57 protein-coding genes and 1 pseudogene (2 of these 58 cut by a window edge) are annotated in these 53,713 nt (G+C 69.9%); 30 read left to right on the forward strand and 28 right to left on the reverse strand.

Annotated features, from left to right (window positions below):
* Together ACI7BZ_RS11770 and ACI7BZ_RS11775 are read left to right on the forward strand one after the other, a co-directional pair.
* Window positions 1-153: the 3' end of an NAD+ synthase gene (locus tag ACI7BZ_RS11770; RefSeq protein WP_414117338.1), read on the forward strand. 1,527 nt of this gene lie to the left of the window's left edge; only the last 153 of its 1,680 coding nucleotides appear in the window; its start codon lies off the left edge, out of view; it ends in the stop codon at window positions 151-153.
* A 184-nt stretch (window positions 154-337) separates the two neighbouring features.
* Complete coding sequence (locus ACI7BZ_RS11775; protein WP_414117339.1) at window positions 338-3,046, forward strand: DUF2339 domain-containing protein; 2,709 nt, start codon at window positions 338-340, stop codon at window positions 3,044-3,046.
* A 6-nt stretch (window positions 3,047-3,052) separates the two neighbouring features.
* Here the strand turns inward: ACI7BZ_RS11775 and ACI7BZ_RS11780 are convergent, their stop codons facing one another.
* Window positions 3,053-3,373, reverse strand: a complete 321-nt coding sequence (locus ACI7BZ_RS11780) for a YnfA family protein (RefSeq protein WP_414117340.1) — start codon at window positions 3,371-3,373, stop codon at window positions 3,053-3,055.
* Between the two features lie 31 nt (window positions 3,374-3,404).
* Window positions 3,405-4,274 carry a 4-(cytidine 5'-diphospho)-2-C-methyl-D-erythritol kinase gene (locus tag ACI7BZ_RS11785; protein WP_414117341.1) on the reverse strand — a complete coding sequence of 290 codons (870 nt, stop codon included), beginning with the start codon at window positions 4,272-4,274 and terminating at the stop codon, window positions 3,405-3,407.
* 200 nt (window positions 4,275-4,474) lie between these two features.
* On the opposite strand from ACI7BZ_RS11785, the gene ACI7BZ_RS11790 reads away from it, so the two are divergent.
* From ACI7BZ_RS11790 to ACI7BZ_RS11810, 5 genes are all read left to right on the forward strand, one after another.
* The gene (locus tag ACI7BZ_RS11790; RefSeq protein ID WP_414117342.1) at window positions 4,475-6,223 is read left to right on the forward strand and encodes a tetratricopeptide repeat protein; all 1,749 of its coding nucleotides are present in this window, start codon (window positions 4,475-4,477) and stop codon (window positions 6,221-6,223) included.
* Between the two features lie 172 nt (window positions 6,224-6,395).
* Entirely contained in the window at window positions 6,396-8,111 is a 1,716-nt protein-coding gene (locus ACI7BZ_RS11795) for a formate--tetrahydrofolate ligase (RefSeq protein ID WP_414117343.1), read from the forward strand.
* A 72-nt stretch (window positions 8,112-8,183) separates the two neighbouring features.
* Window positions 8,184-9,356 (forward strand): acetyl-CoA acetyltransferase, encoded by a 1,173-nt coding sequence (locus tag ACI7BZ_RS11800; protein ID WP_414117344.1) that lies wholly within the window; start codon window positions 8,184-8,186, stop codon window positions 9,354-9,356.
* A 2-nt stretch (window positions 9,357-9,358) separates the two neighbouring features.
* Entirely contained in the window at window positions 9,359-9,682 is a 324-nt protein-coding gene (locus ACI7BZ_RS11805) for a hypothetical protein (protein WP_414117345.1), read from the forward strand.
* Complete coding sequence (locus ACI7BZ_RS11810) at window positions 9,679-10,086, forward strand: EF-hand domain-containing protein (RefSeq protein WP_414117346.1); 408 nt, start codon at window positions 9,679-9,681, stop codon at window positions 10,084-10,086. Before ACI7BZ_RS11805 ends, ACI7BZ_RS11810 begins: the two co-directional genes overlap by 4 nt.
* On the opposite strand, the gene ACI7BZ_RS11815 is transcribed toward ACI7BZ_RS11810, so the two are convergent.
* Complete coding sequence (locus tag ACI7BZ_RS11815; protein WP_414117348.1) at window positions 10,049-10,423, reverse strand: gamma-butyrobetaine hydroxylase family protein; 375 nt, start codon at window positions 10,421-10,423, stop codon at window positions 10,049-10,051. The two genes, ACI7BZ_RS11810 and ACI7BZ_RS11815, sit on opposite strands and share 38 nt — an antisense overlap.
* A gap of 232 nt (window positions 10,424-10,655) precedes the next feature.
* On the opposite strand from ACI7BZ_RS11815, the gene moaA reads away from it, so the two are divergent.
* Window positions 10,656-11,702 (forward strand): GTP 3',8-cyclase MoaA, encoded by a 1,047-nt coding sequence (gene moaA, locus ACI7BZ_RS11820; RefSeq protein WP_414119151.1) that lies wholly within the window; start codon window positions 10,656-10,658, stop codon window positions 11,700-11,702.
* A 338-nt stretch (window positions 11,703-12,040) separates the two neighbouring features.
* Complete coding sequence (locus ACI7BZ_RS11825) at window positions 12,041-13,048, forward strand: DMT family transporter (protein WP_414117349.1); 1,008 nt, start codon at window positions 12,041-12,043, stop codon at window positions 13,046-13,048.
* Window positions 13,049-13,118: 70 nt separating this feature from the next.
* On the opposite strand, the gene ACI7BZ_RS11830 is transcribed toward ACI7BZ_RS11825, so the two are convergent.
* From ACI7BZ_RS11830 to ACI7BZ_RS11870, 9 genes are all read right to left on the reverse strand, one after another.
* Window positions 13,119-13,304, reverse strand: coding sequence for a hypothetical protein (locus ACI7BZ_RS11830; RefSeq protein ID WP_414117350.1), 186 nt, complete (start codon window positions 13,302-13,304; stop codon window positions 13,119-13,121).
* An 89-nt stretch (window positions 13,305-13,393) separates the two neighbouring features.
* Complete coding sequence (locus ACI7BZ_RS11835) at window positions 13,394-14,446, reverse strand: sulfate/molybdate ABC transporter ATP-binding protein (protein WP_414117351.1); 1,053 nt, start codon at window positions 14,444-14,446, stop codon at window positions 13,394-13,396.
* On the reverse strand, window positions 14,443-15,300 hold the full coding sequence (gene cysW, locus ACI7BZ_RS11840) for a sulfate ABC transporter permease subunit CysW (protein ID WP_414119152.1): 858 nt from the start codon (window positions 15,298-15,300) through the stop codon (window positions 14,443-14,445). Before cysW ends, ACI7BZ_RS11835 begins: the two co-directional genes overlap by 4 nt.
* Before the next feature lie 53 nt (window positions 15,301-15,353).
* A complete protein-coding gene (cysT, locus tag ACI7BZ_RS11845) occupies window positions 15,354-16,208 on the reverse strand; it encodes a sulfate ABC transporter permease subunit CysT (protein WP_414117352.1) in 855 nt (284 codons plus the stop codon).
* Between the two features lie 103 nt (window positions 16,209-16,311).
* Window positions 16,312-17,328 (reverse strand): sulfate ABC transporter substrate-binding protein, encoded by a 1,017-nt coding sequence (locus ACI7BZ_RS11850; RefSeq protein WP_414117353.1) that lies wholly within the window; start codon window positions 17,326-17,328, stop codon window positions 16,312-16,314.
* A gap of 114 nt (window positions 17,329-17,442) precedes the next feature.
* The gene (locus ACI7BZ_RS11855; RefSeq protein ID WP_414117354.1) at window positions 17,443-18,153 is read right to left on the reverse strand and encodes a phosphoadenylyl-sulfate reductase; all 711 of its coding nucleotides are present in this window, start codon (window positions 18,151-18,153) and stop codon (window positions 17,443-17,445) included.
* 8 nt (window positions 18,154-18,161) lie between these two features.
* A complete protein-coding gene (locus ACI7BZ_RS11860) occupies window positions 18,162-18,659 on the reverse strand; it encodes a DUF934 domain-containing protein (RefSeq protein WP_414117355.1) in 498 nt (165 codons plus the stop codon).
* Window positions 18,646-20,298: a nitrite/sulfite reductase gene (locus ACI7BZ_RS11865; protein ID WP_414117356.1), complete on the reverse strand. Its 1,653-nt coding sequence runs from the start codon at window positions 20,296-20,298 to the stop codon at window positions 18,646-18,648. The genes ACI7BZ_RS11860 and ACI7BZ_RS11865 overlap by 14 nt, the downstream gene beginning before the upstream one ends.
* An 18-nt stretch (window positions 20,299-20,316) precedes the next feature.
* Complete coding sequence (locus ACI7BZ_RS11870) at window positions 20,317-20,631, reverse strand: DUF2849 domain-containing protein (protein WP_414117357.1); 315 nt, start codon at window positions 20,629-20,631, stop codon at window positions 20,317-20,319.
* Between the two features lie 319 nt (window positions 20,632-20,950).
* Here ACI7BZ_RS11870 and cysD point away from each other — a divergent pair, with 319 nt between their 5' ends.
* From cysD to ACI7BZ_RS11885, 3 genes are all read left to right on the forward strand, one after another.
* Window positions 20,951-21,745 carry a sulfate adenylyltransferase subunit CysD gene (gene cysD / locus ACI7BZ_RS11875; RefSeq protein ID WP_414117358.1) on the forward strand — a complete coding sequence of 265 codons (795 nt, stop codon included), beginning with the start codon at window positions 20,951-20,953 and terminating at the stop codon, window positions 21,743-21,745.
* Window positions 21,746-21,903: 158 nt separating this feature from the next.
* On the forward strand, window positions 21,904-23,835 hold the full coding sequence (gene cysC / locus ACI7BZ_RS11880; protein WP_414117359.1) for an adenylyl-sulfate kinase: 1,932 nt from the start codon (window positions 21,904-21,906) through the stop codon (window positions 23,833-23,835).
* Between the two features lie 109 nt (window positions 23,836-23,944).
* Complete coding sequence (locus ACI7BZ_RS11885) at window positions 23,945-24,751, forward strand: enoyl-CoA hydratase/isomerase family protein (protein ID WP_414117361.1); 807 nt, start codon at window positions 23,945-23,947, stop codon at window positions 24,749-24,751.
* Between the two features lie 257 nt (window positions 24,752-25,008).
* Here ACI7BZ_RS11885 and ACI7BZ_RS11890 read toward each other — a convergent pair whose 3' ends face one another.
* On the reverse strand, window positions 25,009-26,109 hold the full coding sequence (locus ACI7BZ_RS11890; protein WP_414117362.1) for an Ldh family oxidoreductase: 1,101 nt from the start codon (window positions 26,107-26,109) through the stop codon (window positions 25,009-25,011).
* A gap of 245 nt (window positions 26,110-26,354) precedes the next feature.
* On the opposite strand from ACI7BZ_RS11890, the gene ACI7BZ_RS11895 reads away from it, so the two are divergent.
* The 3 genes from ACI7BZ_RS11895 to ACI7BZ_RS11905 all read left to right on the forward strand — a co-directional run bounded on the left by ACI7BZ_RS11895 (window position 26,355) and on the right by ACI7BZ_RS11905 (window position 28,334).
* Window positions 26,355-27,377 (forward strand): GntR family transcriptional regulator, encoded by a 1,023-nt coding sequence (locus ACI7BZ_RS11895; protein WP_414117363.1) that lies wholly within the window; start codon window positions 26,355-26,357, stop codon window positions 27,375-27,377.
* A gap of 186 nt (window positions 27,378-27,563) precedes the next feature.
* Complete coding sequence (locus ACI7BZ_RS11900) at window positions 27,564-27,704, forward strand: hypothetical protein (protein WP_414117364.1); 141 nt, start codon at window positions 27,564-27,566, stop codon at window positions 27,702-27,704.
* A 48-nt stretch (window positions 27,705-27,752) separates the two neighbouring features.
* A complete protein-coding gene (locus tag ACI7BZ_RS11905) occupies window positions 27,753-28,334 on the forward strand; it encodes a hypothetical protein (protein ID WP_414117365.1) in 582 nt (193 codons plus the stop codon).
* Window positions 28,335-28,346: 12 nt separating this feature from the next.
* Here the strand turns inward: ACI7BZ_RS11905 and ACI7BZ_RS11910 are convergent, their stop codons facing one another.
* Entirely contained in the window at window positions 28,347-28,769 is a 423-nt protein-coding gene (locus ACI7BZ_RS11910; RefSeq protein ID WP_414117366.1) for a SufE family protein, read from the reverse strand.
* Between the two features lie 136 nt (window positions 28,770-28,905).
* A complete protein-coding gene (locus tag ACI7BZ_RS11915) occupies window positions 28,906-29,385 on the reverse strand; it encodes a DUF5330 domain-containing protein (protein ID WP_414117367.1) in 480 nt (159 codons plus the stop codon).
* A 238-nt stretch (window positions 29,386-29,623) separates the two neighbouring features.
* Here ACI7BZ_RS11915 and ACI7BZ_RS11920 point away from each other — a divergent pair, with 238 nt between their 5' ends.
* The 4 genes from ACI7BZ_RS11920 to ACI7BZ_RS11935 all read left to right on the forward strand — a co-directional run bounded on the left by ACI7BZ_RS11920 (window position 29,624) and on the right by ACI7BZ_RS11935 (window position 32,596).
* Window positions 29,624-31,111 carry a sensor histidine kinase gene (locus ACI7BZ_RS11920; RefSeq protein WP_414117368.1) on the forward strand — a complete coding sequence of 496 codons (1,488 nt, stop codon included), beginning with the start codon at window positions 29,624-29,626 and terminating at the stop codon, window positions 31,109-31,111.
* Between the two features lie 79 nt (window positions 31,112-31,190).
* Window positions 31,191-31,910, forward strand: coding sequence for a peptidoglycan-binding domain-containing protein (locus ACI7BZ_RS11925; protein WP_414117369.1), 720 nt, complete (start codon window positions 31,191-31,193; stop codon window positions 31,908-31,910).
* A complete protein-coding gene (locus ACI7BZ_RS11930; protein ID WP_414117370.1) occupies window positions 31,911-32,255 on the forward strand; it encodes a DUF1491 family protein in 345 nt (114 codons plus the stop codon).
* Window positions 32,256-32,401: 146 nt separating this feature from the next.
* Complete coding sequence (locus ACI7BZ_RS11935; protein ID WP_414117371.1) at window positions 32,402-32,596, forward strand: hypothetical protein; 195 nt, start codon at window positions 32,402-32,404, stop codon at window positions 32,594-32,596.
* Between the two features lie 234 nt (window positions 32,597-32,830).
* Here the strand turns inward: ACI7BZ_RS11935 and ACI7BZ_RS11940 are convergent, their stop codons facing one another.
* From ACI7BZ_RS11940 to purD, 4 genes are all read right to left on the reverse strand, one after another.
* Window positions 32,831-33,463, reverse strand: coding sequence for a DUF1254 domain-containing protein (locus ACI7BZ_RS11940; RefSeq protein WP_414119153.1), 633 nt, complete (start codon window positions 33,461-33,463; stop codon window positions 32,831-32,833).
* A 2-nt stretch (window positions 33,464-33,465) separates the two neighbouring features.
* Window positions 33,466-34,041 carry a DUF1214 domain-containing protein gene (locus tag ACI7BZ_RS11945; protein WP_414117372.1) on the reverse strand — a complete coding sequence of 192 codons (576 nt, stop codon included), beginning with the start codon at window positions 34,039-34,041 and terminating at the stop codon, window positions 33,466-33,468.
* Window positions 34,042-34,114: 73 nt separating this feature from the next.
* Window positions 34,115-34,558, reverse strand: coding sequence for an acyl-CoA thioesterase (locus ACI7BZ_RS11950; protein WP_414117373.1), 444 nt, complete (start codon window positions 34,556-34,558; stop codon window positions 34,115-34,117).
* A complete protein-coding gene (purD, locus tag ACI7BZ_RS11955; RefSeq protein WP_414117374.1) occupies window positions 34,558-35,820 on the reverse strand; it encodes a phosphoribosylamine--glycine ligase in 1,263 nt (420 codons plus the stop codon). The genes ACI7BZ_RS11950 and purD overlap by 1 nt, the downstream gene beginning before the upstream one ends.
* A gap of 137 nt (window positions 35,821-35,957) precedes the next feature.
* Here purD and xseA point away from each other — a divergent pair.
* A pseudogene (xseA, locus tag ACI7BZ_RS11960) lies at window positions 35,958-37,401 on the forward strand (exodeoxyribonuclease VII large subunit).
* 129 nt (window positions 37,402-37,530) lie between these two features.
* Window positions 37,531-37,752 carry a DUF2093 domain-containing protein gene (locus ACI7BZ_RS11965; RefSeq protein ID WP_414117375.1) on the forward strand — a complete coding sequence of 74 codons (222 nt, stop codon included), beginning with the start codon at window positions 37,531-37,533 and terminating at the stop codon, window positions 37,750-37,752.
* Between the two features lie 2 nt (window positions 37,753-37,754).
* On the opposite strand, the gene lpxK is transcribed toward ACI7BZ_RS11965, so the two are convergent.
* The 7 genes from lpxK to ACI7BZ_RS12000 form a co-directional block, all read right to left on the reverse strand.
* Complete coding sequence (lpxK, locus tag ACI7BZ_RS11970; protein ID WP_414119154.1) at window positions 37,755-38,807, reverse strand: tetraacyldisaccharide 4'-kinase; 1,053 nt, start codon at window positions 38,805-38,807, stop codon at window positions 37,755-37,757.
* A 2-nt stretch (window positions 38,808-38,809) separates the two neighbouring features.
* The gene (locus ACI7BZ_RS11975) at window positions 38,810-40,105 is read right to left on the reverse strand and encodes a 3-deoxy-D-manno-octulosonic acid transferase (RefSeq protein ID WP_414117376.1); all 1,296 of its coding nucleotides are present in this window, start codon (window positions 40,103-40,105) and stop codon (window positions 38,810-38,812) included.
* Window positions 40,102-40,803: a lysophospholipid acyltransferase family protein gene (locus ACI7BZ_RS11980; protein WP_414117377.1), complete on the reverse strand. Its 702-nt coding sequence runs from the start codon at window positions 40,801-40,803 to the stop codon at window positions 40,102-40,104. The genes ACI7BZ_RS11975 and ACI7BZ_RS11980 overlap by 4 nt, the downstream gene beginning before the upstream one ends.
* Window positions 40,804-40,872: 69 nt before the next feature.
* On the reverse strand, window positions 40,873-41,124 hold the full coding sequence (locus ACI7BZ_RS11985) for a DUF4170 domain-containing protein (protein WP_414117378.1): 252 nt from the start codon (window positions 41,122-41,124) through the stop codon (window positions 40,873-40,875).
* On the reverse strand, window positions 41,117-41,977 hold the full coding sequence (locus ACI7BZ_RS11990) for a 3'(2'),5'-bisphosphate nucleotidase CysQ (protein WP_414117379.1): 861 nt from the start codon (window positions 41,975-41,977) through the stop codon (window positions 41,117-41,119). The genes ACI7BZ_RS11985 and ACI7BZ_RS11990 overlap by 8 nt, the downstream gene beginning before the upstream one ends.
* Window positions 41,978-42,064: 87 nt before the next feature.
* A complete protein-coding gene (ubiA, locus tag ACI7BZ_RS11995; protein ID WP_414117380.1) occupies window positions 42,065-43,009 on the reverse strand; it encodes a 4-hydroxybenzoate octaprenyltransferase in 945 nt (314 codons plus the stop codon).
* 45 nt (window positions 43,010-43,054) lie between these two features.
* Window positions 43,055-43,537 carry a hypothetical protein gene (locus ACI7BZ_RS12000; RefSeq protein WP_414117381.1) on the reverse strand — a complete coding sequence of 161 codons (483 nt, stop codon included), beginning with the start codon at window positions 43,535-43,537 and terminating at the stop codon, window positions 43,055-43,057.
* 424 nt (window positions 43,538-43,961) lie between these two features.
* Between ACI7BZ_RS12000 and ACI7BZ_RS12005 the strand changes: the two genes are divergently transcribed.
* The 6 genes from ACI7BZ_RS12005 (at window position 43,962) to ACI7BZ_RS12030 (ending at window position 49,057) form a co-directional block, all read left to right on the forward strand.
* Window positions 43,962-45,722 (forward strand): acetolactate synthase 3 large subunit, encoded by a 1,761-nt coding sequence (locus ACI7BZ_RS12005; protein WP_414117382.1) that lies wholly within the window; start codon window positions 43,962-43,964, stop codon window positions 45,720-45,722.
* A 115-nt stretch (window positions 45,723-45,837) separates the two neighbouring features.
* Window positions 45,838-46,353, forward strand: coding sequence for an acetolactate synthase small subunit (gene ilvN, locus ACI7BZ_RS12010; RefSeq protein WP_414117383.1), 516 nt, complete (start codon window positions 45,838-45,840; stop codon window positions 46,351-46,353).
* Window positions 46,354-46,450: 97 nt separating this feature from the next.
* On the forward strand, window positions 46,451-47,470 hold the full coding sequence (gene ilvC / locus ACI7BZ_RS12015) for a ketol-acid reductoisomerase (protein ID WP_414117384.1): 1,020 nt from the start codon (window positions 46,451-46,453) through the stop codon (window positions 47,468-47,470).
* A 119-nt stretch (window positions 47,471-47,589) separates the two neighbouring features.
* Window positions 47,590-47,799, forward strand: a complete 210-nt coding sequence (locus ACI7BZ_RS12020; protein WP_414117385.1) for a hypothetical protein — start codon at window positions 47,590-47,592, stop codon at window positions 47,797-47,799.
* A gap of 350 nt (window positions 47,800-48,149) precedes the next feature.
* A complete protein-coding gene (gene fldA, locus ACI7BZ_RS12025) occupies window positions 48,150-48,632 on the forward strand; it encodes a flavodoxin FldA (protein ID WP_414117386.1) in 483 nt (160 codons plus the stop codon).
* Complete coding sequence (locus ACI7BZ_RS12030; RefSeq protein WP_414117387.1) at window positions 48,611-49,057, forward strand: DUF2023 family protein; 447 nt, start codon at window positions 48,611-48,613, stop codon at window positions 49,055-49,057. The genes fldA and ACI7BZ_RS12030 overlap by 22 nt, the downstream gene beginning before the upstream one ends.
* A 14-nt stretch (window positions 49,058-49,071) precedes the next feature.
* On the opposite strand, the gene ACI7BZ_RS12035 is transcribed toward ACI7BZ_RS12030, so the two are convergent.
* Window positions 49,072-49,437, reverse strand: coding sequence for a hypothetical protein (locus ACI7BZ_RS12035; protein ID WP_414117388.1), 366 nt, complete (start codon window positions 49,435-49,437; stop codon window positions 49,072-49,074).
* 577 nt (window positions 49,438-50,014) lie between these two features.
* Here ACI7BZ_RS12035 and ACI7BZ_RS12040 point away from each other — a divergent pair.
* The 3 genes from ACI7BZ_RS12040 (at window position 50,015) to ACI7BZ_RS12050 (ending at window position 52,802) form a co-directional block, all read left to right on the forward strand.
* Window positions 50,015-50,764: a transaldolase family protein gene (locus tag ACI7BZ_RS12040; RefSeq protein ID WP_414117389.1), complete on the forward strand. Its 750-nt coding sequence runs from the start codon at window positions 50,015-50,017 to the stop codon at window positions 50,762-50,764.
* 227 nt (window positions 50,765-50,991) lie between these two features.
* Window positions 50,992-52,065, forward strand: coding sequence for a Ppx/GppA phosphatase family protein (locus ACI7BZ_RS12045; protein WP_414117390.1), 1,074 nt, complete (start codon window positions 50,992-50,994; stop codon window positions 52,063-52,065).
* Entirely contained in the window at window positions 52,062-52,802 is a 741-nt protein-coding gene (locus ACI7BZ_RS12050) for an RlmE family RNA methyltransferase (protein WP_414117391.1), read from the forward strand. The genes ACI7BZ_RS12045 and ACI7BZ_RS12050 overlap by 4 nt, the downstream gene beginning before the upstream one ends.
* A 76-nt stretch (window positions 52,803-52,878) precedes the next feature.
* Here ACI7BZ_RS12050 and ACI7BZ_RS12055 read toward each other — a convergent pair whose 3' ends face one another.
* Window positions 52,879-53,713 carry the 3' portion of an MFS transporter gene (locus ACI7BZ_RS12055; protein ID WP_414117392.1) on the reverse strand. 605 nt of this gene lie beyond the right edge of the window, so the window shows 835 of its 1,440 coding nt (coding positions 606-1,440); the start codon falls outside the window, past its right edge; the stop codon is at window positions 52,879-52,881.

A 53,713-nucleotide genomic window follows, 5' to 3' on the forward strand; every position in this document is an offset into this window, starting at 1 on the left:
GGCTACGACGCCGCCACCGTGGCGCGGGTGGAGCGGCTGCTCAACATCGCCGAATACAAGCGCCGGCAGGCGGCGCCGGGGGTGAAGGTGACGGGCCGCAATTTCGGCCGCGATCGCCGCTATCCCATCACCAACCGCTTCCGCGAGGGCTGACGGGGCCGGGGGCTTCCCCCGCGCTGGCCTCGCCCGCAGGGCGCAGCGGGCGGTGTCGGCGCTCTGCTACCGCCGGCCAGGAGATGGAAATCCCTGAGAAGTTTTCAGGGTTTAGAGCGCGCGTGGTAGCGCAGCCTTAGCGATGGCGCTAGGCTTGGCCGGATTTCAACCGGTGGGCGCGGCGATGGATGAGTGGGTCCTTCTCATTCTGGCGGTTCTCGCCTTTCCGGCGATGGTCATCGTCTCCTTCGTCCTCTCCCTCACCCATCGCAGCCGCATCCGCGTGCTGGAGGCCCGGGTGGCCGCGCTGGAGATGCAGGCGCTCGGCGCGATGATGCCCGGGCCGCAGGCGGCGGGGGCCGCTGCGCCGCCTGAAGCTGCGCCCACCCTCGCCCCGGCCGCCCCGCCTGCTGTTGCGGATGTGTCCCGTCCGCCGCCCATCCCCGATCCGCCCGCCACCAGCCCGCCCATCCACGCCCCGGTCACCCCCGGCCGTGCGGCGGACGGGCCGCCGCCGGCGTTCGATCCGGCCCGCCTCAAGGAGCGGCTGTCCGGCTTCGAGGAGAAGGTGGGCGCGCGCTGGGCGGTGTGGGTGGGTGGCATCGCGCTGGCGCTGGGCGGGGTCTTCCTCGTGCGCTTCGCGGTGGAGCAGGACCTCATCGGTCCCGCCGCGCGGGTGGGGCTGGGGCTGGCCCTGGCCGTCCTGCTGCTGGCGGGCGGGGAATGGCTGCGCCGCCACGACCGCCGGGACGATTTCGCCGGCCTGCCCGCCGCCCATGTGCCCAGCGTGCTCACGGCCGCGGGCACCATGACCGCCTTCGGCAGCGTGTTCGCCGCCTATGAGCTTTATCATCTCGTCTCGCCGCAGCTCGCCTTCCTGCTGCTGGCGCTGGTGGGCATCGCCACCCTGCTGGCGGCGCTGCTGCACGGGCCGGCGCTGGCGGCGCTGGGTTTTGTCGGCGCGGCGGTCACGCCCTTTCTCGTCACCACCAGCGAGCCCGATGCGTGGGGCGTTGCGCTGCTGATCGCGGTGGTGGCGGCGAGCGCCCTGGGCGTGGCCCGGGTGCGGCGCTGGGTGTGGCTGGCGCTGCTGGCGATTGCCGGGGTGGTGGCCTGGGGCCTGACGCTGCTTGCGTTCGAAGTGCCGCAGGGGGTGGCGGCGTCCGGCGGGCTGGGCCTGGTGCTGCTCGCCCTCACGGCGGCGCTGCTGGCCCCGGGCCTGCTGTGGGGGCCGCCGGCGGACGAGCGGCCGGACCCGGTTTCCTCCGCCGGTGCCATCGGCGGGCTGGCGGTGGCGGCCGCCGCGGCCGTGGCGGGGCATCTGGAAGCCATGCCGCTGGCCGTCTTCGTCGTCGCCTGCCTGGGCGTGCTGGCCCTGTCCTGGCGGGTGGGGGCCGCCACCTTTGCCGCCGTGGCGGTGGCGGTGCTGGCCCCGGCGCTGCTGACCCAGTGGGTGTTCCCGCCGGAGCCGGGCGCGGCGGTGGCGCCCGGCGGGCCGGTGGCCGGCGTGGTGCCGGAGCCGGTGCGGCTCTCCCTGGGGCATTTCATGGCCTATGGCTTCGGCCTGGGCGTGCTGCTCCTCGGCCTCGGCTTTGCGGGCTCCCGGCGCAGCCGGCGCGGGCTCCTGGCCGTGGGCTGGGCGGTGGCCGGGTCCCTCGGGCCTGTGCTCATGCTGGTGGCGGCCTATGGCAAGCTCGCCGGCTTCGACCGCAACCTGCCGTTCGCGGCGTTGGCCCTGGCTCTGGCCTTCGCCTTCACCCTTGCGGCGGAACGGCTGACCGGGGCCGGCCGCCGCCACGCCGCCACGGTGTTCGCCGCCGGCGCCGTGGTGAGCCTCTGCCTTGCTCTCACCTTCGCGCTGGAAAAGGGCTGGCTGACGGTGAGCCTCGCGCTGGCGGCGCTGGGGGTGGCCTGGGTGTCCACCCGGCGGCCGCTGCCGGGGCTGCGGCGATTTTCCGCCGGCCTCGCTTTGGTGGTGCTGGCGCGCATCATCTGGCTGCCCACCATCGCCGGGGTGAGTCCCGGCGCCACCCCCCTCTTCAACTGGCTGCTCTGGGGCTATGGGGTGCCGGCCGCCGCCTTTGCCGGCGCCGCCTTCCTGCTGCGCGACCGGGACGACTGGAGCCGGCGGGTGCATGAATGCCTTGCCCTGGTCTTCGCCGTGCTGCTGGCGGCCTTCCAGGTGCGTCACCTCGCCCATGGGGGCGATGTCTATGCGCCGGGCACGCGGCTGTTCGAATCCGGCCTCATGGCCTCCATCTACGGGGCCTATGCCGTGGGCCTCGCGCGGCTGGCGGCGGTGACCGGGCGCGGGCTCTACCGCATCTTCTGTGATCTCGTCGCTGTGCTGGCGGGTTTGAGCGCGATGGCCGGCCTCACCGGCAACAACCCGTTCCAGACCGGCGGAAGCGTGGGCGGGCCGGTGTTCAACGACCTTCTGCTGGCCTATGCGCTGCCTGCGGCGCTGGCCCTCGGCTTCGCCGCCCTGCAGCCGCCGGAGCGGGGGAAGGTGCGCATCGCCGCGCAGGCGCTGGCGGTGCTGCTGGGCCTGGCTTACCTCGCCTTCGAGGTCTCCCGCCTGTTCCAGGGGCCGGTGCTGCGGGCCGACGCCATCACCTCGGCCGAATGGTACGCTTATTCCGCCGCCTGGCTGGTGTTCGGCATCCTGCTGCTGGGCCTCGGCCTGTGGCGCGGCGCGCGCACCCTGCGGCTGGCCTCGGCGGCGGTGATGGTGGTGACGGTGCTGAAGGTGTTCCTGTCCGACATGGCGGACCTGGAGGGGGTGTTGCGCGCGGTGTCCTTCATCGGCCTGGGGCTGGTGCTGGTGGCCATGGGCTGGCTGTACCAGCGGCTGCTGGGCCGCAGCCGCCCGGGGTCGCAGGCCGGCGCCTGACCCGCCTCAGCCCCGGGGGCCGAACACGATGACCGCCGCCCCGGCAAGGCACATCAGCGCGCCGGCAGCGTCCCAGCGGTCCGGGCGCACCCCTTCCACCGCCCACAGCCACGCCAGCGACGCCGCAATATAGATGCCCCCATAGGCGGCGAAGGCCCGGCCGGCCGCCTCCGCCTCCACGAAGGTGAGGGCATAGGCGAAGGCGGCAAGGCTGGCTGTGCCGGCCGCCAGCCACCACGGCGCGCCGCCGTGGCGCACCACGTGCCAGAAGGCGAAGCAGCCGCCGATTTCGGCCAGGGCGGCGACGAGGAAGGCGGGCAAAGTCATGCTGTGGCTCCGCGCCGCAGCCTGCGGCGGCCTATCTGAGGATGGTGGGCTTCACCCACCAGCGCGGTTCCGCCGCAAGCACGCGCCGTGCCACCGCAGCGGCCGTGCGGCAGGTGTCGGTGACGGCGAAGACGGTGGCGCCCGAGCCGGACATGCGCACGAGCCGCACCTCGGGCGCCGCCGCCAGACGCGCCATGGCGTCGAGGATTGCCGGGGCAAGGCCCGTTGCCGGCGGCTCCAGATCGTTCGGCACGGCGCGGATCGCGGCAATGAGGCCGGCCGGCGTGCCGGGCAGGGTCCGCGGATGCGACGGCCCGGCCAGCGCCTGTCCGGGCGCAAGGCCCAGGGCGCGGAACACGCCGGCCGTGGGCACCGCCACCCCGCAATTCACCAGCACCGCCGGCAGCACCGGCAGGTCGAGGGGGGCGGAGAGGCGATCGCCGACGCCGCTCATCATCCGTGCCCGCGGGTCCAGGCACACCGGCACGTCCGATCCGGTGGCCCGGGCGGCGGCGACCAGGCGGGGATCGTCGAGGGGGAGGCCGTTGAGGCGGGCGAGCAGGCGCAGGGCCGCCGCCGCATCGGAGGAGCCGCCGCCGAGGCCCGCCGCCACCGGCAGCCGCTTTTCCAGGAGGAAGGCGCCGAGCCGCGCGCCCGGCACCTCGCCGGCGAAGGCGGCGGCAGCGCGCAGCACCAGATTGTCCGCATCCGGGCCTGCCGCCGCCGCGGTGGGGCCGGTGACGGTGAGGGAAAGGGGCCGGGCGGGGTCGAGGGTGACGAGATCGCCCGCCCCGGCGAAGGCCACGAGGCTCGCGAGATCGTGAAATCCGTCCGCCCGTCGGCCTTCCACCCGCAATGTCAGGTTGATCTTGGCGGGGGCGCGGGCGCGGAGCGGTTCCATGGGCCGGCTTATGCCGCGCCGCACAGTGGCGGGCAAGGCGCAAAGGCGCCGGTGATCGCACCGGCCGGTGCCCGCGCCTGCGGCCACCATTCTGGCGTGTGGCGAGCGAAACTTGCGGCGCAACAGGAAAGCCGCCATCCTCCCGCCATCTCGCCCCGCTTGGATGGTGCGTTCAATCGGCCGGGCCGGCACTTCAGGACATGCGATCGGTGATCACTTCACGCCCCTTCTTCTCCATGGCTCTGGCGGCCGGTTTTGCTGCAATGCTCCAATTGGCGGGCAGCCCGGCGCGGGCCGAGGCGGTGCCAGATGTCGACGCCTCGCTGGCCGGCAGCTATCTTGCGGCGCGCCTTGCCAGCTCCGAACGCGATTCGGATGCGGCCGTGGTCTATCTGCGCACCCTTTTGAAGCTGGACGCGCGCAACGAAGAGGTCATCGAGCGCACCTTCTTCGCCATGCTGATGGATGGCGAGATCGACGATGCCATGAAGCTCGCGGACCGGCTGGTGAAGACCGACCGCACCCACCGCATCGCCCGCCTGGCGCTGGCCACCCGCGCCATCAAGAAATCCCATTACCAGAGCGCGCGCACCAACCTGGCCTTGTCCGTGCGCGGCCCGGTGGGCGACCTCACCGCCACCCTGCTGGCCGCCTGGACCTTCTTCGGCTCCGGCAACACCAAGGGCGCGGTGGAGCTTATCGACCGGCTCGAAGGGCCGGACTGGTACGTGCCCATGAAGGAGCTTCACGCCGGGCTCATCCTTGATGCCGCCGGCATGAAGAAGGAGGCGGGAAAGCGCCTCGAACAGGCGATGAAGATTGATTCCGGCTCGCTGCGCGCCATCGACGCCTATGCCCGCTGGGCCTCGCGCAACGAGGGCATCCCGGCGGCGCTGGCGGCCTATGCCACCTTCGACCGCCAGCTGCCCAACCACCCCATCGTGGTGCAGGCCATCAAGGAGCTGAAGGCCGGCAAGACCTTGCCGCCGCTGGTGAAGACCGCGCAGGAGGGCTCCTCCGAGGTGCTCTACGGCCTCGGCTCCACCCTGGGGCGCCAGGGCGGCGAGGACCTCGCCCTCGTCTATCTCCAGCTCGCCATCTGGCTCGATCCCGACCACCCCTTCGCCAGCCTGACGCTGGCCGACCTCTACGAGCAGCTCAAGCAGCCGGAGAAGGCCATCGAAGTCTATGAGACCGTGCCGGAGGCATCGCCGCTGAAGCGCAATGCCGAGGTGCAGCTGGCCGTCAACCTCGATGCGACCGACAAGTACAAGGAGGCGCGCAGCCATCTGGACAAGATGATCGCCGCCGATCCCAAGGACCTTGAAGCCATCGTCGCTTTGGGCAAGATCCAGCAGGCGCGCAAGATGTTTGCCGAGTGCGCGGACACCTATTCCAAGGCGATCACCCTCATTGCGCAGCCCACCAAGGGAAATTGGGGCCTGTTCTACTTCCGCGGCATCTGCAACGAGCGCAGCAAGAACTGGCCGGGGGCGGAAGCGGACCTGAAGAAGGCGCTGGAGCTGAACCCCGACCAGCCGCACGTGCTCAATTATCTGGGTTATTCCTGGGTGGACCAGGGCGTCAACCTGGATCAGGGCCTCGACATGATCCGCAAGGCGGTGAAGCTGCGCCCGGACGACGGCCCCATCGTGGACAGCCTCGGCTGGGCCTATTATCGCCTCGGCCGCTACGAGGAGGCGGTGACCGAGCTGGAGCGCGCGGTGGAGCTGATGCCGCAGGACCCGGTGATCAACGACCATCTGGGCGATGCCTACTGGAAGGTGGGCCGCAAGCTGGAGGCCGGCTTCCAGTGGGCCCACGCCCGCGACCTGAAGCCCGACCCGGACGAGCTGCCCAAGATCGTGCAGAAGATTGACAAGGGGCTTGATTCGGTGGACCAGACCGCCCCCGTCCGCAAGGCGGAGGACGAGCAGAAGGGCGGCTGAGCCAAGCAGGGCGGGGCGGCGCCACCTTTCGCGCGCGCCTTCCTCTGGCCTGATCTGTGGATCGCTGGCCCGTGGCGCCATTCCCCCCGCCGCGGGAAGGCTGTTGTGCCGCCGGCACCGCTTCCCTCGCGCTGTGCGAACCGATAGCTTCGGCGCGTCCGGGGACCGTTGCATGCACCAGAGAACCGCCATTGCGCTCGATCCCGCGTCCGATGCGGCCATAGCGGCCGGCGTGACGCCGCTGCCCATCGAGGCGGTGGGCGAGAAGCTCGGCATTCCCGCCTCGGCGCTGTATCGCTACGGCCCGCACAAGGCGAAGCTGGCGCTGGATTTCGCGGCAGGCCTTGCGGACACCGATCATGGGGAAGTCCGCCCGCGCGGGCGGCTGGTGCTGGTCACGGCCATCAATCCGACTCCGGCGGGGGAGGGCAAGACCACCACCACCATCGGCCTTGGCGATGCCCTCTCGCGCCTCGGCGCGCGGGCCGCCGTGTGCCTGCGCGAGCCGTCCCTCGGCCCAGTGTTCGGCGCCAAGGGCGGGGCCACCGGCGGCGGCCGGGCGCAGATCATTCCCATGCAGGACATCAACCTGCATTTCACCGGCGACCTGCACGCCATCACCGCCGCCAACAATCTGCTCTCGGCGCTGATCGACAACCACATCCACTGGGGCAATGCCCTGGACCTCGACGCCCGGCGCATCAGCTGGCGCCGGGTGATGGACCTCAACGACCGCGCCCTGCGCGCCGTCACCGTCGGCCTCGGCGGGCCGGCCAACGGCTTCCCGCGGGAAGACGGCTTCGACATCACGGTGGCCAGCGAGGTGATGGCCATCCTGTGCCTGGCCGACAGCCTTGCGGACCTGGAGGCGCGGCTTGCGCGCATGGTCATCGGCCAGACCCGCGGGCGCCGCATGGTGCGGGCGCACGAGCTGGGCGGCGTCGGGGCCATGGTGGCGCTGCTGCGCGATGCCTTCCAGCCCAACCTCGTCCAGACCATGGAGGGCACGCCGGCCTTCGTCCATGGCGGGCCCTTTGCCAACATCGCCCACGGCTGCAATTCGGTGATGGCGACGCGCAGCGCCCTGGCGCTGGCCGATGTGGTGGTCACCGAGGCCGGCTTCGGCGCCGACCTCGGGGCGGAGAAATTCCTCGACATCAAGTGCCGGCAGGCCGGCCTCGCGCCCGATGCGGCGGTGGTGGTGGCGACGGTGCGGGCGCTGAAGATGCACGGCGGCGTGCCGCTGAAGGCGCTGGGCACGCCCGATCCCGAGGCGGTCGCCCGCGGCTGCGCCAACCTCCGGCGCCATGTGGAGAATCTCGGCAAGTTCGGGCTGCCGGTGGTGGTGGCGCTGAACCATTTCACCGGCGATGCCCCGGCCGAGATGGAGGCGGTGCGCGCCGCCATGGCGGACCTCGGCGTCGGCGTCCATGCCTGCGCCCACTGGGCGCGGGGCGGGGAGGGGGCGCTCGCCCTCGCCCGTGAGGTGATGGCGCTGGTGGAGCGGCCCAACGGCTTCCATGTGCTCTATCCCGACGACATGCCCCTCGCGGCCAAGATCGAGACCATCGCCCGCGAAATCTACCGGGCCGATCGGGTGGACTTCTCCACCGCCGCCGCCGCGCGGCTGAAGGAGTTCGAGGCCGAAGGCTTCGGCCGCCTGCCGGTGTGCATGGCCAAGACGCAATATTCCTTCTCGGCCGATCCCGCCGCGCGCAATGCGCCCACCGGCCACGCGCTGCCGGTGCGCGAGGTGCGCCTTTCCGCCGGGGCCGGCTTCGTGGTGGCGCTGGCGGGGGACATCATGACCATGCCGGGCCTGCCCTCCGCGCCCGCGGCCGCCGACATCTTCGTGATGCCGGACGGCTTCATCGCGGGCCTGTCATAGGGCATCGGCCGCCCCCATATCGGAACGACCATCGCGCACCAAGGGTGGCGTCACGCCGCCGGGAGGAAGACCATGGAGACGAAGGCCGCCATCGTGGGCTGGGCACATTCGCCCTTCGGCAAGCTGGAGGACGCGGACACCGAGGCGCTCATGGGCCGGGTGGCCGGCGCCGCCATCGAGCATGCGGGCCTGCCCCCGGATCAGGTGGATTCGATCCATGTGGGGGTGTTCAACGCCGGCTTCCAGAAGCAGGATTTCCAGGGCGCCATGCCGGCCCTGGGCGTGCCGGAGCTGGCCTATGTGCCGGCGGTGCGCCTGGAGAATGCCTGCGCCACCGGCTCGGCCGCCATCCATTCGGCGCTCAATTATATCGAGAGCGGGCAGGGCCGCATCGCCCTCGTGGTGGGGGCGGAGAAGATGACCGCCAAGCCCACCGCCGAGGTGGGCGACATCCTGCTCAACGCCTCCTACCGCAAGGAGGAAGCGGACATCGACGGCGGCTTTGCCGGCCTGTTCGGGCGCATCGCCCAGCATTATTTCCAGCGCCATGGCGACCGCTCCGAGGAACTGGCGCGCATCGCCGCCAAGAACCACCGGAACGGCGTCGCCAATCCTTATGCACAGATGCGCAAGGACTTCGGCTTCGAGTTCTGCAACACCATTTCCGAGAAGAACCCCTATGTGGCGCCGCCCCTGCGCCGGACCGACTGCTCGCTGGTTTCCGACGGCGCCGCCGCGCTGGTGATCGCCTCCGCCGACGTGGCGCAGACGCTGGGCCGGGCCATCGCCTTCCGGGCCCGCGCCCAGGCCAACGACATCATGCCCCTGTCGCGGCGCGATCCCATCGCCTTCGAGGGCGCCCGGCGCGCCTGGGCCAAGGCGCTGGAGGATGGCAGCATCACGCTGGACGACCTGAGCCTGGTGGAAACCCACGATTGCTTCACCATCGCCGAACTGATCGAATATGAGGCCATGGGCCTCGCCAAGCCCGGCGAGGGCTACAAGGTGGTGCGCGAGGGGCTCACCGAGAAGACCGGCAAGCTGCCGGTGAACCCTTCGGGCGGGCTGAAGTCCAAGGGCCATCCCATCGGCGCCACCGGCGTCTCCATGCATGTGCTCAGCGCCATGCAGCTCATGGGCGAGGCCGGCGACATGCAGATCGAGGGGGCGCGGCTCGCCGGCATCTTCAACATGGGTGGCACCGCGGTGGCCAACTACGTGTCGATCCTCGAACGGGTGAAGTGAGCATGCGCCGGGGCACTGGCCGGGGCGGGGTTGCCGCGCTGGTGCTGCTCGCCGCCGCGCTTGCCGCCGCCCCGGCCGGAGCGATGATGATCCGGCACACGCTGGGTCCCGTGGACCGGCGCATCGTCGCACGCATCGAGGCCGGCGCCATCCGCGCCGGCCTTGCCACCACCGCTGCGGAATGGTTCGTCACCTTCGACCAGAACGACGATGGGGTCATCGACTGGCAGGACGACGCCCTCGCGCTGCAACTGCAGCTGGCGTCCCGCCGGGCCATGGGCGTCGCCTTTGTCCTCGCCATGGACCTCGACGCGACGGGGTGGTGACCGAGCCGGAGGCCATCGCCTTCGCGGTGGCCCGCAGACCCGCCAGCCCGCCGGCGACGAGGGCGGACCTTGATCAGGCCGTCCGCGCCAGGATCGGGCCGTTCGATGCCGACAAGGACGGCCGCGTGACGTTGGCCGAGGTGCTGGCCGCGGCCAATGCTTCCGCCGTGGCTGGCCCGAACGGGGAGGTCCCGCTGGCCCGGGACGCGGCGCCCCTGTCGCGGCAGGCCTATGGCGCGCTTGTGGACGCGCTGTTCACAGCCGGTGATGCGGACGGCGACGGGGTGCTTTCCCTTGAGGAGGCCAACGCCCTGAGGGCGCGCCATGGCGCGCCGCTCCTTGTCGCGCGACGGCCGGCGCGGCCCGTCATCCCCGCGACAGGCCCTGTGCCTCCAGCGCCTTGAGATAGGCGCCGAACTTCTCCTCCTGCTGCACGCCGTAGGCGTAGAGCAACTCCCAGGTGTAGAGGCCGGTGCCGTGGCCGTCGTCGAAGATGAGGCGGACGGCATAATTGCCCACCGGCTCCACTTCGGCGATGCGCACCGTGCGCTTGCCGGGAATGGTGATCTTCTCGTCCGGCTGATGGCCCTGCACCTCGGCGGAGGGGCTTTCCACCCGGAGATATTCGGCCGGCAGAGTGAAGCGCGCGCCGTCCTCGAAGGTGACGGCAAGGGCATGGCGGTCATTCACGACGCGCAGTTCCGTGGGCCATGCCGGCGCGGGGGCAGTCGCTTCAGGCATTCTCATGTCTCCCATCGCACGCTCGGGCGGCGCCTTGCGGGCGGGCACACTGGAAAGTGTTGCCGGGCGCGCCCTATTCATCCGTCCTTTGCATACGATATAAAGCACATGCGCCGAAGTCCGCGTGGTGCCGCAGCCCGGGAGGGCAGGGCGCATGCGGCGTTTCGAGACCGGCGGCAAGCCGGCGGGAAAGCGGCGCAGGGTGGTGTCGGGGAGTGAGCCTGTGAGTGACCTGTTCAGGGATATCATCGACCGGCCGGGCACCGCGGCTGCCGCAAAGGCGGGTCCGCTGGTGGACACTTTCGGCCGCGCCGTCACCTATCTGCGCGTTTCGGTCACCGACCGGTGCGATTTCCGCTGTGTCTATTGCATGGCGGAACACATGACCTTCCTGCCCAAGCAGGACCTGCTGAGCCTTGAAGAGCTGGACCGCCTGTGCAGCGCCTTCGTGTTGCGCGGCGTGCGCAAGCTGCGGCTGACCGGCGGTGAACCGCTGGTGCGCCGCGACGTGATGACCCTGGTGCGCTCTCTGTCCCGGCATCTGGAAACCGGCGCGCTGGAAGAGCTGACGCTGACCACCAACGGATCGCAGCTGGCCCGCCACGCCGCCGATCTTGCCGCCTGCGGCGTGAAGCGCATCAACGTGTCCATCGACACGCTGGACGCGGCGAAGTTCCGCGCCATCACCCGCTGGGGCGACCTTTCCAAGGTGCTGGAGGGCGTGAACGCCGCCCGCGCCGCCGGGCTCAAGGTGAAGATCAACGCGGTGGCACTGAAGGACGTGAACGAGCACGAGATCGCCGCCATGATGGAATGGGCCCATGGCGAGGGCCACGACCTTTCCCTCATCGAGGTGATGCCGCTGGGCGAGGTGGGCGAGGAGCGGGTGGACCAGTATCTGCCGTTGTCCGCCGTGCGCGCCCGGCTGGAGGAGCGCTTCACCCTCACCGACATCGCCTATCGCACCGGCGGGCCGGCCCGCTATGTGGAGGTGAAGGAGACCGGCGGGCGGCTGGGCTTCATCACCCCGCTCACCCACAATTTCTGCGAAGGCTGCAACCGGGTGCGCGTCACCTGCACCGGCACCCTCTTCATGTGCCTGGGCCAGGAGGATGCGGCGGACCTGCGGGCGCCCCTGCGGGCCTCGAAGGACGATGGAGTGCTGCATGGCGCCATCGACGAGGCCATCTTCCGCAAGCCCAAGGGGCACGATTTCGTCATCGACCGCCGCACCCGCCAGCCGGCGGTCAGCCGCCACATGAGCACCACCGGCGGCTGATGGCCGGCTCCTGCCGCGGGGCGGAAGCGGGCCTTGCCGCAATGGCTTGATCGCGGCCGCGAATGCGGCGAAGGCGTGGCGGCGTCATGTCCGCCAGGAAGGGCTTGTGCGCGAGCCCCGGCATTTCAGCAACGCCCGATTCAGGCCGAATGGGTTACATCTCCTCCAGTTAAATCGAATAGGGGCGGATTTCGCCTGTCCGGCCCTATGGGAGAAAACCCGAAGAGGTCCGACGTGAGCCTGCCCCGGCTCGCCGCGCGTTGCAGCGCCGGCGATTGCGCCATTCGCCCCTCTTGCGCCCTGCGCCGTGCCCGGATCGCCCATTGCGGGTGGCGGGCATGAGTGACCTTGCAGCCGCGCGCAAGCCGGAACCCCGCGGCGGCGGGGCGTCCGCCTCCACCGTGAAGGGCGTGGTGGCCATGGCGGCGGCCATGGGCCTGTTCGTCACCAACGACACGTTCCTGAAGCTCGCCATGCGGGAAATTCCCCTGGGCGAGGCGCTGGGCCTGCGCTCGTTCGCAGCGGGGCTGCTGCTGCTCGCACTCATCGTGCGCGCGGGCGATCTGGCGGCGCTGCCCCATGCTTTGCGCGGCCGGGTGCTGGTGCGCTCCGCCCTGGATACGCTGACCACTTTTGTCTATGTGGCGGCGCTGGCGGCCATGCCCATCGCCTCCACCACCACCATCTATATGGCCGCCCCGCTCATCACCACGGCCCTGGCCGTGCCCATGCTGGGCGAGAAGGTGGGCTGGCGCAGCTGGTGCGCCATCACCATCGGCTTTCTCGGCGCGGTCATCGTGACGCGGCCGGACCCTTCCACCTTCAGCGCCATTGCCGTGCTGCCGCTGCTGGCGGCGTTTTTCGGCTCGGTGCGCGACATCGCCACCCGCGGCATCGGCATGGAAACGCCGGGGCCGGTGGTGGGCTTTTCCGGCACGCTGGTGCTGTGCCTGGCGGGCGGCATCTTCATGCTCTGGGAGGATTGGCGGGTGCCGTCCCTGGAGGTGAGCGCCTATCTCCTGGCCGCCGGGCTGGCCTTTGCCGGTGGCACGGTGGCCCTCGTGTTCGCCTTCCGCAACGCCCCGGTGGCCTCGGTGTCGCCGTTGCGCTACCTCCTGGTGTTCGGGGCGCTGGTGTCGGGCTTCTTCGTGTTCGGCGACCTGCCGGACGCCTGGACCACGGTGGGCATGGTGCTGGTGGTGGGGGCGGGGCTCTATGCGCTCCACCGGGAGCATCTGCGCAGCCGGGCGGCGCGCCTCGCCGCCCGCAATGCGGCCGCAGGGGGCGGGCTCGGCGTCTCGGCCCCGTGCAGCCCCGTCGCCGCCTGCGCGCCACCGCACGATTGATGGGCGGGTGCCCGGCTTCAGGACCGCTTGATCCCTTGACCGCTGGGTGTCGGGACCGTTCAGTCGCCGCTCAGCCCTTGGGCCGGTAATCGCCGGTGGCCGGGTCGCGCTCCAGCGGCACGGTCTTCAGCTCGCCCTTGTCGGCGGCGCGCTGGCGGTCGAGGGCGGCGTTGATGCGCCGGCTCTCCGCCGAGATCACCCGGGCAAGCGCCACGGCGCCGATGGCACCCAATGCGACGATGAGGAACGGGGGCACGCGACTTCTCCCACCCGGCATCCGCTTCCCCGGATGCTCCGGCACAGGTTTCACCATCTCCCGATGGCGAAAAAGCGTCAGCGCGCCCGTCAGCGCGCCCCGTGGGCGAACACCTTGTAGCGGCGTGGCAGAAGCCCCACCCGCGTGCCGGGCTCCAGCGTCTGCCCATGGGGCACGGCGGCTTCCACGATGAGCGGGCCGGCGTCGCCGGAAATCTCCACGTCGGCCCGGCGGGTGGGGCCGAAGGTGCGCACCGCCAGTACCTTGCCGGCGAACGGGGTGTCGGCGGGGTCGGCCAGCTCCACATCGTGGGGCCGCGCGAGGATGCGCGCCGGGCCGTCGGCGACGCCCTGGGAATCAAGCTCCAGCGCCCGGCCGTCCAGATAGAGCGCGCCGCCGCGCACCTCGCCGGGCAAGGCGATGGTCTCGCCGATGAAATCGTGTACGAAGGCGGTGGCGGGCTCGTCATAGACCTCGGCCGGCGAGCCCACCTGCTCGATCCGGCCGTGGCCCATCACCACCACGCGGTCGGCCAGCTCCAGCGCCTCCTCCTGGTCGTGGGTGACGAGGACGGAGGTGACGGGCAGCTCCTCGTGCAAATGCCGCAGCCAGCGGCGCAATTCCTTGCGCACCTTGGCGTCGAGCGCGCCGAAGGGCTCGTCCAGCAGCAGCACCCGCGGGGAGATGGCGAGCGCCCGGGCCAGGGCCACGCGCTGGCGCTGGCCGCCGGAAAGCTGGGCGGGGTAGCGCTCGGACAGCCAGTCGATCTGCACCAGGCAGAGCAGTTCGTTCACCTTGGCCTGGATGGCGGCTTCCGGCAGCTTATCCGCCCCGCGCCGCACGCGCAGGCCGAAGGCCACGTTCTCGAACACGTTCATGTGCCGGAACAGGGCATAGTGCTGGAATACGAAGCCCACGTTGCGCTCGCGCACGGAGCGCGCCAGCGCATTCTCGCCATCGAACCGCACTTCGCCGGAATCAGGCCATTCGAGGCCGGCGATGATGCGCAACAGCGTGGTCTTGCCCGAGCCGGACGGGCCGAGCAGCGCCACCAGCTCGCCCGAGCGGATGGTCAGGCTCACATGGTCGAGGGCGGTGAAAGTCTTGAAGCGCTTGGTGACGCCCACGACGTCGATGCTCATCTGTCTTCCTCGGCGAGGCGGTGTTCCAGGATGGTCTTGGCGACAAGCGTCACAAGGGCGAGCAGCGCCAGCAGCGATGCCACCGCGAAGGAGGCGACGAACTGGTATTCATTATAGAGGATCTCGATGTGCAGCGGCATGGTGTTGGTGAGGCCGCGGATGTGCCCCGACACCACCGACACCGCCCCGAACTCCCCCATGGCCCGGGCGTTGCAGAGCAGCACGCCATAGAGCAGCGCCCATTTCACATTGGGCAGGGTGACGCGGAAGAAGGTGGAGAGGCCCGACGCGCCCAGGGAAAGCGCCGCCTCCTCCTCCGCCGTGCCCTGCTCCTGCATGAGCGGGATCAGCTCGCGCGCCACGAAGGGGAAGGTGACGAAGATGGTGGCCAGCACGATGCCGGGCAGGGCGAAGATGATCTTCACGTCCCACGCGGCCAGCGGCGCCGCGAACAGCCCCTGCGCGCCGAACAGGAGCACGAACACCAGGCCCGCCACCACCGGCGACACCGAGAAGGGCAGGTCGATGAGGGTGATGAGCAGGCTCTTGCCGGGAAAGTCGAACTTGGTGATGGCCCAGGCCGCCACCACGCCGAACACGAGGTTGGCGCTCACCGATATGGCCGCCACCAGCAAGGTGAGACGGATGGCGGCGAGGGCATCCGGCTCCACCAGCGCGGCCACGTAGGCGCCCCAGCCGCGGCGGAAGGCCTCCACGAACACCGTCACCAGCGGCAGGCCGATGAACAGACCGATGAAGGCGAGGGCCGTAAGCGTCAGCACGATGCGCACGGCGGCCGGCTCGGTGCGCACCGGGCGCGGGCTGTGCTGCATATAGGCCGGCGCCTGGGCCATGGCGGTGGGCAGGCCCTCGCTCGCGCCCTCGACGGCATGGGTGGCGGGCGCGCTCATGCGTTCTTGCTCCCCCGCAGCTCCGCCCAGCGCTGCAGGCGGTTGATGATGAGCAGCAGCAGGAAGGATGCCACCAGCATCACCGTGGCGATGGCGGTGGCGTCCGCATAGCGGAACTCCTCCAGCCGGATGATGATGAGCAGCGGCGCGATCTCCGAGACGCCCGGCAGGTTGCCGGCGATGAAGATGACGGAGCCGTATTCCCCCACGGCGCGGGCAAACGCGAGGGCGAAGCCGGTGAGCAGCGCCGGCCACACCGAGGGCAGCACCACCTTGGTGAGGGTCTGCAGCCGGCTGGCGCCGAGGCTGGCGGCGGCATCCTCCAGCTCCTTGTCGAGGTCGGCCAGCACCGGCTGCACCGTGCGCACCACGAACGGCAGGCCGATGAAGACGAGGGCCACCAGGATGCCGAGGGGGGTGAAGGCCACCTTGATGCCCAGGGGCGCCAGCAGGCCGCCGATCCAGCCGTTCTCGGCATAGAGCGCCGTCAGGGCAATGCCGGCCACCGCCGTGGGCAAGGCGAAGGGAATGTCGATGAGGGCGTCCACCAGCTTCTTGAACGGGAAATCGTAGCGCACCAGCACCCACACCACGATGGCGCCGAACACCACGTTCACGCACGCCGCCGCCAGCGAGAGGCCGAACGAGACCTGCAGCGCGTGCAGGGTGCGGGTGCTGGTGACGATGGCGATGAAACGATCAAGGCTGATCTCGCTGGTCTTGATGAACAGCGCCGAGAGCGGCAGCAGCACGATGAGCCCCAGCCACGTCAGGGTGAGCCCGAACGTGAGACCGAAGCCGGGAATGACGCTCGGCTGGCGAAAGGCGATGCGGGGCGGGGTGGCGCTCATGGGAAGGTTTTATACGCTGCGCACGCTGCTGCGTCGTGCGTCCGAATGACCATGCCCCTGCCGGAGGTCGTCCGGCAGGGGCGATGAGTTGATGGGGCGGAAATCAGTCGCTGTAGATCTGGTCGAACACCCCGCCGTCGCCGAAATGGGTCTTCTGCGCCTTCTGCCAGCCGCCGAACACCTGGTCGATGGTGAACAGCTGCACCGGGGCGAACTTGTCCTTGAACCGTGCGGCCACCGCTTCGTTGCGGGGGCGGTAATAGTGCCTGGCGGCGAGCTCCTGGCCTTCCGGCGTATAAAGATACTTGAGGTAGGCCTCGGCGACCGCGCGGGTGCCCTTCTTGTCCACCACCTTGTCCACCACCGCCACCGGCGGCTCGGCGAGGATGGAGATGGACGGGGTGACGATGTCGAACTTGTCCGGCCCCAGCTCGTTCACCGAGAGGTAGGCCTCGTTCTCCCAGGCGATGAGCACGTCGCCGATGCCGCGCTCCACGAAGGTGACGGTGGCGCCGCGGGCGCCGGTGTCCAGCACCGGGGCGTTCTTGAACAGGGCCTTCACGAAGTCCTTGGCCTTGGCCTCGTCGCCGCCGTTCTGCTTGAGGGCGTAGCCCCAGGCGGCAAGGTAGTTCCAGCGGGCGCCGCCGGAGGTCTTGGGATTGGGGGTGACGATCTTGACGCCGGGCTTCACCAGGTCGCCCCAGTCCTTGATGCCCTTGGGATTGCCCTTGCGCACCAGGAACACGATGGTGGAGGTGTAGGGCGCGGCATTGTCGGGCAGGCGCTTCTGCCAGTCCGTGGCCAGGAAGCTCCGTCCGGCGATGGCGTCGATGTCGTAGGCCAGCGCCAGGGTCACCACGTCGGCTTCCAGCCCGTCGATCACCGAGCGGGCCTGCTTGCCGGAGCCGCCATGGGACTGGCGGATGGTGAGAGTGTCGCCGGGATGGGTCTTCGCCCACTCGGCGGAGAAGGCCTTGTTGACGTCCGAGTAGAGCTCGCGGGTCGGGTCGTAGGAGACGTTCAGCAGCGTGACATCCCCGGCGAGCACAGCCCCGGCCGAGAGGGTGAGCGCGGCAAGAGCGGTGAGACCGGTGCGCAGGATGGAACGGCGCGACGACATGGGAACCTCCGGCGAATGATGTCCGTGTGGTGGACCGTTCGTTCGATGTAGCGAACGATGGCACCGGCACAGCGGAGGGTCAATATCTAACATTACAAAATCTATGGAATTAAATTAAATACCGTCGCCGAAATGGATTCCGCACTCCGTCTTGGCCTTGCCCCGCCAGCGGCCGGCCCGCGGGTCCTCGCCCGGCTTCACCCGCGTGGTGCAGGGCATGCAGCCGATGGAGGCGAAGCCGTGCTTTTCCAGCGGGTGGCGCGGCAGGTCATGGGTGTCCATGTAGGCGAGCAGCTGCTCGCGTCCCATGGCCGCCAGGGGGTTGAACTTCACCCGGTCACCGTCCTGCTCCGCCACTGCGATGGCGGTGCGGGTGGCCGCCTGGTAGCGCTTGCGGCCATTGATCCAGGCGCCATAGGGGCCAAGTGCCCGGGCCAGGGGCTCCACCTTGCGCAGGGCGCAGCAGGCGTCCGGGTCTTCCGCCCACAGGCCGCTTTCCGCATCCCGCGCGGCGAGGGCGGCGGGGTCCGGGCTGAAGGTCTGCACCTGGGTCAGGCCGAGGCGGGCGGCGAGGGTGTCGCGATAGGCCAGGGTCTCCTCGAACAGGTGGCCGGTATCGAGGAAGAGCACCGGCGTCGCCCGGTCCACCTGCGCGATCATGTGCAGCAGGACGGCGGATTCCGTGCCGAAGGACGACACCGCGGCGATGCGCCCGGGAAAGGCGGCGATCCCGGCGGCGATGATCTCCAGCGGCGCCGCCTGCTGCAGCCGGGCATCGAGGGCGGCCACGTCGAGGGGGGGAGGGGGGCGGTCCAGCGCGTTCATGGCCACGCTCACCCGGCCGTCCCGGCCCGGCGCAGGTCGCGGGCGGTCGCCCGCCCGTCGCCGGTGGGCTGGTAGAAGACGGAATAGGTGGCGAGGGCCTTGCTGAACGCCTCCGCATCCGCCGCCTTTTCGAAGCCGAAGGCGTCGAATCCGGCACGAACCATGAGAAGCGTCTGGTCGCGCAGCACATTGCCCACCGCGCGCAGCTCGCCCTTGTAGCCGAAGCGCTCCCGCAGCAGGCGGGCCTGGCTGTAGGCCCGGCCGTCGCGGAACTTGGGGAAGGTGAGGGCCACCAGCGACAGGCGCGGCAGGAAGGGCTGAAGCAGCGTCACGTCCCTGTCATTGGGCCAGGCGACGCCGATCTCGCCGTTGCGTCCCAGGAGGTCGGCGCCCCCGGACAGGAGGCGGTCGGCGGAAACCAGCACCGGCCCGTCGGCCAGGGCGGCATCGTCGGCAATGGCGGTGAAGGGGTCGGCGGCGATCGCCCCGTTCTTAACGAGGGGCATAGGCGCGCTCCTTGAAAGGCTCGATGCCGAGGCGCTCCACCGCCGCGACGAAGGTTTCCGCCGGCGAGGTGCGCAGGTCGAGATAGGTGTCCACCAGGCGCTCCACCACGTCCACGATCTGGCTTTCCGGCACCGCCGGGCCGATCAGCTCGCCCAGGCGGGCCTTGGAATTGCCCTTGCCGCCCAAAGTGATCTGGAAGAACTCCTCGTCCTTCTTCTCCACCCCGAGGATGCCGATGTGGCCCACGTGGTGGTGGCCGCAGGCATTGATGCAGCCGGAGATGTTCACATGCAGCCGGCCGATGTCGGCGATGCGCGCCTCGTCGGCGAAGCGCTCCGTGAGCTTCTGGGCGATTGGGATGGAACGGGTGTTGGCCAGCGAGCAGTAATCGAGGCCCGGGCAGGAGATGATGTCGGTGATGAGCGCCACGTTGGGGGTGGCGACGCCGATGGCCTTCAGCTTGGCCCACAGGGCCGGCAGGTCTTGCTGGCGCACGTGGGGGAAGGTGAGGTTCTGCTCGTGGGCGACGCGGATCTCGCCATAGGCGTATTGCTCCGCCAGATCGGCGATGGCGTCCATCTGGTCCGCCGTCGCATCCCCGGGCGGCGCGCCCACGGGCTTCAGCGACAAGGTGACGATGGCGTGGCCGGGCACCTTGTGGGGCGCCACGGAATTCGCGTGCCAGCGGGCGAAGGCGGGATCGGCCAAGGCGTCTGCGAGCACGGCCGGCGCGTCCTCCAGGGGGGCGAAATCCGGGGTGACGAAGCGGTCGCGGATGGCGTCGAGGGCGGCCTCGTCGAGGCGCAGGGCGCCGTCGCGGATCTGCGCCCATTCCGCCTCCACGCGGCGGGCGAATTCCTCGGTGCCCACCTCGTGCACCTGGATCTTGATGCGCGCCTTGTAGATGTTGTCCCGCCGGCCGCCGAGATTGTAGGTGCGCAGGATCGCCTCCAGGTAGGAGAGCAGATCCTCTTTCGGCAGGAAGTCGCGGATGGTCTTGCCGATGAAGGGCGTGCGGCCGAGTCCGCCGCCCACGATCACCTCGAAGCCGGTCTCGCCGTTGCGCCGGTGCAGGCGCAGGCCCACGTCGTGCACGCGGATGGCGGCGCGGTCATGCCGGGCGGCGGTGATGGCGATCTTGAACTTGCGCGGCAGGTAGGTGAATTCCGGGTGCAGGGTGGACCACTGGCGGATCACCTCGGCATAGAGGCGGGGGTCTTCCACCTCGTCCTGCGCCGCGCCGGCCCACGGGTCGGTGGTGGTGTTGCGGATGCAGTTGCCCGAGGTCTGCAGGCCGTGGATGCCCACCTTGGCGAGGTCCGCCATGGCGTCCGGCAGCTCGGCGAGCTTGATCCAGTTGAACTGGATGTTCTGGCGCGTGGTGAAATGGCCGTAGCCGCGATCATACTTGCGGGCCACGGCGGCCAGGGCGCGCAGCTGCGGCGCCGACAGGGTGCCGTAGGGGATGCACACGCGCAGCATGTAGGCGTGGAGCTGGAGGTAGACGCCGTTCATCAGCCGCAGCGGCTTGAACTCCTCCTCGTTCAGCGCGCCGCAGAGGCGGCGGGCCACCTGGTCGCGAAACTCGGCGACGCGTTCCTCAAGGAAGGTCCGGTCAAACTCGTCGTAGACATACATGGGGATAGGGCTTCCTCGTCAGGCGGCGCCGGGCAGGGCGATGGTCGGACCCGCCGCGCGGATCCGCTCGCGCAGGTTGGCGGGCTGCGGCGTCCCGTCGCCGGAAAGGACGACGGAAGCCGGGTAGGCTCCCACCGCGGTGTTCTCGTCGGCATGGGCCCGGTCCAGCAGCGCGCCCACCGCATCGCCGGTGGCGGCCACCGCGGCATCGGCAAGCGTCGTGCTCCAGCCGCCCGATGCCGTGAGCCAGACCGATGCGCCGTCGGCCAGGCGGTTGGCCGTGACCACCGTGGGGCCGGTGATCCTGAGCTTGCGCTGCAAGGGAGAAGTCATGAAAGGCGGCTCCGCGCCCCGCCTGACGCTATTTCACATCGGGCAGCGCGCCAAATAATCCAGTTGACGTGTGTCTTAAGCTAAATTACCGATCCAAATTGCGCAATATGAAATTAATCGCCTCTCGGAAATGTAAATTCTACCGGATTGGTAGATTTTAGGACCGTTCCAGATCCTTCACGGCATGCGGAACGGGAATGGCCGGGCGGCGCATCCGCACTTGACAATCGCCTCCAACCGGGCGCGTAGCGTGCCTGACAGGCGGCTCAGGGAAGTTGGCAGGACAGGCGCCATCCGGGCGCGACGAGGGAATGACGGCATGACGCGTCTCGATGCGCTGGAAGCGCAGAGCATCTTCATCTTCCGCGAAGCATTCGCCCAGCTGCGCAAGATCGCCATGCTCTGGTCGCTCGGCAAAGACTCCAACGTGATGATCCATCTGGCGCGCAAGGCCTTCTTCGGCAAGCTGCCGTTTCCGGTGATGCACGTGGATACCGGGCGCAAGTTCCCGGAAATGTATGATTTCCGCGATCGTTACGCAGCGGAATGGGACCTCGACCTCATCGTCGAGGATTGCCCGCCCATCGAGAGCACCGACCCCACCCTGCCGCCGGCCGCGCGCTCCGCCGCCCGCAAGACCGAAGGGCTGCGCATGGCGCTGGCCAAGCACGGCTTCGACGGGGTGATCGCCGGCATCCGCCGCGATGAGGAGCCCACCCGCGCCAAGGAGCGGTTCTTCTCCCCCCGCGGCACCGACGGCGCCTGGAACGTGCGCGAGCAGCCGCCGGAATTCTGGGACCAGTACAATACCGCGCTGACCCCCGGCGCCCATGTGCGCATCCATCCCATCCTGCATTGGACGGAGATCGATATCTGGGCCTACACCCAGCGCGAGCAGATTCCGGTGATCCCGCTCTATTTCTCCAGGGACGGCAAGCGCTACCGCTCGCTGGGCGACCAGGACATCACCAGCCCGGTGGTGTCGGACGCCGCGACGCTGGACGAGATCCTCATCGAGCTTGCCACCACCAAGACATCCGAGCGCTCCGGCCGCGCCATGGACCACGAATCCGAGGACGCCTTCGAGCGCCTGCGGACGGCCGGCTATCTCTAGAGCACGCGCCGATCGGCTAGCGATGCAAGCTGATCGGATAACGCGTTCTCTATCGTCAAGTAGAGGGCGTTTCACCGATCAAACGGGTTCAACTCGATCGGATCGCGCTCCAGGCCGCCGCCCGCGCCCCGCCGTCCGCGCTTTTTGAAGAGATCCTCATGTCCGCTCGTCCGCTGTCCTCCTCCGCCCCCACCCCGGCCCCCGGCGCCCCGGCAAGTGCGCCCGAGCGCGAGCTGTTGCGCATCGTCATCGTCGGCCATGTGGATCACGGCAAGTCCACCCTCGTGGGCCGGCTGCTGCACGAGACCGGCTCGCTGCCCGACGGCAAGCTGGAAATGCTCAAGGCCGTCTCCGCCCGCCGCGGCATGCCGTTCGAATGGTCGTTCCTGCTCGACGCGCTGCAGACCGAGCGCGACCAGGGCATCACGGTGGACACCAGCCAGATCCGCTTCCGCACCGCCCAGCGCGATTATGTTCTCATCGACGCGCCCGGCCATGTGGAATTCCTGCGCAACATGGTCACCGGCGCCGCCCAGGCCGATGCGGCCATGCTGCTGGTGGATGCCGCCGAGGGGGTGCGCGAGCAGACCCGCCGCCATGCCTTCCTGCTGCACCTGCTCGGCCTGCGGCAGGTGACCGTGGTGGTGAACAAGATGGACCGGGTGGCGTTCGACCGCGCCGTGTTCCGCACCATCGAGGACGACGTAACCTCCTATCTCTCCGGCTTCGGCCTGCGGCCCAGCTTCGTCATCCCGGTGTCGGCCCGCGACGGCGACTTCATCTCCGAGCGCACCGCGCGCCTGCCCTGGTATGAAGGCCCCACCGTGATCGAGGCGCTGGACGCCTTCACCGCGCCGCCCGGCCTTGCCGACCAGCCCCTGCGCTTCCCCATCCAGGCGGTCTACAAGTTCGATGAGCGGCGCATCCTGGCCGGGCGCATCGAGAGCGGGCGCCTCAGCGTGGGCGACGAGATCGCGTTCGAGCCCTCGGGCACCACGGCGATGGTGAAGTCCATCGAGGCATGGCCGGGTCCGGCGCCGCAGACGGTGGAAGCCGGCCAGTCCGTGGGCATCACCCTCGACAAGGACCTGTTCGTCACCCGCGGCGACATGGGAGCCCATGGCGACCAGCGCCCGCGTGCGGCCAAGAGCCTGAAGGTGCGCCTGTTCTGGCTGGACGACGCGCCCCTGAAGGCGGGCGACCCGGTGGTGGTGCGCCTTTCCACCGCCGCCGCGCCCGGCACCGTGAGCGCGGTGACCAGCGCCGTGGACCCGGCCAGCCTCATCACCGAGGGGCAGGCGACATTGGGCCGCAACCATGTGGGCGAGGTGGAGATCGCCCTGCGCCGCCCGCTGCCGGCGGACCCCTACCATCTCAACGCGCTGACCGGCCGCATCGTGGTGGAGCGGGACCGGCGCATCTGCGGCGGCGGCATCATCCTGCACGCCGCCCGCGAGGCCAGCGTGGAGGTGGCGCGGCGCGGCCCGGTGGTGGCCGTGGATTCGGCCGTCACCGCCGCCGAGCGGGTGGCCCGCCATCGCCACCACGGTGCGGTGCTGTGGCTGACGGGGCTTCCCGCCGCCGGCAAGTCCACGGTGGCCCGCGCCATGGAGCGCCGCCTGTTCGACCTGGGCGGCGCGCCGGTCTACCTGGACGGCGACACCCTGCGCACTGGCCTGAATTCCGACCTCGGCTTCACCCCCGAGGAGCGGTCCGAGAACATCCGCCGCGTCGCTCACCTGGCGGCCTTCCTGGCGAAGAACGGCCACATCGCCATCGCCGCTTTGGTGTCGCCCACCCGTGCCGACCGGGCGCGGGCGCGGGAGGTGTGCGGCGGCACCTTCCACGAGGTGTTCATCCGCGCCTCGCTGGACGTGTGCGAGGCGCGCGACCCGAAGGGCCATTATGCCCGGGCGCGGCGGGGCGAGATCGCCAATTTCACGGGCATCTCCGCGCCTTATGAGGAGCCCCTGACGCCCGAGGTGGTGGTGGACACCACCGGCGACCTGCCCGCCTCGGTGGCGGCGCTGGAGGCCTATCTGGAAGAGGCCGGCGTCCTGTTCCCGGCGGATTCCGATTCGCCGATCTGAGGGCGATGCCCGGGCCGGGGGCGCCTTGTGGCGCCGCCGCGTCTTTGGCAGCTTGCGTCCCTTGATCCGGCCCGCATCATGTGGAGCCGGGCGCAGACGAGGAACGCCCATGAGCGCCGAGAAGACCGCCGACGATGCCCCGATCCTGCTCGATATTTCGGAGGGCATCGCCCGCATCCGCTTCAACCGCCCGAAGGTGCTGAACGCCATCGACGAGGCGGCGGTTCTGGCCCTGAATGCGGCGGTGGGGCGGGTGGCGAAGGATGAGAGCGTGCGCGTCGTGGTGTTGTCCGGCGAGGGGCGGGCCTTCCTCGCCGGCGGCGACGTGGGGCGGTTTCACGAAGCCGGGCGCGACGCGCCGAAGGTGGTGAACGCCATCATCGATCCGTTCCACCATGCCATGCTTTCCCTTGCCGCCATGCCGGCGCCTGTCATCGCCAGCCTGCACGGCGCGGTGGCGGGGGCGGGGGTTTCGGTGGCGCTGGCCGCCGACCTTGCCATTGCCGCCGACGATACCAAGTTCACTTTGGCCTATACCCGCATCGGCACCTCGCCGGACGGGTCGGCCACCTTCTCGCTGCCGCGGGTGGTGGGCCTGCGCAAGGCCATGGAAATCGCGCTGCTCTCCGACATCATCGACGCGCCCGAGGCGCTGCGGCTGGGCCTGGTGAACAAGGTGGTGCCGGCGGCGGACCTTGCCGCCGAGACCGATGCGCTGGCGCGCCGCCTCGCCGCCGGCCCCACCCTGGCCTATGGCCGCATCAAGCACCTGCTGCGCTCGTCCTTCGGCCACAGCCTTGCCGAGCAGCTCAATGCCGAGCGCGACGCCTTTGTGGCCAGCGCCGGCACGCGGGACTTCGCCGAGGGCGTGGCCGCCTTCGTGCAGAAGCGCGCCCCCACGTTCGAAGGCTCCTGACGCTGCTCTGCCGTCACGGGCGGGGCCGACCCCGGCGCAGGCCATTGCCGTTGCGCCGGGGTTGGCGAAACTAAAAACACATCTAAAAAATGTTTATTGACGCAAATCACTTTCCGTATAAAATTACTGGAAATAATGGAAAGTGAAATATGAGCACCGCGCGCGGCCGCGTCCTGCGGGACAGCATCTTCTTCCTCCTGGCGTATGGTGTCGTCGCTTCTGCCGTCCTGTTCGGCTGAAGCCCCGCGGCCGGGCGTTCAGCCCTGCACCGGCGCCGGCCGGGGCAGGGCGAAGCGGGCGGCGATGCGGTCGAAGGCCTGCGCCGTGGCCGGATCAATGGGAATTCCCTCCGCCCGCCGCTGGGCGGCCACCCGCCATTCCCGGTCCCCCGGCGCCATCACCATGTCGCCGTTTGCGGCGCGGGAACCGCGCAGGGTGTCGCGATAGCGCCGCATGGCCGCGTCGAACTGCACTTCCGGCAGGAAGGCGCCCGGCTTCAGCGCCATCACGAACGCCCCCACATTGCGCGGCGTGGCGAAATCCGGGCCGCCCATGGGGGCGATGTCGAACGACAGGCGCGCGCCGGTGAGCACGGCGCTGAAGATCTCCACCACCCCGGCCAGCGCCGCCCCCTTGAAGCCGAAGGCGGCGCCCAGCGGCGCCAGCATTTCCACCGCGTGGGGGTTGATGGTGTCGTGGCCCGCCGCGTCGGACGCCACTTCCGGCGGCAATTGCTGCTCCAGGCTGCGATAGAGCAGCACGCGGTTATAGGGGATGGCGCTGGTGGCCATGTCCAGCAGCCACGGGTCTTCTCCCGCCACCGGCGCGCCCATGGCGACGGGATTGGTGCCATGGAAGCGTTCCGCGCCGCCGTGCAGCCGCACGAAGCTGTCCGAATTGCAGAAGGCGAGGCCGAGGAAGCCCTTTTCCGCAGCCGCCAGCGCATAGGCGCCGGCCGCGCCGAAATGGGAGGAATCGCGGATGGCCACCGCGCCGATGCCGTACACCGCCGCCTTCTCCATGGCCCGGTCCATGGCCGCATAGGCGGCGCGCGCGCCATGGGCATGGTCCGCCTCCAGCGTCGCCACGGCGGCGGCGCCCTCGCTGAAGTGCAGGTTGGGGCGGCCGGTCACGCGGCCGCCCTCGATCACCGTCACATAATGGTCGAGCAGACGGACGCCGTGGCTGTCCACCCCGAAGCGCGATCCATGGAGCATGGCGCGGCTTGCCGCTTCCGCCGTCGCCGCATCCGCGCCGGCAGCCACGAGCGCCGCTTCGCAGAAGGCGAACAGGCTCTCTTCCCGGTGGCGCTCCAGCGTGGGAGCGGAGGAAGCGGCGGCAGGGGGGAGGGGGGGCATGAACGTGGGTCCTGATGCGGCGTGTCGTGAGTGTCCTATGTAGACAAAGGACGCTGCGCCTGTAAACTACCATTCGCCCGGCCGCCGAGGATCTGCGACGTGTTGCCATAAGTCGTTGGCAGTCTTGGCATCGATCGCGCGGTGGGGCACCCTTTGCGCTTGGGGGTGCGATTGCGTGGGCCAGTCGCGCGCAGCATCAGAACAAGGAGCCGGGCGGTCCAGTGATGTCGGAAGAGGTTTCAATCGTGCCTTCGGAGAGCCGCGACGACCTGGCTGAGCGGATGCCGCCGATTGCGGAAGCCAGCGGCATCGCCCCGCGCCTGTACGAACGCGCCTTCGATATCCTGGCCGGGCAGATTGCCGCGGGCGTGCTCCCGCCGGGCGAGCGCCTGCTGGAATCGCGCGTGGCGGAACGCTTCGGCATTTCCCGGGCGCCGGCCCGCCAGGCCCTCGCCCGGCTGGAGCGGGTGGGGCTGGTGCGGCGCGCCGAGGGGCATGGCTTTCTCGTGGAGCGCCTTCCCGGCTCCCTCGCCGTGCCGGAGCGCGCGCCCGCGGAGCCGGCGCCGGTCCAGCTCGCCGCCCAGTCCAGCTGGGAGCGCATCTACAAGAGCGTCGAGCAGGAAGTTGTGGCCCGCACCGCCTTCGGGGCGTGGCGGGTGGTGGAGAACCACCTTGCCGCCTATTACGACGTGAGCCGCACGGTGGCCCGCGAGGTGCTCTCGCGCCTCAGCCAGCGCGGCCTTGTGAAGAAGGACGCGCGGCTGCACTGGTTTGCGCCCGCGCTCACGCCCGCCTATGTGGCCGAATTGTTCGAGATGCGCGCCATCCTTGAGCCGGCGGCGCTGCGGCAGGCCTTCCCCCGGCTGCCGCCGCCGGCGATCAGCGATCTTGCCCGCCATCTGCGGGAGGCCATGGGGCGATCGGGCAGCCTGACCGGGGCGCAATTGAGCATCCTGGAAACGGAATTGCACGTGGACCTGCTGGGCCACTGCGGCAACGCCACGCTCATGGAGGCGCTGGCCACCTATCAGTCCATGCTCGCGGCGCTCACCTTCCTTTATCGCTGGTCGCCGCAGTTCTACGCGCCGGAACCCTTCCTTGCCGAGCATCTCGAAGTGGCGGAGCGCCTTGCCGCGGGCCACCCGGATGCGGCGGCCGAAGCGCTCACCCGCCATCTGCGCGGCTCCTTCGGCCGCGCCGTCGAGCGCCTGGACCGGGTGCGGCGGGAGTTCGTGCCGGGGCCGCTGCCCTATCTCGCGCAGCTTTAGGGGCGGGGCGCGCGCCGCAGGGGTCACATGCCCGTGACGCCTCTGGCAGGGATGCGGCGAATCATCATTTCATTGATGCAGTCGGGTGCGCTGCCGGGCGAACCGCGATAAGGTCACAAAGTTCGCCGGCACATAATCCGCGCCCCGTGGTGATTTCGCCGCGGGGGATCTGGTGGAGATCAGTCCATGTCCCTGCTTGCCGCTACCGCCCTCGCCATTGCAGCCGTCGCCGCGGCGATGGCCCTTGCGCAGCGCGCCGCGCAGGAGAAGCGGCTTGTGCCGGTGCCGGTGCCGGTGCGGGTGCGCGCCCGTCGCGGTCAGCGGTGAGGGCAGGCCTTCTGGCTCGGGGGCAGGCCGCAGGCGCGGGGATTTTCCTTGGCCGATAACGAAGCCATCGAGATCCGCGTGGAGCGGGTTTCCCAGCTGTTCAACATGCTGGACCCCTTTCCCTTCCGCGATCGGGACCTCGATGCGGACGCGGAGGCGTTCATCGTCGATTGGGCCCGGGAACTGCCCCCCGGCGATCCGATACACATCATCGTGCATTTGCCGGCGGCAGAGGCGGGAACGCGGGAAGCGCAGGGCCTTGCCGATGCGCTGACCCATGCCTTCGCCAGCCGGGCGTCGGCCCTCTCGGCGGAGCTGCGGGAGCTGTTCCGCATCGGCCGGCTGTCGCTGGTCATCGGCTGCGGCGTGCTGGCCCTGTGCCTGGCTCTCGCCCGCGTCGTCGGCGAGATGGCGGGACGGGAGAATATCGCCGGCTTCGCAGCAGAGGGCCTGCTCATTCTGGGCTGGGTGGCCCTGTGGCGGCCGATGGAGATCTTTCTCTACGATTGGTGGCCCATCGCGCGGCAGCGCCGGCTGTTCCGCCGGCTCGCCGCCGCCGATGTCGCGGTGCGCGCCACCCGTCCGGGTGAGGCCGCGCAGCCCATGCACGCTCCGCCCTTTCCCGCGTAGCCCGGCCCCGCCTCAGGCGGCGGCGAGGGCCGCGTGGGCGTGGGTGCGGATGCGCTCCACCATGGACCGCAGGCCGTTGGAGCGCTGCGGGGTGAGGTGGCCTTCAAGCCCGATCTGCCGGAAAACCCCGAGGATATCGGTTTCCAGGATCTCCTTCGGGCTGTGCCCCGTCACCAGCGTGAGCAGAACGGCCACCAGCCCGCGCACGATATGCGCGTCGGAATCGCCCTGGAACTCCAGCACGGTCCCGGCCGGGGTCTGGCGCACGCTGGCAATGAGCCACACCTGGCTGGCGCAGCCCTGAACCTTGTTCGTGTCGTTGCGTTCCGCCTCCGGGAAGGGGGGCAGCTTCTTGCCCAGCTCGATCACGTGGCGGTAGCGGTCTTCCCAATTGTCCAAGAATTCGAAATCGGCAATGAGATCGTCTGCATTCATAAGGCTTGTTCCTCGTCCCACCTGACCTGCCGCGAGACGGCTTCCGGGCGCAATATGGCTCCGTGCGATGCAGCATAGCACAGCCGGCAAAGGCCCGCTGCCAGTTTGTGGAGGCCGCCGCCGGCCCCGCGCCGGATCAGGCGGGACGCCGCGGCGGCAGGGGCGGGCCGGCGGGCGGCGCGGCGGGTGCGCCGGTGGCCGCCGGTGCAACGGTGCGGCCGGCCTCTCCGCCGCCCCAGGCGGGCAGAAGGTCCTGCGGCGTGAGAGACTGGGGCGCCAGCAATTGGGGGGCAAGGTCGAGGGCGCCGGCCTGGCCCGGGGCCGCGGCAGGACGGTCTCCGCCCGCCCCATCGCCCGCGGAGGGCGCGCCGAGGGATTCGTAAAGCCACTTCGCGCCCACCTGCGCCTTTTCGGTGAGGTGGGTCACCATCTGCCCGCCCACCGCGCAGGCCTGCGGCTGGCGCTCGCAGAAGCCGCGGGCATCGGCGATCACGGCCTGCGCCGCGCCCAGCGCATCGAACACGCTCACGCCCTGCCCGTCGGCGCCCTTGAGGCCGAGCGGCAGCAGCAGCAGCACGAGGCCGAGCCAGAAGGCGAGACGCAGCAGGAAGAACATGGCTCCCTCACAACAGGCGCGGAAGAGCTTCCGACGCCTCCCGAGAATACCAGTTCCCGCCGGCCTTGAGCCCCGCACGGACTGCCGGCGGGCAGGACTTTTCAAGACATCGTTAACGCTGAAGCATCATCCCCGCGCCGTTTAGCACTCGCTTAAAGCCTGCCGTGCCAAGGTTTTGGCCACATCACGACGGCAATGCGGGGCCGGGCTCCGCACACTGCACTTGACAGGGGGCGACGTGCGTCACCTCGACAGCGGCCTATTTTCAGGTCCCTACCGCTCCGAACCGCCCGCGCAGACCGGTGGCGACGATGCGCTGCCGCGCCTCGCCAGCCTCGGGCGCGCCACCGCGGCGGTGCTTGCCGCCCTCGGCGTCCTGGCACTGGCGAGCGGTGCGGCGGCGCTGCTCATCGAGGCGGGCGGGCTGGTGCATGGGGCCGCATCCAACGCCACCTTCCTTATGGCCTCGGGCCTCGCCTGCGGCGCGCTGGCGGTGGTGGCGGGGGGCCTATCCCGCGCCGCCCGCCATGCGAGCGAGGCGGCCCTGCCCGCCGGAGCGCTCCTGGTCACCCGCCACGGCGCCCGCGGCGAGGTGCTGGCCGTGGACGCGCAGGACGGCCCGTTCGCCGATGCCGCAACCTTGCTGGGTCCTCTCCTGTTCGAACGCGTGCTGGTGGCGGACCGGCCGGCCTTCCTTTCCGCCGTGCAGGCGGCGGCGCGCGGGCACACGGTGTCCTGCGAGCTGCGGCTGCGCGCCAATGCGGGTGCCGCCACCCCCTCCTTCCTGGCGCTGGAGGCCCATTGCCGGCCGGCGCGCGGCGCAGAGGTGCGCATCGTGTGGCGCGCCCCGTGGCGCGCGGCCGATGCCGAGCGGCTGAAGGCGGATGCAGAGGCCCGCGCCCGGGCCGAGGCGGAGGAGGCCAACGCCGCCAAGAGCCGCTTCCTCGCCGCCATGAGCCACGAGCTGCGCACCCCCCTCAACGCCATCCTCGGCTTTTCCGAGCTGCTGGCCATGCCCTCCGGCGCGCCCCTGGACGAGGCCCGCAAGCTCGAATACGCCCGCATCATCCACGACAGCGGCCAGCACCTGCTGGGCCTCGTCAACGACATCCTCGATCTCTCGCGGGTGGAGGCGGGGGCCTACGAGCTGGAGCGCGAGGCGGTGGACGTGGCCGCCCTCGTGGAGGGGTGCGCGCAGATGGTGGCCATAGATGCGGCGCGCAGCGACGTCGGGGTGCGCACCCATGCCCCCGGAGGCCTGCCGCACCTTCAGGCCGACCGGCGCGCATTGCGGCAGATCGTGCTCAATCTCCTGTCCAATGCGGTCAAGTTCACCCCTGCCGGCGGGCGGGTGCAGGTGGCGGTGCGGGTGGAAGGGCAGGGCCTTGCCATCCGCGTGCGCGACACCGGTCCCGGCATGCGGGCCGAGGATGTGGCCCGGCTGGGCGAGCCCTTCTTCCAGGCGGGCGACTGCGCCCAGAAGGCGCGGGGCAGCGGCCTGGGCATGGCCGTGGTGAAGGGATTGGTGAAGCTCCACGGCGGCGACATGCGGGTGAACAGCGCCCCGGGCCGCGGCACCAGCGTCACCGTGAGCCTGCCGTTCGGCGCCGCCGGCGCGGAGGGCGAGCGCCCGGCCCGCAGCGAGGGGGTGGTGTCGCCTTTTCCGGTGCGCGCGGAGGCCGATGCGGCGCGTCGCGCGCGCAGCGCCATGCCTGCGAAGGGCTGAGCGTGGTTGGTCGCAAATGGGTGGGAGGAACCGGCCGGCGGCTGACGCGCCCGGGCCGGACAGACCCCGAGAGGATGGTATGAGAGCAGAGCCGGCATTTCAGGCGCCGACCCTCGAAGGGGAGGCGGAGCAGCCCGGACAGATGGACCGGGCGCAGGAAGAGCGTCGGCTGCGTCGCCTGGATTTCGCCGCCGGCGCCCTGGCGCTGGTGGCATCGGGTGCATTTCTGGTGAATGCGCTGGTGCTGCAGGCAACGCCGGCCGGCGTCCCGCTGCCGGAGGCACGCCCGGCCGGCGCCGGCTCCAGCGCGGACCGCGGGAAGGGGTCCCGCACCACCGTGCCCCTGCCGGCGCCCAATCCCACCCACGGTGCGGCGCCTGCCGGAGGGGCCACCAATGGCGCCCTCGGCTATCTCGCCATCCGCACCACCACGGCGCAGACCGCCGCGCCGCTGGTGCCTGCCACGCCGGGCACGGGAACGCCGGTGGTGGTGCATACGGTGCCCGACATCCGGGCGGACGGCACCCGCCGTCCTCCCGCCGCCATCGGCCCCGCGCCGGAGGTGACGGGCGCGGTGCGGCCGCCCGCCGAGGTGCCCGGCAGCGCGCGCATCCTGGCCGTGCAGAAAGCCCTGTCGCGGCTCGGCTACGGGCCCTTGAAGGTGGACGGGCGCCCGGGGGGCGAGACCCGCAGCGCGGTGCAGCGCTTCCAGCGCGACCGGAACCTGCCGGCGGACGGCGAGATCACCGACCGGGTGGTGCGCGAGCTGTCGTCGGTTTCCGGCATGGCGCTGAACTAGATGCGGCTCAAGAGCGCAATCTTCGTCTCGGCGCTCATCCGCCGTGCCCAGGTGGAAGGCGCCTATGCCGTGATGGTGCGGCGCGGCGCCGAGGATGCCGGCGCCATCTTCGTCAAGGTCTCGCGCCTCGATGGCACCGCGGCCCTCTACGGCCCGGCACCGCAGTCGGCATTCGACGAGGCTTCCCCCTCCGACCGCAAGTTCTCCGAGCTGGTGGCGCCCGGCCGCCCGGAGACGGATGCGGACGCACGGCTGGTCCGCGAGATGAAGTTCGATCCCGACCTCTATGTGGTGGAGATCGAGGACCGGCAGGGCCGGCATTTCCTGGATATCGCCGCCCCCTGAGCCGGCCTGCGGCGCCCCTTCCCCCCTGAGCCGCCCTGCGGCGGCCCTTCCCTATGGTCATTCGTTAAGGCGCCATTCAGGTTCGCGAAACCATAAGGGCGTCTGCGACGTTGTGGTCACGGCTCTCGGTGGAGAAGGAGGAGGGGATGAGCAACGTCATCGCGTTCCCTGCCGCGGACACGGTCCCGGTGCGACGGGAGGCGCCGAAGCGGAGGAAGCCGGACGCGCCGCTCCGCACGGGCGCCGATATCGTCATCCTGCCGGTGGTGCGCATCGAGCGGCACGATGCCCCCGCGCCCGGCACGGCGCAGCTTGGTGCGGCCGGCCGGCGCAGCCGCTAGAGAGCGATCCGATCAGCTTGCATCGCAAGCTGAGTGGTAAAACGTTCTCTATCAATAATTTAGAGACTGATTCACCGATCAGGTTGATTCAACCTGATCGGATCAGGCTCTAGAGGGTGATCCGATCAATTTGATCGGTGAATCGCCCTCTAACTCCAAGGTAGAGCACGCGCAGCGGCCCGCGCGTGAGCGAGGGTCTCGCATGGCCGGGCGCGGCGCGAAAATGCTCCCGCTTCAGTTGGCGGGGGTGCAGGACGCGGCTTCCAGCTGCCTGCGAATGAGGTCGCGCATGCCGCGCTCGCGGACGAACGCGCGAACCGACACGATCCCCTCCTGCGACGGTGACACGATCACCAGCCGGTCCGCGGCGGTGATTTCCTCGTCTTCCGGCAGGGCGGCCCGCTGGTCCGCCGTCATCAGGTCGAGCTCGATCACCTTTCCCGCCGCCTGGTCGCTGAGCGCATAGAAGGCGAGGCCCTCCGCCGTGTAGAACGACACGGAAGTATAGTCCGCCGTCGCCGGCACCCGCACCTTCAGCGCCCCCTCCGCCAGGTCGTAGAGGCACACCGCCGCCACGAAGGCGGGGTCGATCATCGGCAGGATGCTGCCTTGCGGGGTCGGGTCCGCCAGCATGACCAGCGTGTTGGCATCCGCGAGGGTGGATAGCCGCGCATAAGCGTTGCGCTCGGCCACCGCCGGCATGGCGAGAATGGACACGATGTGGGCGATGGCGCCCAGCACCACGGCGAAGGCGATGGGCAGGAGCAGGCCCGTGGGCGCCGTGAGGCGCGGACGGGGCAGCCGCCCGGCCAGCTGCCGCAGGCGTGTGGCGAAATCGGCGGCGTCCGCCCGCAGGTGGTCACGCATGGTCACGGGCAGGCCTCCCGCACGATGCGCGGCAAGGCGGCCGCATCCACCGCGCCGGAGGTGAAGGAGAAGGGCGCATCATAAAGGCGCAGCGCCACCTTGAGGCGGGAGCGTGCGCCCGTGGGCAGCCAGTTGCCGGCCCGGGCGCGGGGCGACAGGCGCACGTCGATGGCGCCGTCGGCGCGGTAGATCGCCTCGGCGCTGGTGAAGCCGTAGCGTCCGGCATCGTTGGGGATGAGGCGGCCGTCCTGGTCCATCACCGTGAGGGACCACAGGCGGGCCTGCGGCAGCACGCCGACGATGCGCGTCTCGCAGCGCCCGTCCAGCGGCGCGCCGTCATCATCGGTGCTGGCGAGGAAGAGCAGTCCGTCCGCCAGCTCCAGGGGCAGCTCGCCGGAGCGGGCGAAGGCGGCGCGGGCATAGGGGTCCGCCTTCACCGTGCCGGCGCGCGGCCAGCCTTCCCACGCCCCCGAGCGCACCACATCGAGCCCGCGCGACTGGGTTACGGAGAACCAGGTGACGCCGAGACCGAGAATGGTGGCGACGAGCAGCGTGAAGGCGAGAGGCAGCAGGCGCACGGCACGTCCAGGGCTTTTGCCGTCTTTCTAGAGCACATTGGCCGCGCGGCAAAGCGAAGCCTCGCCGCCGGGCTCAGTCCGCCCGGGCCATCTGCAGGCTTTCCAGCACCGCCCGGCTTTCCGGCGGCAACGCCATGGAGCGGCGCTGCACCGGATCGAACAGCACCACCACCGTTTCCGCCGTGGCGCAGCAGGTGCCGTCCTGAAACACCGCCTGCACCAGGGTCATGGACGACCGCCCCACGGCGGCAACGCCGGTGCCGATGTCCACCTGCCCGGGCCAGAGGATTTCCGCACGGTAGTCAAGCACCAGGCGGGCGATGACGAAGCCCGCGCCCTCCGGCGCCACGCGCCGCCGCGGGTCCAGCAGCAGGCGGGTGCGGCCGGTTTCCAGATAGGTGGAGAACACCGCATTGTTGACATGGCCGAGCTTGTCGGTGTCGCCGTAGCGGATGGTGTCCATCGCCTTGATGGGGAAGTCGTCGAGGGTGGGCAGGGGCGGCTTCGCGGCGGTCATCACGCCTGCCCTCCCAGCGCGCGCCAGCCGATGTCGGTGCGGTAGAAGCCGTCCGGCCAGGCAATGCGCGCAATGGCCTCGTAGGCCCGGTCGCGGGCGGCGGACAAGGTGGGGCCGGTGGCGGTGACGTTCAGCACCCGCCCGCCGTTGGAGACGATGACCCCGGCCTTGCGCCGGGTGCCGGCCTGGAACACCAGCACGCCGTCCTGCGCCGCTGCCTCGATGCCGCCGATGGGGCTGCCGATCTGGTGCGGGCCGGGATAGCCGCGGGAGGCATAGACCACGGTGAGCGCCGCATCCTCGGACCACAGGGGCGTCACCTGTGCCAGCCGGCCGGTGGCGGTGGCGTGGAGCACCTCCAGCAGGTCGCCGGCGAAGCGGGGCATCAGCACCTGGCATTCGGGGTCGCCGAAACGGCAATTGTATTCCACCAGCTTCGGCCCGTCGGCGGTGAGCATGAGCCCGGCATAAAGAACGCCGCGATAGGGCGTGCCGGCCGCCACCATGGCCCGGGCGGTGGGGATGAGGATTTCGTCGAGGGCGCGGCGCTCCAGCTCGGGCGTGAGCACGGGGGCGGGGGAATAGGCGCCCATGCCGCCGGTGTTGGGGCCGAGGTCGCCGTCGAAGGCGCGCTTGTGGTCCTGGGCGCTGCCGAAGAGAACCACCGTCTCGCCATCCACCAGGGCGAAGAGGCTGGCTTCCTCGCCCTCCATGAACGCTTCGATGAGAATTTCGCTGCCGCCGGCGGCGAACACCTGTTCCACCGCCTCCACCGCGTCTTCCACGGTGAGGGCGACCACCACGCCCTTCCCGGCCATCAGCCCGTCCGCCTTCACGACGATGGGCGCGCCCTGCTGGCGCACATAAGCGGCGGCCGCGGCGGCGTCGGTGAAGCGGGCGAAGGCGGCGGTGGGAATGCCGTTGGCGCGGCACAATTCCTTGGTGAAGAGCTTGGAGCCCTCCAGGCGCGCCGCCGCGGCGGTGGGGCCGAAGGCGGGGATGCCGGCCGCTTCCAGCCGGTCCACCAGCCCGGCCACCAGCGGCGCTTCGGGCCCGACCACCACGAAGTCGATGTCGTGGTCGCGGCACCAGGCGACGAGGGTATCGTGGGCCGACAGGGGAATGCCCTCGATCAGCTCCGCATGCTCGGCGATGCCCGGGTTTCCCGGCATCGCATAGAACTGGCCGAGGCCCGGGCTCTGCGCCAGCTTCCAGGCGAGGGCGTGTTCGCGGCCCCCGGACCCGAGCAGCAATATGTTCATGCGGCCTCCCCCTCGTGTGCTTATTCCTTTCGCCTATCGGCTCAAGGCCGCGCAAACAAGACCCAAGGCTCTGCGCTCGCCGCATGGGGGGATCGCCCGCTATGCTTGTACCTTATTCGTCGGCTGAGGCTGATTCGATGGTGGATGCCGCAGAACCGCGCGCCAACGCGCCAGAATGGAGCGTCTCGGAGCTTCTCCGCCGCGCTTCGCCGCACGGTTGAGGATGCCTACGGCCACGTGCGGGTGCGCGGCGAGATTTCCGGGTATCGCGGGCCGCACGGGTCGGGCCACGCCTATTTCAGCCTCAAGGACGCCGGCGCGCGGCTCGATGCGGTGGTGTGGAAGGGCACGTTCCAGCGCCTGCGGGTGCGGCCGGAGGAGGGGCTGGAGGTGGTGGCGGTGGGACGCCTGACCACCTATCCGGGCAAATCGGGCTACCAGATCGTCATCGAGGCGCTGGAATTCGCCGGTGCCGGCGCCATCATGGCCATGCTGGAGGAGCGCAAGCGCCGGCTTGCCGCCGAAGGCCTGTTCGACCCGGCGCGCAAGCAGGAACTGCCGTTCCTGCCGGCGGTGATCGGCGTTGTCACCTCGCCGACGGGGGCGGTGATCCGTGACATCCTCCATCGCCTGGCCGACCGCTTCCCGCGCCGGGTGCTGGTCTGGCCGGTGCGGGTGCAGGGCGACACCAGCGCGGCGGAGGTGGCGGCCGCCATTCGCGGCTTCAACGCGCTGCCCGAGGGCGGCGCCATCCCCCGCCCCGACGTGATCGTGGTGGCGCGCGGCGGCGGCGCCCTGGAGGATCTGCTGGGATTCTCCGATGAAGAGGTGGTGCGGGCGGCGGCGGAAAGCGCCATTCCCCTGGTTTCCGCCGTGGGCCACGAGACCGACGTCACCCTCATCGACTTTGCCGCCGACGTGCGCGCGCCCACCCCCACCGCGGCGGCGGAAATGGTGGTGCCGGTGCGGCTGGACCTGATCGCCGGGGTGGAGGATCTCGGCGCCCGCCTCGCCGTGGCCCCGCTGCGGCTGCTGGAGCGGCGGCGGGCGGACCTGCGCGCCCTCGCCCGCCTGTTGCCGGGGGTGGAGAGCCTGCTGGCCGGCCCGCGCCAGCGGCTCGACGTGGCGGGCGAGCGCCTGCCGCGGGCCCTGAAGGCCAATGCCGCCGCCCACCGCCTGCGCTTCGTAGCGGCCCGTGCCCGGCTTTCGCCGGAGGCCCTGAACGCGCGCCTCGGCCGCGGCCGGGACCGGACGGAGGCGCTGGGCGGCCGCCTTGTCCGCGCCGTCCGGGTGACGGTCGAACGGCAGGGGGCGCGGCTCCGGGCGTCCGGCCAGCTCATGCAGGCCTTGTCCTACAAGGAGGTGCTGCGGCGCGGCTACGCTTTGGTGCGCGATGCGCAGGGGCAGGCGGTGCATCGTGCCGCCAGTATCGCGCCCGGTGCCGCGCTGGAGCTGGAATTCTCCGACGGGCGGGTGGCGGTTGCCGCGCAGATGCAGGGGGAAACCGCCGCCGCCCCGCGCCCGGCGCCGCCGAAGCGGTCGCGCCGGAAGGTGGAGGGGCCGACCCTTTTCGATCCGTAGGGCGCGCGCTGCTCCCCTGGAGCCCCGCTGCGGACACGGGAAATAGCGGCCGGCCGCCGCAGCCCCTTCCGTGCTGCGGCATAAAGGAATATCGTGAGCCGACCTTGTTTCAGGATGCCTGCTGCGGTGATGAATCGATTCGAACGCTTCCCCGAGCCCCATGGCGAGGCCGAAGTCCGCTATCTCGACGGGGAATTCCGCATTCTGCGCCCCGGCAGCTTCGTGCGTTGCGCCGTCACCGGACAGGCCATCCCGCTGGACGAGCTGCGCTATTGGAGCGTGGATCTGCAGGAGGCCTATTTTGACCCGCAGGCGGTGCTGACGCGCGTGCGCGAACGCCCGGCGGGCTGAGCCTACCCTCTGGCCCCTGACGGCGCGGCGCCGGACGCCGCGGTTTCGCGTGCCGCACATCGCGCCCCGGCGCGGGAGATGAGCGTGTCCAGGGCCTGCGGGGCTTCAAGGGTCAGCGTCACCGCAAGCGTGGCGATGTTTTCGCGCAGGGTTGCGAACGCCGGGGGCGACAGGCGCGCCATATCCTTCTGCGTGGTCACAAGGCGTGCGCCGGCCTTTGTTGCCGCCGCAGCCAGATCCTCCAGCTCCCGCACGCTGTAGGGGTGATGATCGACAAAGGCGCGCCGCTCCGCGAGGTGCAGGCCCCCGGCCTCCAGGGTGGCGAAGAATTTCTCCGGCCGGCCGATGCCCGCAAAGGCGACAAGCGGCTGCCCGCGCAGGGCCTCGATGCCCGCCGGATCGGGCGCCAGGCGCCCACGCAGCACGGCGATTCCCGCCGCGTGCGCCGCCCCGGCCACCGCCTCGCCCGCGCTTCCCTCTCCCACCAGCAGCACTGCATCCGCCTGCGCCAACTGGGGCGCGAGCGGTGCGCGCAGGGGGCCGGCGGGGAGGATGCAGCCATTGCCCACGCCCACTGCGGCATCCACCACCAGCAGGGACACATCCTTGTGCAGCGAGGGATTCTGGAAGCCGTCGTCCATGATGATGTGGCTCGCTCCGCCGGCCACGGCCAGAAGCGCCCCGCCCAGGCGGTCGCCGCCGGCGACGATGGTGGGGGCATGGCGCGCCAGCAGCAGGGCTTCGTCTCCCACCTCGGCGGCGCCATGGAGCGCAGGGTCCACCCGCAGCGGACCACGCAGGCTGCCGCCATGGCCCCGCAGCAGCGCGAAGGGGCGCGCGCCCTGCGCCGTCAGCCGGGCGAGAATGGCGATGGCGGTGGGGGTCTTGCCGGCGCCCCCCACGGTGGGGTTGCCGACGCAGATGACCGGCACGCCCACCCGGCCGCCGTCCCGCCCCATGCGCCGCACGGCGATGGCTCCCACCACGGCGCCGATGGGGGAGAGGAGGGCGCTGGCGAGGCCGGCCCGGCGCCACCAGAAACGGGGCGCGGCCAGCATCAGCGGGCCTGCAGGCGGATGTGGACCAGATAGGGTTCGATGGCGGCGAGGGTGCGCTCCAGCGCGCCACCCAGCGCGGCCACCGTCGCAAAGGCGGCATCGGCGGTCTGGGTCCGCAACTGCGAATCCTTGAGGAAGGCATAGACCGCGCGGGCGAGGCCGGGCGCATCGGCGATTTCGAGGGCGCCTTCTTCCGCGTCGAGGCGCTGATAGACCTCGGCGAAGTTCCACACATGGGGGCCATGCAGCACGACGGTGCCGAGCTTGGCCGGCTCGATGGGGTTCTGCCCGCCGTGCTCCACCAGGGAACCGCCCATGAACACCACCGGCGCGCAGCGATAGAACAGCCCCATCTCGCCGATGGTGTCGGCCACGTAGAGGCCGGTCCCGGGGTCCGGCAGTTCGCCGAGCTGGCGCTGGCGGACGCCGAGCTGCACCTCCGCGCCGAGGGCCGCCACCTGGGCGCCGCGCTCGGGATGGCGGGGGGCGATGACGGTGAGAAGATTCGGCACCCGGGTGACCAGCATCTCGTGCGCCTCGATCACCGCTTCCTCCTCGCCCTCATGGGTGGAGGCCGCCAGCAATACCGGGCGCGGACCCACCGCCTTGGCGAAGCGCTGGAATTCCGCCGGATCGACGCCGGGCGGCGGCACATCGAACTTCAGGTTGCCGCAGACCTCGACGCGGGGGGTGCCGAGGTCCCGGAAGCGCTGCCCGTCCTCATCGGTCTGGGCGAGGCACAGGTCCACGCGGGACAGGAGGGCCCGCGCGCTCCGGGGCAGGCGCGACCAGCGCCGCGCCGAGCGTTCCGACAACCGCCCGTTGACGAGGACAATGGGCGTGCCGCGCCGTCCCAGCTCGGCCAGAAGGTTCGGCCACAGCTCGGATTCCGCGAGCAGCACGAGATCCGGCGCCCAGTGGTCGAGGAAGCGTGCCACGAAGCCGCGCGCATCCAGCGGCACGAACTGGTGGATGACGCGCGGCGGGGCCCGGTGCGCGGCCACCCGGCTGGATGTGAGGGTGCCGGAGGTGAGCAGCACCTGGAAGCCGCGGGCATCGAGCCGCTCGATCAGCGGCAGCACCGAGATCACCTCGCCGACGCTGGCGCCGTGCACCCACACCAGCGGACCCCGTGGCCGGGGGGTGCTGGCGCGCCCGCGCCGCTCGGCGAGCCGCGCGGGGTCTTCCTTGCCCTTGCTCACCCGGTAGGAGAGCCACGCCGGCGCAAGGAGCGCGGCAGCGGAACTCGCGCCGCGATAGAGGCGAAGGGTGAGCGGCAGCGCGCGGCCCTTCATACGTCCCTCGACCCTGCGGCGGCGATGGCCTCGGCACGGGCGGTGATCGCCTCCAGGCGCGACTGGAGCAGGTCGCGCGCGGCCTGCAGGCCGGCCTCGTCCACATCCCGCGCCACGAACACCGGCTCGCCCACCACCGCGGCGCCCGGGCCGAACGGCAGGTTCAGGCTGGCACGGTCCCAGCTCTTCAGGGTGATGCGGTTTCGGGTGGCCATGGCGAGCGGGATGATAGGGCGTCCTGAGTACCGTGCAATGGTAACGACGCCGAGCCCGGCCTTGCGGGTGATTTTGGGCACGTCCGCCGTCATCGCTACATTGATACCTTCCGCCAGCGCGTCAAGCATCTCGTAGGTGGCAGAAACCGCTCCCTTGCGATGAAAATCGCGGCGGGAGGTGGCGCCGGACCCGCGAATGGTGCCCACGCCCAGCTTCTCGGCGGCGATGGCGTTGATTTCGGCGTCGGCATGGCGGGAGATGAGCACCTTCGCCTTGTGGTGCGGCTTCATGGCAAAGGGCGCGAGAAAGTGCTGGCCGTGCCAGAAGGTCATGATGACCGGCATCCTCTCGTCGATGGTCTCGAAGATGTCGGGGGGCTCGATCACGAACCGGGTGGTGCGCGCCACCAGCTTGAAATAGGACGCAAACGTCGTCCCCGCCGCCAGCTGGAAGGCGCGGTTTGTCCTCAGTCGCCGCCACATGGGAAAGTTGGCTCGCTCATCTTGACGGACCGCGGCGCGGTCCGGGTGCGTGGGCTTCAGCAGGTCGGCTCAGTCGCCCTGCACCTTGCCGGTCTCGGGGTCGAGCAGGCGATGCAGGTGGACCACGAAATAGCGCATCATCGCGTTATCCACGGTCTGCTGCGCCCGCGCCCGCCAGGCCGCCGCGGCGCTCGCATAATCGGGATAGATGCCGACAATGTCGAGCTTGGAGAGATCCTTGAACTCGCCGCTGTCGAGCGACTTGAGCTCGCCGCCGAAAACAAGGTGCGGAAGCTGCTTGGATGCGCTGGTGTCAGTCATGATGTGTCCGATGTTGCAATGAAGGCAGGGGATGGCGCACGGCGGAAAGTGCCGCATCGTGGAGCGCCGGGCCGGCGCAGATCAAAGGGGCATGGCGGGGCACCGGCGCGTTGTAGCGGGGCACCGCGCCGTCGCGGGTGGTGAGGCGGCCGGCCGCCTCGTGGACGATGAGGTCGGCGGCGGCGATGTCCCAGTCGCTGCTGTTGCCGCCGGCGAAGGCGATGTCGATCTCGCCCGTCGCCACCCGGGCGATGCGCAGGGCCAGGGAGCGCACCCGTGGCAGGCGCTGCACCGCGGCGAAGCGGGAAAGACTGTCCATGTCGGCGGCCGGGCCGGCCACGGCGGCCTCCTCCAGCGCGGCCCGCGTGCCCGCCCGCAGCACGACGCCGTTCCGCCGGGCGCCGCCGCCGGCAACGGCGGTGAACAATTCTTCGCTCGCCGGGGCGAACAGCGCCGCCGCCACCGGGCGGCCATCCTCCACCAGCGCGGCCGAAACCGCCCAGTCGGTCCCGCCGGCCATGAAGGCGCGGGTGCCGTCGATGGGGTCCACCACCCAGAGGCGCCGGGCCGAAAGGCGGGCGGGGCTGTCCTCCGATTCCTCCGACAGCCAGCCCAGCGCCGGGTCGAGGGCGAGCAGGCGCTCGCGCAGGAAGGCGTCCACCGCCATGTCGGCTTCCGTGACCGGGGAATCGTTGCCCTTGGTCCAGGTCTTGATGCTGCGGCGGAACATGGCGAGCGCAATGGCCCCGGCCGCCGTCACCGTCTCGGCGAGCTGGCGGGCGAGGGGGTCAAGGGTCGCGGGGTCCTGCCCGTGCGGCCCGGTCATCGGCTCGGCACTTATCTCGGCACTCATGGCGAAGGCACATAGGGGCGCCCGCGCCGCGAGGCAAGCCGTCTCTTGTTGCATTGCGGCAGTCGCCGCGCTGCCATGCCGCGCGGATCAGGGCAGGAGAGGCACCAGGCTGTTGGGAATGATGCTGTCGAGGGCCAGGCCTGCGAACAGGATGAGCCCGGCGTCGCGGTTCGACTTGAACACCTCCAGGCAGCGCGTCGGATCGTCGATGTCGAGCCGTCGCACCTGCCAGTGCAGGTGCAGCGCGAAGCCGGCCAGCCCCAGGGTGGCGAACAGGCCGGTGGGCACCGAAAGGAAGGCGGTGGCGAACAGGATCACCACCAGCGCATAGCACAGCGCCACGGCGAGGGGCGTGCTGCGGCCGAACAGGAGCGCGGTGGACCGCACGCCCACGATGGCGTCGTCCTCCTTGTCCTGGTGGGCATAGATGGTGTCGTAGGCGAACACCCACAGTACGCAGCCGGCGAACAGCAGCAGGGCCGGGTCCGCTATGGTCTCGAACACGCTGGCCCAGCCCATGAGGGCGCCCCAGGAAAAGGCGATGCCGAGGATGAGCTGGGGCACCGAGGTGATGCGCTTCATCAGCGGGTAGACCGCCACCACGCCGAGGGAGGCGAGGCCGGTGACGATGGCGAAGTGCGGCAGGCTGAGCAGAACGGCAAGGCCGACCAGCGCCTGGAAGATGAGGAAGGCCAGCGCCGCGGTGACGCTCACATCGCCGCTTGCCACCGGCCGGCCGCGGGTGCGCGCCACCTGCCGGTCGATCTTGCGGTCGAGGATGTCGTTCCAGGTGCAGCCGGCGCCGCGCATGGCCACCGCGCCCACGGCGAACAGAACGAGGAGCTTGGGATCGGGATAGGGGGAATCCGCCGCAACGGCAGCCAGGGCGGTGGACCACCAGCAGGGCAGCAGCAGCAGCCACGAGCCGATGGGACGGTCGAGCCGGGCAAGGCGCAGATAGGGGCGCAGGGGCGCCGGCGCATGGCGATCCACCCAGTTGCCGCGTGCGGCATCCGCGATGGGCGGGCCCATGGACCCTTGGCTGAAACTCATCGGCTGGAACTCAATCGGGCCGCCTCACTTCAGCGCATTGCCGTTGAGCGTGTCGAACACGCCGCTGCCCTTCGACTGGCCCAGGGAATAGCCGGTGGTGATGCCGAGCGCGCTGGACAGGGAGCCCTGCGGCGGAGGCTTCGCCGCGCCGCCACCGGGCGCCACGCCGCCGTTCGCTGCGGCCTCGCACACCTTGTTGCGGATATCCACGGCCTTCTTGTTGCTGAGCTTGGCCTGCTCGATGGCCTGGGGCGGGATCTGGCACCAGTCGGCATTGTCGGTGAGGAACTTCACCCACTTGCCTTCGGCGGCGGTGTAGGCGCGGAACAGGGGGCACAGGGTCTGCGGGTCCGCCTTCTTCTTGCTGGCGGCGCTCAGCACCTTGCCCTTTTCCTCCAGCTCCTGGCGGATGGACAGGACGTCGCTCTGGCAATCCGCCCGGGCGGCACCGGCCGCGAGCGCGCTTGCAGCGAGTGCCGCCGAGATCGCGAGCGTGAGTTTCTTCATGAGGCTCTGCCCCCTCCTCGATCCACCCTGGCGGACCGTTCATGTTGATATACAGACCCCGAAGATGGGGCAATATCGCGGCGGACGGGCCGTAAGCCTTGCATACATTCCCTAACGGAGTCTCGCCGCCGGCACTTTGCGGCAGCCCGCGCCCGCCGGGGCGGTTGCGAAAAAGCGTTCCGGCGCTTGACGGGGGCGTTGCGCGTGGGTAGGTTCGCGCAACTTTCGGAAGGGATGGCGCCACAATGCGCAATTTCGTTATTCTTCTCGTAGGGAAACGCGCCACTTTCGGCCCAGCCTGACGGCTGTGTCGATAAAGGGTGGCGCGTATCGAGGGGCCTTCGGGCCCCTTCGTCGTTCTTAAGGGTCAATGTTGGCCGAAAGGCCGCGTCGGGGCCGCGGGGCCCAGCGGGAGTCCAGGACCATGAGCATTGAGATGACCGGCGCCGAAATGGTGATCCAGGCCTTCGCCGACCAGGGCGTCGAGCACATCTTCGGCTATCCGGGCGGGGCGGTGCTGCCCATTTATGACGCGCTGTTCCACCAGAACGCCATCGAGCACATCCTGGTGCGGCACGAGCAGGCGGCGGTCCATGCCGCGGAGGGCTATGCCCGCTCCTCCGGCAAGGTGGGCGTGGTGCTTGTCACCTCCGGCCCCGGCGCCACCAATGCGGTCACCGGCCTCACCGATGCGCTGATGGATTCCATCCCGATCGTCTGCATCACCGGGCAGGTCCCGACCCAGCTCATCGGCAACGACGCTTTCCAGGAATGCGACACGGTGGGCATTACCCGCCCCTGCACCAAGCACAATTATCTGGTGCGGGACGTGAACGACCTCGCGCGTGTGCTGCACGAAGCCTTCTATGTGGCGCAGAACGGCCGCCCCGGCCCGGTGGTGGTGGACATTCCCAAGGACGTGCAGTTCGCCACCGGCACCTATGTCGGCCGCGAGAACATCCAGCACAAGACCTACCGGCCCAAGCTCAATGCCGAGGCGCCGCAGATCGCGGCCGCGGTGGAGATGATCGCGGCGGCGAAGAAGCCCATCTTCTACACCGGCGGCGGCATCATCAATTCCGGGCCGGAGGCGAGCCGCCTGCTGCGCGAACTGGCGCGCCTCGCCGGCGTGCCGGTGACCTCGACGCTGATGGGCCTCGGCGCCTTTCCGGCGGCCGACCGCCAGTGGCTGGGCATGCTGGGCATGCACGGCACCTATGAGGCCAACATGGCCATGCACGGCTGCGACGTGATGGTGTGCATCGGCGCGCGCTTCGACGACCGCATCACCGGCCGCCTCGATGCCTTCGCCCCGGGTTCGAAGAAGATCCACATCGACATCGACCCCTCCTCCATCAACAAGAACGTGAAGGTGGACCTGCCCATCATCGGCGACTGCACCCGCGTGCTCGCCGATCTCCTCGCCGCCTGGAAGGGGCGCGGCCTCGCCATCGACAAGGGGGCGCTGGAGGGCTGGTGGGCGCAGATCGAGCGCTGGCGGGCGCGCAACTGCCTCGCCTATCGCGCCTCCGACGAGATCATCAAGCCGCAATACGCCATCGAGCGGCTTTATGCGGCCACCAAGGACAAGGACGTGTACATCACCACGGAAGTGGGCCAGCACCAGATGTGGGCGGCGCAGTTCTTCCGCTTCGAGGAGCCCAACCGCTGGATGACCTCCGGCGGCCTCGGCACCATGGGCTACGGCCTGCCCGCCGCCATCGGCGCGCAGAAGGCCCATCCCGGCGCCTTGTGCATCGACATCGCCGGCGAAGCCTCCATCCTCATGAACATGCAGGAGATGTCCACCGCCGTGCAGTTCGACCTGCCGGTGAAGATCTTCATCCTGAACAACAAATACATGGGCATGGTGCGCCAGTGGCAGGAACTGCTGCACGGCGGGCGCTACTCCCACTCCTATTCGGAAGCGCTGCCCGATTTCGTGAAGCTGGCGGACGCCTACGGCGGCGTGGGCATCCGCTGCGACCAGCCGGGCGACCTCGATGCGGCGATCGCCGAGATGATCAACGTGAAGCGGCCGGTCATCTTCGACTGCATCGTGGACCAGCAGGAAAACTGCTTCCCCATGATCCCCTCGGGCCGCGCCCATAACGAGATGATCCTCGGCGACATGGCCGTGGACCTCGACGCGGCCATCACCGACGAGGGCAAGATGCTGGTGTGACGGGACTGCCGCCACGGGGGGCGGGCGCGGCAGCCGCGCCGCCCCTTCACCCTCCCCCCGGGCGGGGGAGGGAGCCCATCACACATCCCCATCCTTCTTCCTTCAGGGCCCATCCATGTCCCATCCCCCCGAGCCCATCGAGCGCCACACCCTCTCCGTCCTGGTGGACAACGAACCGGGCGTGCTTGCCCGGGTCATCGGCCTGTTCTCCGGCCGCGGCTACAATATCGACAGCCTCACCGTGTCCGAGGTGAGCCACGAGGGGCACCTCTCGCGCATCACCATCGTCACCACCGGCACGCCCATGGTGATCGAGCAGATCAAGAACCAGCTCGACCGCCTCGTGCCGATCCACCGGGTGCGCGACCTCACGGTGGAGGCCTCCGCGCTGGAGCGGGAACTGGCCATGGTGAAGGTGCGCGGCGTGGGCGAGGCCCGCGGCGAGGCGCTGCGCCTCGCCGAGGCGTTCCGCGCCCGCGTCATCGACGCGACGCGCGAGAGCTTCGTGTTCGAGATCACCGGCAAGTCGGACAAGATCGACCAGTTCGCCTGGCTGATGGAGCCCCTCGGCCTCGTGGAGGTGGCGCGCACCGGCGTGGTGGCCATTTCGCGCGGGCCGGAGGCCATGTAAGAGGCACGTCTGCATTTTTCGGATTTGTCCCGGTGCCGCTCGGGTGCCGGGGCAAATCCGCATTTCCCATCGAGAAAACGCCCACAAGGAGAAAGTTATGCGCGTTTACTACGATCGCGACGCCGATCTGAACCTGATCAAGGGCAAGAAGGTTGCCGTCATCGGCTACGGCAGCCAGGGCCATGCCCATGCGCTCAACATGCGCGATTCGGGCGTGAAGGATGTCGTGGTCGCCCTGCGTCCCGGCTCCGCCACCGCCAAGAAGGCCGAGGCCGAGGGCTTCAAGGTGATGAGCCCGGCGGACGCCGCCAAGTGGGCCGACGTGGTGATGATGCTGACCCCCGACGAGCTGCAGGGCGACATCTATCGCGACAGCCTCGCCGACAACATGAAGCATGGCGCGGCGCTGCTGTTCGCCCACGGCCTCAACGTGCATTTCAACCTGATCGAGCCGCGCGCCGACCTCGACGTGCTGATGGTCGCCCCCAAGGGCCCCGGCCACACGGTGCGCTCCGAATACCAGCGCGGCGGCGGCGTGCCGACCCTCATCGCCATCGCCCAGGACGCCTCGGGCAATGCCCATGACCTCGGCCTCTCCTACGCCTCCGCCATCGGCGGCGGCCGCGCCGGCATCATCGAGACCACCTTCAAGGAAGAGTGCGAGACCGACCTGTTCGGCGAGCAGGTGGTTCTGTGCGGTGGCCTCGTGGAGCTGATCCGCGCCGGCTTCGAGACGCTGGTGGAAGCCGGCTACGCCCCGGAGATGGCTTACTTCGAGTGCCTGCACGAGGTGAAGCTGATCGTCGACCTCATCTATGAGGGCGGCATCGCCAATATGAACTATTCCATCTCCAATACGGCGGAGTATGGCGAATACGTCACCGGCCCCCGCATCATCACCGCCGAGACCAAGGCCGAGATGAAGCGCGTGCTGGACGACATCCAGTCCGGCAAGTTCACCCGCGACTGGATGCTTGAGAACAAGGTCAACCAGGCCTCGTTCAAGGCCACCCGCGCCCGCGCCAACGCTCACCCCATCGAGGAAGTGGGCGAGAAGCTGCGCGCCATGATGCCCTGGATCAAGGCCAAGGCTCTGGTGGACAAGACCAAGAACTGATCCTCATCCCATCAGGGTTCGCCCCGGAGCGGCATTGGCTGCTCCGGGGCTTTTTGTTGGCAGGCGCTCGATCAACGCTGTTATCTTGCGGTCGGCTTGGGTCCACCGGAGCGAACGCCGTGCCTACCAAGAAGCAATTGGAAGAGGCCGATCGTCTCGCAAAGACGATTGATTGGGCGAAATTCGATGCCATGTCGGACGAGGAAATCCGCGCGCACTGGGCCTGGGACAAGGACATGACCTGGCCCACCGACGCCGAACTCGCCGAATTCGATCTCGTCATCCCCGCCAAAAGCCGGCGCAAGCCGCCGAAGGAAGCGGCGGAATAGCCGCCGGGCGCTTCGCCGCCGAAGGCTCCCTCATCTCCTGAAGCTGTCCCGGCCCGCTGCTTTGCGGTGGATGCCCTGCGGCTGTCACCGTCCGGCGTCCGCATTGCCGTGGCCAGCGCGGAGCGCGGGGCAGATGATATCCGTTCCAGAAAATACTTCGAAATGAAACAGTTCAAAAGAGCTGTCGTGGCGGTGCATTTTCTAGCATGCAGCTTGGCCACGGGCAATTCGTGTCTATACTGTATTGCTATTGGTGTTTGGCGTTCATAGCCTTCTGACATTGGAGGCGTTCCGGGGCGCAATCCGGGGCGGCTTCGCATTTTAAAGCTATTCCATTCAGAGACAGGCAGATGATTGTAACGGTGATCTACGGCTCCGATGGCGGCGCCACAAAGGGCGTTGCTTCCAAGATTTCCAAGAAATGCCAGGGCCGCTCGGTCGATATCAAGGCCGCCACCAAGGCCGATTTCGAGAATTGCGAGCTGCTCATCCTCGGTTCTCCCACCTACGGCGACGGCACGCTGCAGACCGACTGGGAGGAGAATATCGACAAGCTGCGCAGCGCCAACCTGAAGGGCAAGAAGGTGGCGCTGTTTGGTACCGGCGACCAGGAAACCTATCCCACCTCTTTCGTGGATGCGATGGGCATCCTCTTTGACGAGGTGTCGGACCTTGGCGCCGTGGTGATCGGCCACACGGAGACGGCGGGCTACGATTATGTGGGCTCCACCGCCGAGCGGGACGGCAAGTTCGTCGGCCTCGCCCTCGACCTCGACACGCAATCCGGCATGACGGACAAGAGGGTGACAGCATGGCTGAGCAAGCTGCTCTAGACGGAGAGGCGGCGCCGCCTCTCCACATTCTCGCCGGCCCCCGGCTTGCCGAGGCGGCACCGGCTTCCGCAGTGCTGCGGCTTTTCCATCATCATGTCTATGAATACGGCCGGGGGGTACGTGCGCTCTTCCTGATGACCCTCAGCCGGGGCGAGCTGGCGCTGGTGGCGGCCAAGCTGCGCAACCAGGGCATCGAACATTTCGTGCAGGAGGTGAGCCCCTCCAAGGTGAACCTCTTCTTCGGCCGCCCGGCCTTCGTGGCGGTGGCGCGGGCGTTCGTCACCCGTCCGCTCAATGCCCTGTCGCCGGAAGAGGATTTCATGCTGGGCACGCTCCTGGGCTACGACCGGGAGCAGCAATGCCGGCGCTTCCTCGCCCGGTCCGGGCGCGGGATGCCGGAAGAGGCGGCGCTGGCGGCCGAATAGGCCGCGCCGCCGTCTCAGCCGGCCTGTCCCCCGTCCGCATGGCGGGTGGACAGGGGCAGGGAGGCGGTGGCGAGGAAGGAGCGGTAGCGGCGCCGCGCATCCATGGCGGTGCCGTTGTCGGCGATGGCGGCTTCCTGAAGCTCGGCGAGGGCCCACGGCCCCGGCTCCACCGGCACCGCGACGATGTCCGGCGCCGTGCGGGAGGTGATTTCGATCACATCGTAAGGGGTCAGGGCCTGCAGCGCATGGGATGCGAGCTGGCGCTGATAGGCGCGGCGCTCGGGCGAAAGCTCCTCCCACGCCTCAAGCAGCGGGTAGCGCTGCCGGGAGAATGCGTGCATCGCGCGCGCCATGCGCTCCACCATGTCCGTCGAGACCATCCCCCGCCTCTTCAACGCCGTGCTACATCAGGCCCGGGACCCCGGTTGGCCTCATGATGCGGCGCATCCCTTTACCGGACCTTGCATCGCCACGAAAGCTGCAGTCATGGTCAACATGACGTTAATCCCAAAGGCCCCGGCACACCCTCCCGGCCCCGATGGTGTGCGGCGCGAGGGGCGCACCGGCCGCCGGCATCAAAATGTTGTCTTGCCGCGCTATGCTGGCGCTGCGCTCCTTTGGCCCGGCCGGAAAAGGCGCGCAGCGCGAGTCCCGCCCGGCAGCGAATCCGTCTTCCTTCAACAGGTTGGGGGCGGCGGGGCGCTCATGGGGAGCCACGTAATGGTTCCCTACGGCCCGATCGCGCTCTTTCTTGAGTTCAGAGGGCGATTCACCGAGCAAATGGATTCAATTTGCTCGGATCGCGCTCTAGGATGCGGCCATGCCGCCGCAGGACGGGCCGGCCGCCGGGCCTTGTCGGGCCGGGCGGAGGGTGCGTCTTCCAATTCGAAGCAAGGGCGCGCTTTGCGGTCCGATCGCGGGCGATCCGGCCGGTGCGTTCCAGGAGGAGCAAAGGTGATGTCCGTGAAGCTCGCAGACCTCAAGGTGAAGCTGTTCACCGACGGGGCCGAGAAGGCGCAGATCGTGGAAATGGCGAAGCAGCCTCATATCGCCGGCTTCACCACCAATCCCTCCTTGCTGCGCAAGGCCGGGGTGACCGACTACGAAGCCTATGCCCGTGATCTGGTGGCGGCGGTGCCCGACCGGCACATCTCGTTCGAGGTCTTCTCCGACGACATCCCCGAGATGCGGGCGCAGGCGCGCGTCATCGCCACCTGGGGCGAGAACGTGCACGTGAAGCTGCCGGTCTCCACCACGCGGGGCGAGACCCTCTACGATCTGGTGCGCGACCTGGTGAACGACGGGGTGAAGGTGAACCTCACCGCCATCTTCGACGTGCCGCAGGTGGAGGAGGGCGTGAAGGCCCTCGCCGGCGGCGCCCCCTCCATCATCTCGGTGTTCGCCGGCCGCCTCGCCGACCTCGGCATCGACTATGTGCCCGCCATCTCCCGCGCTGTGGAACTGGCGCGCGCCACCACCAACGTGGAGGTCATCTGGGCCTCCACCCGCGAGGTGTGGAACGTCATCGAGGCCGATCGCCTGGGCTGCCACATCATCACCGCGCCCGCTGACGTGCTGAAGAAGCTGCCGGCGCTTGGCACGAAGACCGCGGCGGAGCTGTCCCTCGACGCGGTGAAGGCGTTCCGCGCCGATGCCCTGGCGGCGGGCCTCACGCTGGACCTCACCGGCCGGGCGGCAGCCGAGTAGTCGGCATTTGCCTCATCGCAGGGCAGGCCTCGGCATTGCGCACGCGGCCTGCTTTGCTAAACTGCCGGCAAGGCGCAGCCAGATGCTGGTCCAGCGTTTCGGCCTGAGCGCGTGTTTCGCCTTGCGGCGAGGGGATGAACATGAGGGACGAGACGCACGGGCCCGGGACGGGTCCGGAGCAGTCTTCCCGCGAGCGCGCGGCAGCCGAAGGGGCTGCGGACGGGCGCATGGCGGTCGTGCGGCGCGCACCACGCGCGCCTGCCGGTGTCCCTCTTCCCGCCGGCCCCGTCTACGCGGCCATCGACCTCGGCACCAACAATTGCCGCCTGCTGGTGGCGCGCCCCACGGCGCGCAGCTTCCGCGTGGTGGATGCCTTCTCGCGCATCGTCCGGCTGGGGGAGGGCCTCACCGGCTCCGGCCGCCTGTGCCAGGATGCCATGGACCGCGCCCTCGCCGCCCTTGAGATCTGCGCCTCCAAGATGGAGACGCGCGGTGTCACCCGGGCGCGAATCGTCGCCACCGAGGCCTGCCGCGCCGCCGACAATGGCGAGGATTTCTGCGCGCGGGTGGAGGCGCGCACCGGCCTCACCCTCGAAGTCGTGGACCGCCGCACCGAGGCCGGGCTCGCGGCCACCGGCTGCGCTCCCCTCGTGGACCCCACCTGTGATGGCGCCGTGCTGTTCGACATCGGCGGCGGCTCCACGGAAGTGGTGTGGCTCGGCCGCCGTTCCGCCGGCGACGACGGGCCGCCGCGGGCGCGCATCCGCTCCTGGGTTTCCCTTCCGGTGGGTGTGGTTTCCCTGTCCGAGCGTCATGGCGGGGTGAAGGTTTCCCCCGAGGTGTTCCGGGCCATGGTGGACGAAGTGTGCGCCATGCTGGACGGCGTGCGCCAGAGCTGGGGCGTGCGCGCCCCGGGGCGCCTGCACCTGCTCGGCACCTCCGGCACGGTGACCACCGTTGCCGGCATCCATCTGGGCCTGGAGCGCTACGACCGGACCCGGGTGGACGGTGCCTGGCTGGGCGCCGGCCATATCGAGGAGGTGGTGGAGCGGCTCATGGGCATGTCGTTCGAGGAGCGGGTGGCCAATCCCTGCATCGGCGCGCAGCGCGCCGATCTGGTGCTGGCCGGCTGCGCCATCATGGAGGCGGTGCGGCGCATTTTCCCGGCGGAGCGGCTGCGGGTGGCCGATCGCGGCCTGCGCGAAGGCATGCTGGTGCAGCTCATGCGGGCCGACGGGGCGTGGCGTCGCGGCCGGCCGGAAACGGGCGCAGACCTTTCGCGCGGAGACAATTGCGCGTGACCACTCCCCCCCGCGGGCCGGACGGCCGGCCCCTGAAGGTGCGCGTGAAGACCTCGCGCGGGCGCACCACTTCTTCCCAGAAATGGCTGCAGCGGCAGCTCAACGACCCCTATGTGGCGAAGGCCAAGCGCGAGGGCTGGCGTTCCCGCGCCGCCTTCAAGCTCATCGAGATGGACGAGAAGGCGCGCCTTTTGAAGCGCGGCATGCGGGTGGTGGACCTTGGCGCGGCGCCCGGCGGCTGGAGCCAGGTGGCCGCGAAGAAGATCGGGCTCGATGAAGGGCACGGCAAGATCGTGGCCATCGACCTTTTGGAGATCGACCCCATCCCCGGCGTGGTCTTTGCCCAGATGGACTTCCTCGCACCGGAGGCGCCGGAGCGGCTCGTCGCCATGCTGGGGGGCGAGGCCGATCTCGTCCTGTCGGACATGGCGGCCAATGCCACCGGCCACAAGAAGACCGACCATCTGCGCATCGTCGGCCTGGTGGAGCTGGCGGCCGATTTCGCCCGGCAGGTACTGGCCCCGGGCGGCGCCTTCCTCGCCAAGGTGATCCAGGGCGGCACCGAGGGCACGCTGCTGGCCGATCTGAAACGCGATTTCGCCCAGGTGAAGCACATCAAGCCCGCCGCCAGCCGCGCCGATTCGGCCGAACTCTATGTGCTGGCCACCGGCTTCCGCAGGCAGGCGGAAGCAGAGGCCGACGCGGCCGACGACGGGCGGGAGAGCGGGGAGCGCTGACACCACCTCCTCCGCATGAGGACCCCGGGAGGATCACGGGCGTTTCAGGGGGCATGTGGCTCAGGGTGCGCGCCCCTCAGGGGGCCGGCGATACTTCGCTGCGCGGGTCGGCAAGGTCCGGCTTGCGTCCGGTCAGTTCGGCGCCCGCATCCTTCGGCAGCCGCAGGAAGTAGATCACGCTCATCAGGCTCACCAGCGACACCACGATGAAGGCGGCGGCGAAATCGCCCTGCGTCAGGCTGGTCTCGCCCCGCTCGGCGCGCAGGGTCTCCAGCACGAAGCCGGCGAGGGCGACGCCGCAGGACAGGGAAACCTGCTGCGCCACGCTGGCGAAGGAGGTGGCGCGGCTCATCTCCTGCGCCTCCACCTCGGCATAGCTCAGCGCGTTCAGTGCCGTGAACTGCAGCGAGCGCAGGAAGCCGCCTGCGAGCAGGGCGCCGATGATGGCGAGATGGGGCGTCTGCGGCGTGAACAGGCCGTTCACCGCGATGAAGCCGGTGCACATCAACGCGTTCACGATCAGCACGTTGCGGTAGCCGAGCCGCCGCAGCAGGGGCGCCGCCGTGAACTTCATGGCCATGGCGCCGGCCGAGGCGGCAAACGTCAGCAGCCCCGAGGCGAAGGGCGTGAGGCCGAACGAGAGCTGCAGCATCAGCGGCAGCAGGAACGGGATGGCGCCGATGCCCACCCGGAAGAAGGAGCCCCCGACGACGCCGGCCCGGAAGGTGGCATGGCGCAGCAGGCGCAGGTCCAGCACCGCGTGGGGCGTGCGCCGGGCATGGCGCCGGTAGAAGACGAGGGCGACCACGCCGATGCCGGCCGCCGCTGGCGCCACCCACGCCGGCACCAGCGCCTGCCCCAGAACCGCGAAGCCGAAGACGAGGCCCGCCAGGCCCACGCCGGAGAGCACG

Origin of the sequence: Xanthobacter sp. AM11 (assembly GCF_047444035.1) — a bacterium.
Classification (GTDB): Bacteria; Pseudomonadota; Alphaproteobacteria; order Rhizobiales; family Xanthobacteraceae; genus Xanthobacter.

Coding starts and splice junctions, on each gene's coding strand:
- ACI7BZ_RS11890 (WP_414117362.1), bottom strand. CDS start 26,109: ATGCCCCCCCTCCCCCCTGCCGCCGCTTCCTCCGCTCCCACGCTGGAG.
- purD (WP_414117374.1), bottom strand. CDS start 35,820: ATGAACATATTGCTGCTCGGGTCCGGGGGCCGCGAACACGCCCTCGCC.
- ACI7BZ_RS11790 (WP_414117342.1), top strand. CDS start 4,475: ATGCGATCGGTGATCACTTCACGCCCCTTCTTCTCCATGGCTCTGGCG.
- ACI7BZ_RS11780 (WP_414117340.1), bottom strand. CDS start 3,373: ATGACTTTGCCCGCCTTCCTCGTCGCCGCCCTGGCCGAAATCGGCGGC.
- ACI7BZ_RS11885 (WP_414117361.1), top strand. CDS start 23,945: ATGAGCGCCGAGAAGACCGCCGACGATGCCCCGATCCTGCTCGATATT.
- ACI7BZ_RS12035 (WP_414117388.1), bottom strand. CDS start 49,437: ATGGTCTCGACGGACATGGTGGAGCGCATGGCGCGCGCGATGCACGCA.
- ACI7BZ_RS11805 (WP_414117345.1), top strand. CDS start 9,359: ATGCGCCGGGGCACTGGCCGGGGCGGGGTTGCCGCGCTGGTGCTGCTC.
- ACI7BZ_RS11940 (WP_414119153.1), bottom strand. CDS start 33,463: ATGCGTGACCACCTGCGGGCGGACGCCGCCGATTTCGCCACACGCCTG.
- ACI7BZ_RS11835 (WP_414117351.1), bottom strand. CDS start 14,446: ATGAGCATCGACGTCGTGGGCGTCACCAAGCGCTTCAAGACTTTCACC.
- ACI7BZ_RS11980 (WP_414117377.1), bottom strand. CDS start 40,803: ATGTGGCGGCGACTGAGGACAAACCGCGCCTTCCAGCTGGCGGCGGGG.
- cysD (WP_414117358.1), top strand. CDS start 20,951: ATGACGCGTCTCGATGCGCTGGAAGCGCAGAGCATCTTCATCTTCCGC.
- cysW (WP_414119152.1), bottom strand. CDS start 15,300: ATGGCCCAGGCGCCGGCCTATATGCAGCACAGCCCGCGCCCGGTGCGC.
- ilvN (WP_414117383.1), top strand. CDS start 45,838: ATGTCCCATCCCCCCGAGCCCATCGAGCGCCACACCCTCTCCGTCCTG.
- ACI7BZ_RS11975 (WP_414117376.1), bottom strand. CDS start 40,105: ATGAAGGGCCGCGCGCTGCCGCTCACCCTTCGCCTCTATCGCGGCGCG.
- ACI7BZ_RS11865 (WP_414117356.1), bottom strand. CDS start 20,298: ATGTATGTCTACGACGAGTTTGACCGGACCTTCCTTGAGGAACGCGTC.
- cysC (WP_414117359.1), top strand. CDS start 21,904: ATGTCCGCTCGTCCGCTGTCCTCCTCCGCCCCCACCCCGGCCCCCGGC.
- ACI7BZ_RS11915 (WP_414117367.1), bottom strand. CDS start 29,385: ATGTTCTTCCTGCTGCGTCTCGCCTTCTGGCTCGGCCTCGTGCTGCTG.
- ACI7BZ_RS11775 (WP_414117339.1), top strand. CDS start 338: ATGGATGAGTGGGTCCTTCTCATTCTGGCGGTTCTCGCCTTTCCGGCG.
- ACI7BZ_RS12005 (WP_414117382.1), top strand. CDS start 43,962: ATGAGCATTGAGATGACCGGCGCCGAAATGGTGATCCAGGCCTTCGCC.
- ACI7BZ_RS12000 (WP_414117381.1), bottom strand. CDS start 43,537: ATGAAGAAACTCACGCTCGCGATCTCGGCGGCACTCGCTGCAAGCGCG.
- ACI7BZ_RS11965 (WP_414117375.1), top strand. CDS start 37,531: ATGAATCGATTCGAACGCTTCCCCGAGCCCCATGGCGAGGCCGAAGTC.
- ACI7BZ_RS11795 (WP_414117343.1), top strand. CDS start 6,396: ATGCACCAGAGAACCGCCATTGCGCTCGATCCCGCGTCCGATGCGGCC.
- ACI7BZ_RS12045 (WP_414117390.1), top strand. CDS start 50,992: ATGGCGGTCGTGCGGCGCGCACCACGCGCGCCTGCCGGTGTCCCTCTT.
- ACI7BZ_RS11855 (WP_414117354.1), bottom strand. CDS start 18,153: ATGAACGCGCTGGACCGCCCCCCTCCCCCCCTCGACGTGGCCGCCCTC.
- fldA (WP_414117386.1), top strand. CDS start 48,150: ATGATTGTAACGGTGATCTACGGCTCCGATGGCGGCGCCACAAAGGGC.
- ACI7BZ_RS11785 (WP_414117341.1), bottom strand. CDS start 4,274: ATGGAACCGCTCCGCGCCCGCGCCCCCGCCAAGATCAACCTGACATTG.
- ACI7BZ_RS12040 (WP_414117389.1), top strand. CDS start 50,015: ATGTCCGTGAAGCTCGCAGACCTCAAGGTGAAGCTGTTCACCGACGGG.
- ACI7BZ_RS11930 (WP_414117370.1), top strand. CDS start 31,911: ATGCGGCTCAAGAGCGCAATCTTCGTCTCGGCGCTCATCCGCCGTGCC.
- ACI7BZ_RS11850 (WP_414117353.1), bottom strand. CDS start 17,328: ATGTCGTCGCGCCGTTCCATCCTGCGCACCGGTCTCACCGCTCTTGCC.
- ACI7BZ_RS11870 (WP_414117357.1), bottom strand. CDS start 20,631: ATGACTTCTCCCTTGCAGCGCAAGCTCAGGATCACCGGCCCCACGGTG.
- ACI7BZ_RS11990 (WP_414117379.1), bottom strand. CDS start 41,977: ATGAGTGCCGAGATAAGTGCCGAGCCGATGACCGGGCCGCACGGGCAG.
- cysT (WP_414117352.1), bottom strand. CDS start 16,208: ATGAGCGCCACCCCGCCCCGCATCGCCTTTCGCCAGCCGAGCGTCATT.
- ACI7BZ_RS11950 (WP_414117373.1), bottom strand. CDS start 34,558: ATGACCGCCGCGAAGCCGCCCCTGCCCACCCTCGACGACTTCCCCATC.
- ACI7BZ_RS11935 (WP_414117371.1), top strand. CDS start 32,402: ATGAGCAACGTCATCGCGTTCCCTGCCGCGGACACGGTCCCGGTGCGA.
- ubiA (WP_414117380.1), bottom strand. CDS start 43,009: ATGGGCCCGCCCATCGCGGATGCCGCACGCGGCAACTGGGTGGATCGC.
- ACI7BZ_RS11825 (WP_414117349.1), top strand. CDS start 12,041: ATGAGTGACCTTGCAGCCGCGCGCAAGCCGGAACCCCGCGGCGGCGGG.
- ACI7BZ_RS11860 (WP_414117355.1), bottom strand. CDS start 18,659: ATGCCCCTCGTTAAGAACGGGGCGATCGCCGCCGACCCCTTCACCGCC.
- ACI7BZ_RS11815 (WP_414117348.1), bottom strand. CDS start 10,423: ATGCCTGAAGCGACTGCCCCCGCGCCGGCATGGCCCACGGAACTGCGC.
- ACI7BZ_RS11910 (WP_414117366.1), bottom strand. CDS start 28,769: ATGAATGCAGACGATCTCATTGCCGATTTCGAATTCTTGGACAATTGG.
- ACI7BZ_RS12030 (WP_414117387.1), top strand. CDS start 48,611: ATGGCTGAGCAAGCTGCTCTAGACGGAGAGGCGGCGCCGCCTCTCCAC.
- ilvC (WP_414117384.1), top strand. CDS start 46,451: ATGCGCGTTTACTACGATCGCGACGCCGATCTGAACCTGATCAAGGGC.
- ACI7BZ_RS11900 (WP_414117364.1), top strand. CDS start 27,564: ATGTCCCTGCTTGCCGCTACCGCCCTCGCCATTGCAGCCGTCGCCGCG.
- ACI7BZ_RS11800 (WP_414117344.1), top strand. CDS start 8,184: ATGGAGACGAAGGCCGCCATCGTGGGCTGGGCACATTCGCCCTTCGGC.
- ACI7BZ_RS11925 (WP_414117369.1), top strand. CDS start 31,191: ATGAGAGCAGAGCCGGCATTTCAGGCGCCGACCCTCGAAGGGGAGGCG.
- ACI7BZ_RS11985 (WP_414117378.1), bottom strand. CDS start 41,124: ATGACTGACACCAGCGCATCCAAGCAGCTTCCGCACCTTGTTTTCGGC.